At 72.7% G+C, this 56,269-nt stretch carries 50 protein-coding genes, 2 tRNA genes and 3 pseudogenes (1 of these 55 running past the window's edge); 25 read left to right on the top strand and 30 right to left on the bottom strand.

All coding sequences use genetic code 11. The annotated features are described in order from the left end of the window. Together CITRIK5_RS10370 and CITRIK5_RS10365 are read left to right on the top strand one after the other, a co-directional pair. Positions 1-835, top strand: the end of a protein-coding gene (locus tag CITRIK5_RS10370; RefSeq protein WP_123244071.1) for a protein kinase domain-containing protein. 1,232 nt of this gene lie to the left of the window's left edge; 835 of the gene's 2,067 nt are visible here — the last part of the coding sequence; its start codon lies beyond the left edge, outside the window; its stop codon occupies positions 833-835. A gap of 32 nt (positions 836-867) precedes the next feature. Beyond that, positions 868-3,144, top strand: coding sequence for a protein kinase domain-containing protein (locus CITRIK5_RS10365; protein WP_123244072.1), 2,277 nt, complete (start codon positions 868-870; stop codon positions 3,142-3,144). Positions 3,145-3,188: 44 nt separating this feature from the next. Here CITRIK5_RS10365 and CITRIK5_RS10360 read toward each other — a convergent pair whose 3' ends face one another. Then, on the bottom strand, positions 3,189-3,842 hold the full coding sequence (locus CITRIK5_RS10360; RefSeq protein WP_123244073.1) for an aminodeoxychorismate/anthranilate synthase component II: 654 nt from the start codon (positions 3,840-3,842) through the stop codon (positions 3,189-3,191). A 156-nt stretch (positions 3,843-3,998) separates the two neighbouring features. On the opposite strand from CITRIK5_RS10360, the gene CITRIK5_RS10355 reads away from it, so the two are divergent. Then, the gene (locus CITRIK5_RS10355) at positions 3,999-4,304 is read left to right on the top strand and encodes a cell division protein CrgA (RefSeq protein ID WP_101965668.1); all 306 of its coding nucleotides are present in this window, start codon (positions 3,999-4,001) and stop codon (positions 4,302-4,304) included. Positions 4,305-4,471: 167 nt separating this feature from the next. Here the strand turns inward: CITRIK5_RS10355 and CITRIK5_RS10350 are convergent, their stop codons facing one another. Both CITRIK5_RS10350 and CITRIK5_RS10345 read right to left on the bottom strand, forming a co-directional pair. Continuing rightward, a complete protein-coding gene (locus tag CITRIK5_RS10350) occupies positions 4,472-5,251 on the bottom strand; it encodes a rhomboid family intramembrane serine protease (RefSeq protein ID WP_101965669.1) in 780 nt (259 codons plus the stop codon). A gap of 176 nt (positions 5,252-5,427) precedes the next feature. Continuing rightward, a complete protein-coding gene (locus CITRIK5_RS10345) occupies positions 5,428-5,958 on the bottom strand; it encodes a peptidylprolyl isomerase (protein WP_123244086.1) in 531 nt (176 codons plus the stop codon). Positions 5,959-6,144: 186 nt separating this feature from the next. Here CITRIK5_RS10345 and CITRIK5_RS10340 point away from each other — a divergent pair, with 186 nt between their 5' ends. Next, positions 6,145-7,380, top strand: a complete 1,236-nt coding sequence (locus tag CITRIK5_RS10340) for a hypothetical protein (RefSeq protein WP_123244074.1) — start codon at positions 6,145-6,147, stop codon at positions 7,378-7,380. Between the two features lie 216 nt (positions 7,381-7,596). Beyond that, positions 7,597-8,244 carry an MBL fold metallo-hydrolase gene (locus CITRIK5_RS10335; protein ID WP_123244075.1) on the top strand — a complete coding sequence of 216 codons (648 nt, stop codon included), beginning with the start codon at positions 7,597-7,599 and terminating at the stop codon, positions 8,242-8,244. Between the two features lie 36 nt (positions 8,245-8,280). Here the strand turns inward: CITRIK5_RS10335 and CITRIK5_RS10330 are convergent, their stop codons facing one another. The 12 genes from CITRIK5_RS10330 to dnaA all read right to left on the bottom strand — a co-directional run bounded on the left by CITRIK5_RS10330 (position 8,281) and on the right by dnaA (position 21,095). Beyond that, entirely contained in the window at positions 8,281-8,508 is a 228-nt protein-coding gene (locus CITRIK5_RS10330; protein ID WP_123244076.1) for an amphi-Trp domain-containing protein, read from the bottom strand. Between the two features lie 77 nt (positions 8,509-8,585). Beyond that, positions 8,586-9,374 carry a queuosine precursor transporter gene (locus CITRIK5_RS10325; protein WP_123244077.1) on the bottom strand — a complete coding sequence of 263 codons (789 nt, stop codon included), beginning with the start codon at positions 9,372-9,374 and terminating at the stop codon, positions 8,586-8,588. Between the two features lie 252 nt (positions 9,375-9,626). Next, a tRNA-Ala gene (locus tag CITRIK5_RS10320) sits at positions 9,627-9,699 on the bottom strand. 11 nt (positions 9,700-9,710) lie between these two features. After that, positions 9,711-9,872: a hypothetical protein gene (locus CITRIK5_RS10315; RefSeq protein ID WP_010079767.1), complete on the bottom strand. Its 162-nt coding sequence runs from the start codon at positions 9,870-9,872 to the stop codon at positions 9,711-9,713. A 58-nt stretch (positions 9,873-9,930) separates the two neighbouring features. Further along, positions 9,931-10,004, bottom strand: a tRNA-Ile gene (locus tag CITRIK5_RS10310). A gap of 100 nt (positions 10,005-10,104) precedes the next feature. Continuing rightward, positions 10,105-10,605 (bottom strand): DUF3566 domain-containing protein, encoded by a 501-nt coding sequence (locus CITRIK5_RS10305; RefSeq protein WP_010079768.1) that lies wholly within the window; start codon positions 10,603-10,605, stop codon positions 10,105-10,107. Next, the gene (gene gyrA, locus CITRIK5_RS10300; RefSeq protein ID WP_123244078.1) at positions 10,602-13,298 is read right to left on the bottom strand and encodes a DNA gyrase subunit A; all 2,697 of its coding nucleotides are present in this window, start codon (positions 13,296-13,298) and stop codon (positions 10,602-10,604) included. Before gyrA ends, CITRIK5_RS10305 begins: the two co-directional genes overlap by 4 nt. Positions 13,299-13,366: 68 nt before the next feature. Then, entirely contained in the window at positions 13,367-15,517 is a 2,151-nt protein-coding gene (gene gyrB / locus CITRIK5_RS10295) for a DNA topoisomerase (ATP-hydrolyzing) subunit B (protein ID WP_201294454.1), read from the bottom strand. A gap of 371 nt (positions 15,518-15,888) precedes the next feature. Beyond that, on the bottom strand, positions 15,889-16,452 hold the full coding sequence (locus CITRIK5_RS10290) for a DUF721 domain-containing protein (protein WP_002856448.1): 564 nt from the start codon (positions 16,450-16,452) through the stop codon (positions 15,889-15,891). Next, positions 16,445-17,659 (bottom strand): DNA replication/repair protein RecF, encoded by a 1,215-nt coding sequence (gene recF / locus CITRIK5_RS10285; RefSeq protein ID WP_159833621.1) that lies wholly within the window; start codon positions 17,657-17,659, stop codon positions 16,445-16,447. The genes CITRIK5_RS10290 and recF overlap by 8 nt, the downstream gene beginning before the upstream one ends. Before the next feature lie 21 nt (positions 17,660-17,680). Then, positions 17,681-18,796, bottom strand: a complete 1,116-nt coding sequence (dnaN, locus tag CITRIK5_RS10280) for a DNA polymerase III subunit beta (protein WP_002856446.1) — start codon at positions 18,794-18,796, stop codon at positions 17,681-17,683. A 751-nt stretch (positions 18,797-19,547) separates the two neighbouring features. Further along, positions 19,548-21,095 (bottom strand): chromosomal replication initiator protein DnaA, encoded by a 1,548-nt coding sequence (dnaA, locus tag CITRIK5_RS10275; protein WP_044659943.1) that lies wholly within the window; start codon positions 21,093-21,095, stop codon positions 19,548-19,550. A 342-nt stretch (positions 21,096-21,437) separates the two neighbouring features. On the opposite strand from dnaA, the gene rpmH reads away from it, so the two are divergent. From rpmH to CITRIK5_RS10235, 8 genes are all read left to right on the top strand, one after another. Further along, the gene (gene rpmH, locus CITRIK5_RS10270; protein WP_002856443.1) at positions 21,438-21,575 is read left to right on the top strand and encodes a 50S ribosomal protein L34; all 138 of its coding nucleotides are present in this window, start codon (positions 21,438-21,440) and stop codon (positions 21,573-21,575) included. A gap of 28 nt (positions 21,576-21,603) precedes the next feature. Continuing rightward, positions 21,604-22,002: a ribonuclease P protein component gene (gene rnpA, locus CITRIK5_RS10265; protein WP_002856442.1), complete on the top strand. Its 399-nt coding sequence runs from the start codon at positions 21,604-21,606 to the stop codon at positions 22,000-22,002. Further along, the gene (gene yidD, locus CITRIK5_RS10260; protein WP_002856440.1) at positions 22,003-22,371 is read left to right on the top strand and encodes a membrane protein insertion efficiency factor YidD; all 369 of its coding nucleotides are present in this window, start codon (positions 22,003-22,005) and stop codon (positions 22,369-22,371) included. A 5-nt stretch (positions 22,372-22,376) separates the two neighbouring features. After that, entirely contained in the window at positions 22,377-23,375 is a 999-nt protein-coding gene (gene yidC, locus CITRIK5_RS10255) for a membrane protein insertase YidC (protein WP_049145020.1), read from the top strand. A 2-nt stretch (positions 23,376-23,377) separates the two neighbouring features. Next, complete coding sequence (locus CITRIK5_RS10250; protein WP_049145024.1) at positions 23,378-23,962, top strand: R3H domain-containing nucleic acid-binding protein; 585 nt, start codon at positions 23,378-23,380, stop codon at positions 23,960-23,962. Next, entirely contained in the window at positions 23,955-24,680 is a 726-nt protein-coding gene (gene rsmG / locus CITRIK5_RS10245) for a 16S rRNA (guanine(527)-N(7))-methyltransferase RsmG (RefSeq protein ID WP_095353493.1), read from the top strand. The genes CITRIK5_RS10250 and rsmG overlap by 8 nt, the downstream gene beginning before the upstream one ends. 74 nt (positions 24,681-24,754) lie before the next feature. Next, a complete protein-coding gene (locus CITRIK5_RS10240) occupies positions 24,755-25,699 on the top strand; it encodes a ParA family protein (protein WP_036384450.1) in 945 nt (314 codons plus the stop codon). Positions 25,700-28,210: 2,511 nt separating this feature from the next. Beyond that, complete coding sequence (locus CITRIK5_RS10235; RefSeq protein WP_081097781.1) at positions 28,211-29,584, top strand: ParB/RepB/Spo0J family partition protein; 1,374 nt, start codon at positions 28,211-28,213, stop codon at positions 29,582-29,584. Positions 29,585-29,701: 117 nt separating this feature from the next. Here CITRIK5_RS10235 and trxA read toward each other — a convergent pair whose 3' ends face one another. The 5 genes from trxA to CITRIK5_RS10210 form a co-directional block, all read right to left on the bottom strand. After that, positions 29,702-30,091, bottom strand: coding sequence for a thioredoxin (gene trxA, locus CITRIK5_RS10230; RefSeq protein WP_002857810.1), 390 nt, complete (start codon positions 30,089-30,091; stop codon positions 29,702-29,704). 31 nt (positions 30,092-30,122) lie between these two features. Next, positions 30,123-31,124: a thioredoxin-disulfide reductase gene (gene trxB / locus CITRIK5_RS10225; RefSeq protein ID WP_159833619.1), complete on the bottom strand. Its 1,002-nt coding sequence runs from the start codon at positions 31,122-31,124 to the stop codon at positions 30,123-30,125. Between the two features lie 148 nt (positions 31,125-31,272). Then, positions 31,273-33,333, bottom strand: coding sequence for a hypothetical protein (locus tag CITRIK5_RS10220; protein WP_159833617.1), 2,061 nt, complete (start codon positions 33,331-33,333; stop codon positions 31,273-31,275). 65 nt (positions 33,334-33,398) lie between these two features. Next, the gene (gene murJ, locus CITRIK5_RS10215; protein WP_036384459.1) at positions 33,399-35,243 is read right to left on the bottom strand and encodes a murein biosynthesis integral membrane protein MurJ; all 1,845 of its coding nucleotides are present in this window, start codon (positions 35,241-35,243) and stop codon (positions 33,399-33,401) included. Between the two features lie 46 nt (positions 35,244-35,289). After that, the gene (locus tag CITRIK5_RS10210) at positions 35,290-35,817 is read right to left on the bottom strand and encodes an NUDIX hydrolase (protein ID WP_236557205.1); all 528 of its coding nucleotides are present in this window, start codon (positions 35,815-35,817) and stop codon (positions 35,290-35,292) included. A 166-nt stretch (positions 35,818-35,983) separates the two neighbouring features. On the opposite strand from CITRIK5_RS10210, the gene CITRIK5_RS10205 reads away from it, so the two are divergent. The 3 genes from CITRIK5_RS10205 (at position 35,984) to CITRIK5_RS12265 (ending at position 40,071) form a co-directional block, all read left to right on the top strand. Beyond that, positions 35,984-37,435 carry a CCA tRNA nucleotidyltransferase gene (locus tag CITRIK5_RS10205; protein ID WP_061867468.1) on the top strand — a complete coding sequence of 484 codons (1,452 nt, stop codon included), beginning with the start codon at positions 35,984-35,986 and terminating at the stop codon, positions 37,433-37,435. A gap of 52 nt (positions 37,436-37,487) precedes the next feature. After that, on the top strand, positions 37,488-37,787 hold the full coding sequence (locus tag CITRIK5_RS10200) for a Rho termination factor N-terminal domain-containing protein (protein WP_061867469.1): 300 nt from the start codon (positions 37,488-37,490) through the stop codon (positions 37,785-37,787). Between the two features lie 145 nt (positions 37,788-37,932). Next, a complete protein-coding gene (locus tag CITRIK5_RS12265) occupies positions 37,933-40,071 on the top strand; it encodes an acyltransferase family protein (protein WP_231862095.1) in 2,139 nt (712 codons plus the stop codon). Between the two features lie 106 nt (positions 40,072-40,177). On the opposite strand, the gene CITRIK5_RS10185 is transcribed toward CITRIK5_RS12265, so the two are convergent. After that, positions 40,178-41,263 (bottom strand): inositol-3-phosphate synthase, encoded by a 1,086-nt coding sequence (locus CITRIK5_RS10185; RefSeq protein WP_002857798.1) that lies wholly within the window; start codon positions 41,261-41,263, stop codon positions 40,178-40,180. 168 nt (positions 41,264-41,431) lie between these two features. On the opposite strand from CITRIK5_RS10185, the gene CITRIK5_RS10180 reads away from it, so the two are divergent. Continuing rightward, positions 41,432-42,955: a glycosyltransferase family 87 protein gene (locus CITRIK5_RS10180; RefSeq protein ID WP_159833615.1), complete on the top strand. Its 1,524-nt coding sequence runs from the start codon at positions 41,432-41,434 to the stop codon at positions 42,953-42,955. Here the strand turns inward: CITRIK5_RS10180 and CITRIK5_RS10175 are convergent. Further along, entirely contained in the window at positions 42,946-43,278 is a 333-nt protein-coding gene (locus CITRIK5_RS10175; RefSeq protein ID WP_231862096.1) for a hypothetical protein, read from the bottom strand. The genes CITRIK5_RS10180 and CITRIK5_RS10175 overlap by 10 nt on opposite strands. Before the next feature lie 107 nt (positions 43,279-43,385). Here CITRIK5_RS10175 and CITRIK5_RS10170 point away from each other — a divergent pair, with 107 nt between their 5' ends. After that, a complete protein-coding gene (locus CITRIK5_RS10170) occupies positions 43,386-44,873 on the top strand; it encodes a M18 family aminopeptidase (RefSeq protein WP_061867472.1) in 1,488 nt (495 codons plus the stop codon). A gap of 64 nt (positions 44,874-44,937) precedes the next feature. On the opposite strand, the gene CITRIK5_RS10165 is transcribed toward CITRIK5_RS10170, so the two are convergent. Then, on the bottom strand, positions 44,938-45,504 hold the full coding sequence (locus CITRIK5_RS10165; protein ID WP_157554107.1) for a hypothetical protein: 567 nt from the start codon (positions 45,502-45,504) through the stop codon (positions 44,938-44,940). A 344-nt stretch (positions 45,505-45,848) separates the two neighbouring features. Between CITRIK5_RS10165 and rpsF the strand changes: the two genes are divergently transcribed. The 5 genes from rpsF to CITRIK5_RS10140 all read left to right on the top strand — a co-directional run bounded on the left by rpsF (position 45,849) and on the right by CITRIK5_RS10140 (position 49,170). Beyond that, a complete protein-coding gene (rpsF, locus tag CITRIK5_RS10160; RefSeq protein WP_061867474.1) occupies positions 45,849-46,154 on the top strand; it encodes a 30S ribosomal protein S6 in 306 nt (101 codons plus the stop codon). Positions 46,155-46,286: 132 nt separating this feature from the next. Continuing rightward, entirely contained in the window at positions 46,287-46,883 is a 597-nt protein-coding gene (locus tag CITRIK5_RS10155; RefSeq protein ID WP_044659956.1) for a single-stranded DNA-binding protein, read from the top strand. A gap of 230 nt (positions 46,884-47,113) precedes the next feature. After that, positions 47,114-47,353, top strand: a complete 240-nt coding sequence (gene rpsR, locus CITRIK5_RS10150; RefSeq protein WP_002857788.1) for a 30S ribosomal protein S18 — start codon at positions 47,114-47,116, stop codon at positions 47,351-47,353. Between the two features lie 28 nt (positions 47,354-47,381). Next, a complete protein-coding gene (gene rplI, locus CITRIK5_RS10145; RefSeq protein ID WP_002857787.1) occupies positions 47,382-47,843 on the top strand; it encodes a 50S ribosomal protein L9 in 462 nt (153 codons plus the stop codon). Positions 47,844-47,946: 103 nt separating this feature from the next. Further along, positions 47,947-49,170, top strand: coding sequence for an MFS transporter (locus tag CITRIK5_RS10140; RefSeq protein ID WP_236557177.1), 1,224 nt, complete (start codon positions 47,947-47,949; stop codon positions 49,168-49,170). A gap of 14 nt (positions 49,171-49,184) precedes the next feature. Here CITRIK5_RS10140 and CITRIK5_RS10135 read toward each other — a convergent pair whose 3' ends face one another. From CITRIK5_RS10135 to CITRIK5_RS10125, 3 genes are all read right to left on the bottom strand, one after another. Further along, complete coding sequence (locus CITRIK5_RS10135) at positions 49,185-49,928, bottom strand: MBL fold metallo-hydrolase (RefSeq protein ID WP_061867476.1); 744 nt, start codon at positions 49,926-49,928, stop codon at positions 49,185-49,187. A gap of 196 nt (positions 49,929-50,124) precedes the next feature. Further along, positions 50,125-51,240 carry a succinylglutamate desuccinylase/aspartoacylase family protein gene (locus tag CITRIK5_RS10130; protein ID WP_061867477.1) on the bottom strand — a complete coding sequence of 372 codons (1,116 nt, stop codon included), beginning with the start codon at positions 51,238-51,240 and terminating at the stop codon, positions 50,125-50,127. Beyond that, positions 51,237-51,767, bottom strand: coding sequence for an ATP-dependent zinc protease (locus tag CITRIK5_RS10125; protein ID WP_061867478.1), 531 nt, complete (start codon positions 51,765-51,767; stop codon positions 51,237-51,239). Before CITRIK5_RS10125 ends, CITRIK5_RS10130 begins: the two co-directional genes overlap by 4 nt. A gap of 27 nt (positions 51,768-51,794) precedes the next feature. On the opposite strand from CITRIK5_RS10125, the gene rimK reads away from it, so the two are divergent. Further along, positions 51,795-53,030, top strand: a complete 1,236-nt coding sequence (rimK, locus tag CITRIK5_RS10120) for a 30S ribosomal protein S6--L-glutamate ligase (protein WP_159833613.1) — start codon at positions 51,795-51,797, stop codon at positions 53,028-53,030. 15 nt (positions 53,031-53,045) lie between these two features. Here the strand turns inward: rimK and CITRIK5_RS10115 are convergent, their stop codons facing one another. Beyond that, positions 53,046-54,272, bottom strand: coding sequence for an acyl-CoA dehydrogenase family protein (locus tag CITRIK5_RS10115; protein ID WP_129867307.1), 1,227 nt, complete (start codon positions 54,270-54,272; stop codon positions 53,046-53,048). A 25-nt stretch (positions 54,273-54,297) separates the two neighbouring features. Continuing rightward, positions 54,298-55,491 carry a CaiB/BaiF CoA-transferase family protein gene (locus tag CITRIK5_RS10110; RefSeq protein WP_159833611.1) on the bottom strand — a complete coding sequence of 398 codons (1,194 nt, stop codon included), beginning with the start codon at positions 55,489-55,491 and terminating at the stop codon, positions 54,298-54,300. Between the two features lie 2 nt (positions 55,492-55,493). Here CITRIK5_RS10110 and CITRIK5_RS10105 point away from each other — a divergent pair. Next, positions 55,494-55,731: pseudogene (locus tag CITRIK5_RS10105) on the top strand (leucine zipper domain-containing protein); the annotation flags it as partial. A gap of 1 nt (position 55,732) precedes the next feature. Here the strand turns inward: CITRIK5_RS10105 and CITRIK5_RS12465 are convergent. Both CITRIK5_RS12465 and CITRIK5_RS12460 read right to left on the bottom strand, forming a co-directional pair. Next, a pseudogene (locus CITRIK5_RS12465) lies at positions 55,733-56,035 on the bottom strand (integrase core domain-containing protein); the annotation flags it as partial. A gap of 72 nt (positions 56,036-56,107) precedes the next feature. Continuing rightward, positions 56,108-56,257: pseudogene (locus CITRIK5_RS12460) on the bottom strand (helix-turn-helix domain-containing protein); the annotation flags it as partial. Positions 56,258-56,269 lie beyond the last annotated feature (12 nt).

Below are 56,269 nucleotides of genomic sequence, written 5' to 3'. Positions count from 1 at the left end.
GGCGCTGCTCGGTCTCGTGGTGTTCGCCCTGTTGGGGGCGCTGCTGTGGCCGCTGCTCACGGGTGGCCGCGGCGACGGCGGCTCGGCGCCGGCGACCTCGCAGGAGGAGTCGTCCGTGCACGTGGACCCGGAGGCGTACAAGGGTCGCCCCGTGAGCGAGGTGCGCGCCGAGCTCGAGGGCCTCGGCCTGGCGGTGCGCGAGGAGGACCGCGACGCGCAGAGCCCGGAGGGCACCGTCGAGGAGATCAACCCCGTGGGGGCGCTGCAGCGCGGTGAGACCGTCACGCTGGCCGTCTCCACCGGGGAGGGCGTCATCCCGGAGGGTCTCGTGGGCCAGCCCGTGGACAGCGCGATCCAGACGCTGCGCGACCGCGGCTTCACCGTGGACCGGGTGGACGACCCGTCCGCCGACGGCGCCGACGGCGAGGTGGTGCGCGTGGTGCCCGGCGAGGGCGAGCGTCACCGCTATGACACGCACGTGCAGCTGATCGTGGCCACCGGCGGGTCCGACGCCGCGCCGACCCGCGAGGCCTCCCAGCCCGCCTCGGAGCCGGAGCCCAGCGCGTCGGAGGAGCCGAGCACCGAGCCGAGCAGCGAGCCGAGCCCGTCGGCCTCGGACGAGCCCCGCCCGTCCCCCACCGCCGAATCCCCGACGGCCACCGCCGACCCGGAGCCCACGCGGGAGCCGTCCGAGGAGCCGACGACGCCCACGGGGGATCCGACGACGGAGTCCTCCGGGGAGTCCACGGCGCCGACGGGCGAGTCCACCACCGACCCGTCCGCTGACGCGCGTGGCGCGGAGGCCTCGTCCGCCGACGCCACGCCCTCCGCCTGAGCGGCGGGCGGGACGAGCACGCGGACGTGTCTGTGGACGAGCAGAGGACCCTGAACGGGCGGTACCGGATCGGTGAGCTGATCGGGCGCGGGGGCATGGCGGACGTCTTCCGCGGCGAGGACCTGCGGCTGCACCGCCCGGTGGCGGTCAAGCTGATGCGCCGGGACCTGGCGCGCGATCCGCACTTCCAGGCGCGCTTCCGCAAGGAGGCACGCTCGGCGGCCTCCCTGAACCACCCCTCGATCGTCTCCGTGTACGACACGGGCGAGGTCTCCCTCGAGGACGGCCTCCATCCGGTGGACTGCCCGTTCCTGGTGATGGAGCTCGTCTCCGGCCGGACGCTGCGGGAGATCCTGCACGCCGAGGGCGCCGTGGGCACGGACCGTGCCGTGGCCTGGACCCGGGGCGTGCTGGAAGCGCTCGAGCACGCGCACGAGGAGGGCATCGTCCACCGCGATGTGAAGCCCGCGAACGTCATGGTCACGGAGACGGGCGCCGTGAAGGTCATGGACTTCGGGATCGCCCATGCGCTGGCCGACACCTCCGCCACCACGTCGCAGACCCAGGCCGTGGTGGGCACGGCCCTCTACCTGGCCCCGGAGCAGGCGACGGGCCGCACCGTGGACGGCCGCGCCGACCTCTACGCGGCCGGCTGCCTGCTGTTCGAGCTGCTCACGGGCCGACCCCCCTTCACGGGTGACACGCCGCTGGCCGTGGCCTATCAACACGTGCGCGAGGAGCCGCCGGCGCCCTCCGACGTCGACCCCGACCTGCCGCCCGCGTTCGACCCCGTGGTGCTGCGCGCCCTGCGCAAGGATCCGGAGGACCGGTTCCCCACGGGCACCGCGTTCCTCGCGGCCCTCGAGGAGGCCGCGGCGGATCCGCACGCCGGCCCCGGCCGTCACACCCCGCCGCTCGATGCCTTCCCTCCCGCCCTCGTCGGCGCGGGCGGCGCGGTGCTGGGCGCCGCGGCCGCGGAGCACGGGGCCGACGTGCCGATGGCCGCGGTCCCGCTGACCCGGCCGACGCCCTCCGTCCCGGCCGAGCCGGACGCCGCACAGCCCCAGGCGGCGAACCATGCCGTGGCGGGTGCGGGACTGCCCGGCGCCGCCTCCGCCGCGCAGCTTGCCGCCGCCGCCGCCATGGACGGCCCCCGCCCGGTGACGGTCGGCCAGCCGGTGAAGCCCGGTGCGGCCGCGACGCCCCGGCCCGAACCGCAAGGGGACACGCCGGCGCCAGCGACGGCCACGCACCGTCGCGTCCGCCGGCGCCTCCGCCGGCGCACGCTCCTGGCGGCCGGCGCGGTCCTGATCGGCCTGGCCCTGGTCCTGGCGCCGTGGCTCGCGGCGGCCCTGCGCACCACCGTGGAGGTGCCCGCGGTGGTGGGGCTGCAGCAGGACGAGGCGGTCGCGGCGCTCGAGGACGCAGGTCTGGTGGCCGTCGTCTCGTCCGCGTACATGGCCGACGCCCCGGACGGGACCGTCACCCAGAGCGACCCGCCGACGGGCACGGAGGTGCCCCGCGGGGCCAAGGTGCGGATACGAGTGTCCCGCGGCGAGGAGGGCATCGCGCTGTCCGACTCCCTGCACGGGCTGTCCGAGGACGCGGCCCGCCGCGAGCTGGAACGGCTGGGCCTGCGTGTCTCCTCCGTGCAGTACCAGGACGACGGCCGACTCGAGCGCGGGCTGCTCGCCCGCACCGACCCCGCGATGGGCACGCACGTGCCGCCCGGCTCCTCCGTGGTGCTGCACCTGTCCAGCGGCATGGTCGCCGTGCCGGATGTGGTGGGGATGAGCGCTCCGGACGCGCGGCGTCAGCTGGCGCTGAGCGCCCCCGAGCTGCGCGTGCGGATCCAGGACGAGGACGGCGCGACCACGGACACCGGGACGGTCGTGGCCCAGGATCCGCCCGCCGGCGTCCGCGTGGACAACCGTTCCTCCCTGACCCTGACGGCGTCCTCGTGGATCGCGCCCACGGCCGAGCCCTCCGAGCCGGCCCCGCCATCCAGCGAGGCGCCCGAGCCCACGCCGTCGGCGTCCGCATCACCGAGCCCCCCGCCGACGGAGAGCCCCGAGCCCTCCGAGAGCGCGGAGCCGTCACCCTCGCCGTCCGCCTCGGCCACGCCCAGCCCCGAGCCGACGACGACCGAGACGCCGTCGCCGACGCAGAGCCCGTCACCGACGTCGGCGGCCCCGTCGGAGCCGACCGGGCAGCCGCCGAGCACGTCGCCCACCGCGACGCCGGTGGACCCGCTGCCGACGCTGACACCGGACCCCGAGCCCTCGATCGATCCGCCGCCGTCCACCTGAGCGGACGGGGCGCCGTCGGACCCGCGAACCGGGCCCCGGGCCGGTCAGTCCTGGCGGACGAGGGGAGAGAGCCGGCCACCGCGCTCGGCGGCCCCGGAGAGCCCCACGGACTCGAGCCAGTTGCCGAGCATCCGGTAGCCGCCCTCGGTGAGCACGGACTCGGGGTGGAACTGCACGCCCCACAGGGGCGCGGTGCGGTGGGCCAGTCCCATCACGACGCCGTCCTCGGTCTCGGCGGTGATCTCCAGGACCGCCTCGTCCACGGTGGCCCGCACGGCGGCCAGCGAGTGGTAGCGGGTGGCGGTGAACGGCGAGGGGACGCCCTCGAACATGGGGTGCTCGCCGTGGCGGACCAGGGACGTCTTGCCGTGCATGAGGGACTCCGCGTGCGTCACGGTGGCGCCGAACGCCTCCGCGATGGCCTGGTGCCCCAGGCACACCCCGAAGAGCGGGCGGCCGCCGTCGGCGGCGGAGCGGATGAGGTCGAGGGAGACACCGGCGTCGGCGGGCGCGCCCGGCCCGGGTGAGATGAGCACCGCCGTGTGCTCGGCCGCGAGCTCGAGGGCGCGGGCGGGGGTGACCTCGTCGTTGCGGATCACGGTGGTGCGGGCCCCGAGCTGCTCGAGGTAGCCCACCAGGGTGTAGACGAAGCTGTCGTAGTTGTCGACGACGAGGACGGAGACCTGGGGGCTCTGCACGGGGGCGCTCTTTCCTCCCCGCCGCGTGGGAGCGGGGTGCATAGACTGGCCGGGCATGTCGCTGACCCCGGTCCTGGGCAGGTCAGCAGGATACCGTCCCCGCCCCGGTCCCCGCCGGTGGGGGCGCCCACCACCCCCCACCCGAGGAGAAGACCCGTGGCAGCACCCGCCGGCAAGCGCAAGGACTCGGCCCGTCGGAAGCGCGAGGAGCTCGAGGCCGCGCGCCGCAGCCGCTCCGCCGTGCGGACGGACCTCGGGGACGTGGACCCGGGTCCCAAGCCCCTCTCCCCTGTGTACAAGGCCGTGATGTTCGGCCTGCTGATCCTCGGCCTGCTCTGGATCATCGTCTACTACCTGACCCAGGGTCTCCTCCCGATCGTGCAGATCGGCGGCTGGAACATCCTCGTGGGCTTCGGCCTCGCGCTCGTCGGGTTCCTCATGATGTCCCGCTGGAGCGAATGACACGCGTGTAGTTCTCCACAGCGGTGGACAACCCTGTGGATGGGGGATCCGCACGATCCGGCCCGGAGACGAGTTGTCCCCGGAGTTGTCCACAGGTGTGGACACCCCTGTGGGAAGAAGTGCACACCCGCCTGTGGAGAACTCCGGGGACGGTCGGGGAAGACGGCCTACCCGAGCAGGCCGGCCACCGTGACCCGTGCGGCGCCGAGCACCGTGAGCGCCGCCAGCGCCGCCGCCACGACCACGAGGCCGGCCACCTGGGCGCCCACGGACGGCACGCGCGCGCGGCCGGGCCGCAGCCCGCCGGCCAGGGAGAACACGACGGCGACGACGGCGCCCGTCAGCAGCCCGCCCACGTGCACCTGCCAGGCCACCCCGGGCAGCAGGAACGAGAACACGAGGTTCAGGCCGATCAGCACGGCGATCGAGCGCACCTGCCCGCCCCGCACCCGGGTGAGCAGGAACAGGGCCGCGAACATGCCGTACACGGCGCCGGACGCCCCGACGACGGGCTGCAGCGGGTCCGAGACCCACAGTGCGAACACCGCACCGCCCACGGCGGAGAGCACGTAGAGGGCGAGGAACCGCCACCAGCCCAGCGCGGGCTCGAGCACGCGCCCGATCACCCACAGCGCGAGCATGTTCAGCAGCAGGTGCGTGGGGCCGGAGACGTCGTGCACGAGCGCGTAGGAGGCCATCCGCCACGGCTCCATGCCGTACGGGGACGTGTAGAGCCCGGCGTACCAGAGCGCCTCGGTCACGCCGGACGCCTGATCCCGGGTCATCCACTGCGCCGCATAGACCACCGTCGTGACCGCCAGCAGGATCCAGGTGACGGGCGAGGCGGTGAAGCCCGTCCGCCGTCGGGCCGGGACCGTCGCGGCGGCGCCGGCGGCGGGGGACGGCGTCGGAGCGGGGCTGGCCACGACGCCGGACGCACAGTCCACGCAGACCGGTCCGGCCGCGGGACCGGGACGCTGGCAGTCGAGGCACGCGGGGCGCCGGCAGACGGCGCAGCGCACATACGCCGCACGGCCCGGATGCCGCGGGCACACCGGGGGTGTGCCGTCCGCGGAGTCCGGGCCGTGCGGGTCAGAGGGGGTGGTGCTCACCGAGGGGCTGCTCAGGCCTCGTCGATGTCGATGGACTCGATGACGACGTCCTTGAGCGGGCGGTCACGGGGATCGGTGGCGACGGCGTTGAGCTCGTCCACGACCTTCTGGGAGGCCTCGTCCTTCACCTCGCCGAAGATGGTGTGCTTGCCGTTGAGCCAGCCGGTGGGCACGGAGGTGATGAAGAACTGGGAGCCGTTGGTGCCGGGGCCGGCGTTGGCCATGGCCAGCAGGTAGGGACGGTCGAACTGCAGCTCGGGGTGGATCTCGTCGCCGAACTGGTAGCCGGGGCCGCCGATGCCCATGCCGAGCGGGTCGCCGCCCTGGATCATGAAGTCCTTGATGATGCGGTGGAACACGGTGCCGGAGTACAGCGGGGCGCCGTTGTTCTTCTCACCGGTCTGCGGGTGGGTCCACTCCTGCTCGCCGGTGGCGAGGCCCACGAAGTTCTTCACGGTCTTCGGGGCGTGGTTGCCGAACAGCTCGACGACGATGTCGCCGTGGTTCGTGTGGATGGTCGCGGTGTGCGTCTTGTTCGCCATGCGCCCCATTGTTCCATCCGCGGCGGCGGGCCGTCCGGATCCCGCCGTCCGGGGTCGGGATCTTCCGCGATCGGCGTACGCACTCCCGGCGTGCCGGGACCCGTGCCACGGCGGGGGTCGGCCACTAGGCTGGGCCCCGAGGACCACCGCGTTCAACGACCATCCAGAACCCACGGGAGGCATCACATGGCTCGCAAGACCCTGCACGACGAGATCCAGCACGACGGCGGCGCGAACGCGTTCGTCGCACGCCAGGCGGAGAACCTGCGCCACTGGGCCGCCCCGAAGGTGGAGTCCACCCGCGCCTGGAGCGAGGTGGCGGCGGCCTACGGGCTGATCGGCGGCTCCGCCGCGGCCGAGGAGGGCCGCCGCAAGGCCCAGGACGCCAAGGAGGAGTACGGCCCCGTGGTCGAGCGCGGGGCGCGGAAGGCCGGTGAGGCCGTCGCGCACCAGTACGGGCTGCTGGCCCCGGCCGTCGCCAAGGGCGTGGACACCGTCCAGGACTTCCTCGAGCACCTGCAGGCCCAGGCGCAGGACGCCGGCCACGAGGTGCAGCAGCAGTTCGCCGCGGCGCGCAAGGACGCCGAGAAGGCCGCGAAGAAGGGCCGCCGTCGTGGGGGCCGCAAGGCCAAGCAGGTGCGCCGGGACGGCCGCCAGACCGCCAAGGGCCTGCGCAAGGACGCGAAGAAGGCCGCCAAGGGCGCCCGCAAGGACGCGCAGCGGTCCGCCGCCCTGTTCAGCGACCGTGCCGGCCAGGCCAAGGACGCCGCCGCCGCGGGCGGCCTGACCCTCGCCGGCCTCCTCGCCACGGGTCTGTCCGCGCTGCAGGAGCAGGGCGGGAAGGTGGCCCCGCAGGTGCAGGCCCGCCTGGCCGACGCCGGCGACTACGCCCAGCGCCGCAAGGAGGAGGTCCTTCCCGTGGCCGCCGCCCGCCTGGCCGACGGCGCCGCGCACGCCCGCAAGACCGCCCACGACGTCGAGGTCCCGGACGCCCTGGAGCAGGCCCTGATCAAGCTCACCGGGGACAAGGCGATCGTGAAGCGCCTGCGCAAGGGTGCCGAGCAGTACGCCGGCGCCGCCGAGAAGGACCTGAACCGTGCCGCCGGTCGCCGGGCCTCCCGCTCGGGTGGCCGCGCCTGGATCGTCGCGGGCATGGCGGCCGCCGCCGCCGGCGCCGGCTACGCCCTGTGGCGCCTGACCAAGCCGGTGCAGGATCCGTGGACCGCCCCGGTGCCGGGCCCGATCACCGCGAACATCCCGGTGGTGGAGGCCAACAACCCCTACGCCCAGCAGCAGAAGGTCGTGGCCGAGGCCGGCTCGGCCGCGGCGGGCCAGGGCGTGCGGGTGGACACCGCCGCCCCGGACCCGGTGGCCGCCGCCAACGCGAAGGTGCTGGGCGTCCAGCCCGGGCAGCAGCGCTGACCTGCTCCCCCGCGCTCTGAGCGCGCAGCGGACGACGCCCGGCCCGCGCATCCTCGGCAGGACCGAGGGGGCGCGGGCCGGCGCGCGTCCGGGCGCAGGTCGGGGCGGGAGCCGGTGGGCCGCCGTCGAACGGGGCGCGGGCCTTGTCCGCCGCCGGGAGCGCGCGGGAGGCTGGGAGCGCCCGGGATCCCGACGCCGGGCGGAGGAGTGATCTGCATGAGCACGACCCTGACCCTCTTCGGCCACTCGGCCGTCCGCCTCGAGAAGGCCGGTCGACGCCTCGCGTTCGACCCCGGCGCGTTCAGCGACGCGGCGGTCCTGGACGGCGCGGACGCCGTCCTCGTGACGCACGGCCACCCGGACCACGTGGTCCCCGAGCAGCTGGCCCGGGCGTTGGCCGGCACGGAGGCGCACGTGTGGGCGCCACGGGACCTCACGGGGCTGCTGGCGGAGGCGGGGCTCGACGCCGGGCACGTGCACACGGCCGTGCCCGGGGAGACGTTCGAGGCCGCCGGCTTCCGGGTGGAGGTGCTCGGCGGGGAGCACGCGGTGATCCACGCCGAGGTGCCGCGCCCGGTCAACGTGTCCTACCTCGTGGACGGGGCCGTGCTGCACCCCGGCGACTCGTTCACGGTGCCGGACGCCGACGTCGAGGTGCTCCTGCTGCCCGCCGCGGCGCCGTGGCTGCGCATCGCGGACGTGGTGGACCAGATGCGGGCCATCGCGGCGACGCACACCCGCCCCATCCACGACGGCATCCTCAGCGAGGACGGCAAGGGCGTGGTGGATCGGGTGCTCTCGGGGCTCGCCGAGGGCGTGACCGACTACCGACGCCTGGCCCCCGGGGAGCCCTGGAGGTTCTGAGGCACGGGGAGGCGACGGCGGCCGGCCCGGGGCCGGTCACCAGCTGAGGGTGATCTCCAGCTCGGCGTCGCCGTCGTCCTCGACTTCGAGCTCCACCTCGAGGCCCACGCGGTCCGGGACGGTGACGACGACGTCGCGGCCGCCGTGCTCGATCCGCACGTCGTTCTGCCGGGAGAGCTGGTCGGCGAGGTCGCGCAGGCGTGCGGCGGCCTGCTCGCGGCTGAGGGTCTGCTGCTGCTCGTGCTCGAAGAGGTCCTTGCCCATGGCACCGACGGTAGCCGGTGGGCGGGGTGCGCGCGACGGACGGGCCCCGGCGCGGCCGACACCGGGGCCCGTGCGGGTCAGCGGGACGCGGCCGGGGCGAGGGCGGGGTCGTCGTCGCGGTGGATCTCGAAGCCGGGTGCCCGGTAGGTGGGCTCCCGGCGCTTGAGGGCGCGGATGACGAGCAGGGTCACCGGCACGATGAGGATCTCCACGAGCGTCTTGTACGCGAAGCCGGTCACCGTGTAGTTCGCCAGTTCCAGCAGCGAGATGGTGCCGGCGTAGGCGATGGTGCAGAAGATCAGGGTGTCGAAGAACTGGCCGACCACGGTCGAGAGGATGAGCCGGAACGCCACGTGCCGTTCCTTCATGCGCTCCTTGAGGCGGACCACGATGGACGCGTTGAGCAGGGAGCCCACGAGGAACGCGACGAAGCCGGCCACGGTGATCCGCAGCATGGGCGCGAGGGCCTGGTCCCACACCTCGAAGCCCTCGACGGGCGTGGTCCAAGAGACCACCGTGTAGGTGAGGGCGGCGAGCACGAGCATCGCGAAGCCGAGGACGATGGCGCGGCGGGCCCGGCGCCAGCCGTACACCTCGGCGAGGATGTCGCCGACGATGTACGCGAACGGGAACAGGAAGGCGCCGCCGTCGAAGATGAGGGGGCCGCCGTCGTAGAAGAGGTCGGAGACGATCGGGACGGTGGGGCCGTAGAAGAGCTTGGCCGCGGTGACGCCGGAGAGGATCAGGAGGGCGATGAAGACGCCCACGAAGATGTCGTAGTAGCTCGCGGGCACCCGGGCGTAGGCCGGGGTGCCCTGCCCAGGGGCGGGTCGGTCGGGGGACGGGGTGTCGATGATGGTGTTCACCGGACCATCCAACACCACACGCGACGGCCACGGGCGCGGTGGGCGGGTCCGGCGGCGGGGGTTCGGGGCAGGCCATCCCCGTCCCTCCGTGGGCAGAAACGCCCTCTCTTCTGCCCACGGGGCCCGAAGTCCTGCGGTTTGTGCCCCAGGAGCCCCCGGGTCGCCGGTTTCTGCCCACGGTGCCGGCGCCGGCGGCCACCCTGGGCAGACGAAAGGGCCCGGGATTCTCACGACTCCCGGGCCCTTCTTCGGTGGAGGCAAGGGGACTCGAACCCCTAACCCCCTGCTTGCAAAGCAGGTGCGCTACCAATTGCGCCATGCCCCCGTGAGGACCGGTCAGTCCTCCGGTGCCGGCTCGACGCCGTCGGCGTCCTCCGGCAGGTCGTCCGTGGCCGTGGCCCAGACGTCCTTCCCCGCACTGTTCTCCCGCCAGAGACGCGCCCCGTAGGCGGCTGCCGCGGCGCCGACCACGAGGGCCACGCGTGCCAGTCGACCCATGGGAAGACCTCCGGAGACGAACGGAGCCCCAGCGGACCGGGGCTCTGTGTGGTGGGAGTGGGCGTACCAAGACTTGAACTTGGGACCTCTTCGTTATCAGCGAAGCGCTCTAACCGCCTGAGCTATACGCCCTCACCGTCGCTCACGGCTGACGCCGTTCACAACAGGAGATGACTGTACAGGAACGCCGACGCCCCGCGCAAATCCGCGCGGGGCGTCGTCGAGGGTCTGCTCAGTCGTCCGTCAGCGTGACGCCGAGGCCGCCCACGAGGCTCGCGCAGAGGTTGTAGAGCAGCGCGGCCACGGTGGCCAGGGCGGTCAGCAGGATGACGTTGACCACGGCCAGCACGGTGGCCAGCGAGGTCACGGTGCTCAGCGGGGCCAGGGACGCCACGGTGTAGCGCCCGGCCTCGGAGCCGAGCACGGTGCCGATCACGTCGTTGACCCTGTCGAAGATCCCGAGGACGTCGGACAGCGAGTACAGCGCCACCGCCGCCACCACCGTGAGGATGCCCAGCGCCACCGAGAGCAGGAACGCCAGCTTCAGCACGGACCACGGGTCCACCCGGGTCAGCACCAGGCGGGCGCGGCGCACCTTGGCCTTCGGGACGGCGCGGACCAGGTCCTCCTGCGAGGACCCGCTGGCCTTGCGCACCGGACGGCCGGACCGCGGCTCGGCGGCCTTCCCGGTGCTCCGTCCCTGGCCGGGACGCGACGACGCGGACGTGCTCACTGCTCTCCTCCGTCTGCACCCTCACCGGCGTCCTGCGTCAGGGCGTCCTCCGGTGCGGCTACGGGGTCGGTCGGGTCGATGTCTGCGTCCAAGGGTACATCCGGCCCCGCCTCGGCCTCGGCGTCCGCCTTCGCCTCCATCTCCTGCTCGTTGTTCAGGGTGACGGCGACGATCCGGTCCCGCTTGTCCGGCTTGGCGAAGATCACGCCCATCGTGTCGCGGCCCTTGGCCGGCACACCGGCGACGGCGGAGCGCACCACCTTGCCCGAGGCCATCACCACGAGGACCTCCTGGTCCTCGCGCACCACGAGACCGCCGGCGAGCTCGCCGCGGTCGTCCACGAGCTTGGCGACCTTGATGCCGAGGCCGCCGCGGTTCTGCAGGCGGTACTCGTCCACGTGGGTGCGCTTGGCGAAGCCGCCGTCCGTGACGGTGAAGACGTAGCCGTCCTCCTCCACCACGTCCATCGTCAGCAGGGAGTCGTCGTCGCGGAACTTCATGCCCGTCACGCCCGAGGTCGCACGGCCCATGGGACGCAGCGCCTCGTCCGTGGCGGTGAACCGCAGGGACTGGCCCTTGTGCGAGATCAGGATGAGGTCGTCGTCGGGCGAGACCACGCGGGCCGAGACCAGCTCGTCCCCCTCGCGCAGCTTGATGGCGATCAGGCCGGCGGTGCGGTTCGTGTCGTAGTCCAGCAGCGGCGTCTTCTTCACGAGGCCGCCGCGCGTGGCGAGCACGAGGTACGGGGCCCGGCCGTAGTCCACGAGCGGCTGGATCTGAGCGATCCGCTCGTCCGGCTGGAACGCGAGCAGGTTGGCCACGTGCTGGCCCTTCGCGTCGCGGCCGGCCTCGAGCAGCTCGTACGTCTTGATGCGGTACACGCGGCCGAAGTTCGTGAAGAACAGCAGCCAGTGGTGCGTGGACACGGTCAGGAAGTGCTCGACGACGTCGTCGCCGCGCAGCGTCGCCCCGCGCACGCCCTTGCCGCCGCGCGCCTGGGACCGGTACTGGTCGATCCGGGTGCGCTTGACGTAGCCGCCGCGGGTGATGGAGACGACCATCTCCTCCTCGGGGATCAGGTCCTCGATGGACATGTCGCCGTCGAAGCCGGCCATGATCTCGGTGCGGCGGTCGTCGCCGTGCTTGGCCACGATCTCGGCGAGCTCCTCGGAGATGACCTCGCGCTGACGCTGCGGGGACTCCAGGATCCGGTTGTACTCGGCGATCTTCGCCATGAGGTCGTCGTACTCGTCCTGGATCTTCTGGGACTCCAGGGCGGCGAGCTGGCGCAGCTGCATCTGCAGGATGGCCTGGGCCTGGACGTCGTCGATGTCCAGGAGCTCCTTGAGGGCCTCGCGGGCCACGTCCGCCGAGGCCGAGCGGCGGATGGTCGCGATGACCTCGTCCAGCATGTCCAGGGCCTTGAGCAGGCCGCGCAGGATGTGCGCGCGCTCCTCGGCCTTGCGCTTGCGGAACGCGGTGCGGCGCACGATCACGTCGATCTGGTGCTTCACCCAGTGGTGCACGAAGCCGTCCAGGGACAGGGTGCGCGGCACGCCGTCCACGAGCGCGAGCATGTTGGCCGAGAAGTTCGACTGCAGCTCGGTGTGCTTGTAGAGGTTGTTCAGCACCACCTTGGCGACGGCGTCGCGCTTGAGCACGATCACCAGGCGCTGGCCGGTGCGGCCGGAGGTCTCGTCGCGCATGTCCGCGATGCCGCTGATCTTGCCGTCCCGCACCATCTCCGCGATCTTCGCGGCCAGGTTGTCCGGGTTGGTCATGTAGGGCAGCTCGGTGACCACGAGGCACGTGCGGCCCTGGATCTCCTCCACGTTGACCACGGCGCGCATGGTGATGGGGCCGCGGCCGGTCCGGTAGACCTCCTCGATGCCCTTGCGGCCCAGGATCTGGGCGCCCGTGGGGAAGTCGGGGCCGTGCACGCGGGCCAGGAGCGCCTCGAGCAGCTCCTCGCGGGTGGCCTCGGGGTGCTCGAGATACCACTGCACGCCCGCGGCCACCTCGCGCATGTTGTGCGGCGGGATGTTCGTGGCCATGCCGACGGCGATGCCCGAGGAGCCGTTGACCAGCAGGTTCGGATACCGGGCGGGCAGGACGACGGGCTCCTGCTGCTTGCCGTCGTAGTTGTCCTGCATGTCGACGGTGTCCTCGTCGATGTCCCGGACCATCTCCATGGCCAGCGGGGCCATCTTGGTCTCGGTGTAGCGCTGGGCGGCCGCGCCGTCGTTGCCCGGGGAGCCGAAGTTGCCCTGGCCGAGCGCCAGCGGGTAGCGCTGGACCCAGTCCTGGATGAGGCGCACGAGGGCGTCGTAGATCGCGGTGTCGCCGTGCGGGTGGTAGTTGCCCATCACGTCGCCCACCACGCGGGCGGACTTGTTGAACGCACGGTCCGGGCGGTAGCCGCCGTCGTACATCGCGTAGAGCACGCGACGGTGCACGGGCTTGAGGCCGTCGCGCACGTCCGGCAGCGCGCGGCCGACGATCACGGCCATCGCGTAGTCCAGGTACGAGCGCTTCATCTCCGACTCGAGGTCGACGGGCTCGACCTTGTCGGCGGCGCCCTCGGGGAGCACGTAGTGCTCGACCTCGATGTCCAGGCCGGTCTGGCCGGTCTGCGGGGTCGGGGCGCCCTCGACGGGCTCGTCCGGGGTCTGGGGGGTGGTCTCGTCGCTCACGCGGGTCCTCTCGTGCTCCCCGCGACGGCGGGGAGGATGGTCGGCTCAGGCAGGTCTGCGGGTCCGGCTCAGACGTCCAGGAAGCGGATGTCCTTGGCGTTCTGCTGGATGAAGGTGCGGCGGGACTCCACGTCCTCGCCCATGAGCATGGAGAAGACGGCGTCCGCGGCGGCGGCGTCCTCCATGGTCACCTGCAGCAGGGTGCGGTGCTCCGGGTCCATGGTGGTGTCCCACAGCTCCTGGTAGTTCATCTCGCCCAGGCCCTTGTAGCGCTGCACCCCGTTGTCCTTGGGGTAGCGCCAGCCCTTGGCCAGGCCGGCCTCGACGGCGGCGTCGCGCTCCTCGTCCGAGAACACGTAGTCGTGCGGGGCGTTGGACCACTTGATGCGGTACAGCGGCGGCTGCGCGAGGAACACGTGGCCGGCCTCGATGAGCGGGCGCATGTACCGGAACAGGACGGTCAGCAGCAGCGTGGTGATGTGCTGGCCGTCCACGTCCGCATCCGCCATGAGCACGATCTTGTGGTACCGCAGCTTGGAGATGTCGAACTCCTCGCCGATGTTGGTGCCGAACGCCGTGATCATCGACTGGATCTCGGCGTTGCCGAGGGCCTTGTCCAGGCGGGCGCGCTCCACGTTCAGGATCTTGCCGCGCAGCGGCAGGATGGCCTGCGTCTCCGGGTTGCGGCCCTGCTTGGCCGAGCCGCCGGCGGAGTCGCCCTCCACGATGTACACCTCGCAGCGCTCGGGGTCCTTCGAGGAGCAGTCGGCCAGCTTGCCGGGCATGCCGAAGGACTCCAGCGGGGACTTGCGGCGCGCGTTGTCCCGGGCCTTGCGGGCGGCCAGGCGGGCGTGCGAGGCCATGATGGCCTTGCGGATGATCTCCTTGGCCGGGCCCGGATTGCGCTCGAACCAGTCGCCGAGGTGGTCCGTGACCGCCTTGGACACGAACCCGCGGGCCTCGGAGTTGCCGAGCTTGGTCTTGGTCTGGCCCTCGAACTGCGGCTCGGAGAGCTTCACGGAGATCACGGCGGTCAGGCCCTCGCGGATGTCCTCGCCCGTGAGGTTGTCCTCCTTGGGCTTGAGGATCTCCTTCTCCCGCGCGTAGCGGTTGACCAGGGAGGTCAGCGCGGCGCGGAAGCCCTCCTCGTGGGTGCCGCCCTCGTGGGTGTTGATCGTGTTCGCGTAGGTGTGCACGGACTCCGAGTAGGCGGAGGTCCACTGCATGGCCACCTCGACGGCCATGGAGCGGCCGTCCGAGAGGTCCTCGGCCTCGAAGGCGATGACGTCGTCGTGGACGTACTCGACCTTCTTGGCGGAGTTGAGGTGCTGGACGTAGTCGAGCAGGCCGTTCTCGTACAGGTAGGTGACGGAGCGGCGCTGGGGCTCCTGCTCCGCGTCCTCCGCCAGGCCGTTCTCCGCGACGTCCTCGCCGGCGGCGCCCTCGCCCGCGATCTCGTCGTCGACGACCTCGTTGGACTCCTGGACGCGCTCGTCCGTGAGGGTGATGCGCAGGCCCTTGTTGAGGAAGGCCATCTGCTGGAAGCGGGCGCGCAGGGTCTCGTAGTCGAACTCGATCGAGTCGAAGATCTCCGGGTCCGGGTAGAACGTCTGCACGGTGCCCGTGGCGTCCGTGGCCTCACCCTTGACCAGCTCGCCCTGGGGCACGCCGCCGTCCGCGAAGGACATGCGCCACGCGTGCCCCTGACGGCGGACCTCGGTGTCCACGCGGCGGGAGAGCGCGTTGACCACGGAGATGCCCACGCCGTGCAGGCCGCCCGAGACGGCGTAGCCGCCGCCGCCGAACTTGCCGCCGGCGTGCAGGATCGTCATGACGACCTCGACGGTCGGCCTCCCCTCGGTGGGGTGCAGGTCCACGGGGATGCCGCGGCCGTCGTCCGCCACGCGCACGCCGCCGTCGGCCTGCAGCGTGACGTCGATGCCGGTGGCGTAGCCGGCCAGCGCCTCGTCCACGGAGTTGTCCACGACCTCGTACACGAGGTGGTGCAGGCCCCGCGGGCCGGTGGAGCCGATGTACATGCCGGGGCGCTTGCGGACGGCCTCGAGGCCCTCGAGCACGGTGATGGCGCTGGCGCCGTACTCACCGGGCACCTTCCGGTCCTTCACCGGGGCCTCGGGCTGCCCGACGGCGTCCGGCACGGCCTCCGGGTTCGGCGCGGCCGACGCGGCGGTCGGCTCCTCCGCGGGGTTCTCGGGCATGGCGTCAACCACGGGTGGCTCACTTCCTCGGACGTCGGCGGCAGGGTCGACCCGCGCGCAGGCGCGCGACGCCGCCCGGACAGGACCGGCACGCGACACGCTCCCGCAGATCCACGGGGGCGGGGGCCGGACGACAACCGGCCCCCTCTCACTGGTCCCAGTGTACCGCCTGACACCCCGAGGGCCCGCATCGACGGGGGTCCGCCACGGGAGAACACCCGCTCAGCGGCCAGGGACACGGCTCAGGACGTGCGCAGGAGACCGCCCATGCCTCCCGGGCCGTCACCGACCCTGTGAGCGCGCCAGAGCGGCGCCCATGGCCTCGCCGCGTCCGGGACGCCGTCGTGCGCCGCGGGGGGGCAGCCCCGGACTCAGCCGTAGGTGTCGCGCGGCCCGCGGCCGCCGCGCACGGTGCGCGGCCCCTTGCGCCAGCTCGGGGCCTGCGGGCCCGCCACGTCGATGCGGGTCACGACGCCGGGCCCGAGCGCCTCGTCGAAGCGCTGCAGGAGCACGGGGCTCATCAGGCGCAGCTGCGTGGCCCACGCGGTGGAGCTCGTCCGGACCCGCACCACGGAGTCCTCGAAGCTCTCCGGGCGGCAGTGCAGCGCGATCTCCGGCCCCACCAGCTCGGCCCAGCGGGTGAGCACGGAGCCGACCGCCACGGGGGTGGACCAGCCACGGTCGCGGATGAGCCGGCCGAACACGGTGGACACCGTGGCCGGGTCCCGGTCCGCACCCCCGAACGGGCGCCGACGGTCCTGCCGCTCCCGGCCGGCCGACGTCGTGCCCGCCATGGCCCCGGCCAGGCCCGCGCCCGTCCCCCGCGCCCGCAGCGGCGCCTCGCCCCGCTCCCGGGCGGCCTCGCGGACCCGGCGCAGCTGCACGAGCGCCAGGTCCGGCCGGTCCGGCTCGAACGGGGCGGGGGTCTCAGCCATCGGCGCCGCCCTCGCGCCGGGGCTCGCGGATGTCCCCCTCCACGGGGGCCGCGGCGGTCACGGCCTCGGAGCCCTCCGCGTCCTGGCGGATGAGCACGCGGTGGGCCGTGAGCTCCTCGGGGACGTCCTCGAGCGCGGCGGCCGTGACGATCACCTGCTCGGCCCGGTGCACGAGCGCGGCGAGGCGGCGGCGACGGGCGGCGTCGAGCTCCGCGAACACGTCGTCCAGGATCAGGACGGGGCGGGCGTCGGGGTCCGGGTCGTTGGCCACGAGCACGTCGTAGGCCGCCATGCGCAGGGCGAGCGCCAGCGACCACGTCTCCCCGTGGGAGGCGTAGCCGCGCGCGGGCGCCGGGCCCAGGAAGAGGGCGAGCTCGTCCCGGTGCGGGCCCACCAGGGTGAGCGCCCGCGCCCGCTCCTCCTCCCGTTGGGCCTCGAGCGTCCGGTGCATGTCCGCGGCCAGGTCCGCCACGGCCGGGACCTCCGCGTGGGTGCCACGGGCCAGCGGGACGGTGGACTCGTAGGCGTAGGCCGCGGCCTTGGAGCCGTTGGTCAGCGCCGCGTACATCTCCTGGAGGGGGCGGGCCAGCAGGCGCAGCACGTGCAGGCGGCCGTGGAGCAGGCGGGCGCCGGCGGCGCAGAGGTGCTCGTCCCAGACGGCGAGGGTCGCGTCCTCCTCGGGGCCCCAGCGGCGAGAGCCGCGGCTCGACTTGAGCAGGGCGTTGCGCTGGCGCAGCACGCGTTCGTAGTCGGCGGCGGCCTCACCGAGGGCCGGACGCAGCTGCACCATGAGCTGGTCGAGGAGACGACGACGGCCACCGGGCTCCCCCGTCACGAGGCTCAGGTCCTCCGGGGCGAAGACCACGGTGCGCAGGATCCCGAGGCCCTCCTTCGCCCGCACGGGGGCGCCGCGGTTGATGGCCACCCGGTTGGACCGGCCCGGCAGGATCTCCAGCTCGAGGGCGACGGTGCGGGACCCGCGGTGCACGCGCCCGGCGATCCGGGCCCGGTCCCGGCCGAAGCGCACGAGCTGCGCGTCCGAGCTGACCCGGTGGGACTGCTGGGCGCCGAGGTAGCCGATCGCCTCCACGAGGTTGGTCTTGCCCACCCCGTTGGCCCCGAGCAGCACCGTGGACCCCGGCGTCAGCTCCAGGTCGGCCCAGCGGTAGGACCGGAAGTCCGCGACGGTGAGGTGGGACAGGTACACGGGAGCGTCCAGCCCCCTGCGTCAGGCGATGCGCACCGGCATCACGAGGTAGCGGTAGTCGGAGACGACGCCGTCCTCCTGGTTCACGCCGGTGAGCAGGGCGGGCTTGGGCGCGGACGTGAACGCGAAGCGCACCTGCGGCTGGTCCACCACGGCCAGGCCCTCGGAGAGGTAGGACGGGTTGAACGCCACGGTGATGTCCTCGCCCTCGAGCGTGCACGGCACGGACTCGTTGGCGCTCGCGTCGTCGCCGGTGCCGGCGTCCAGGGTGACCTGGCCGTCCGTGAACACCATGCGCAGGGCGGTGTTGCGCTCGGCGACGAGGGCCACGCGGCGGGACGCCTCGACCAGGGCGGCGGTGTCCACCACGGCCTGGATGGGGCTGGACTCGGGGAAGAGCGAGCGGATCTTGGGGTACTCGCCGTCCACGAGCACGGAGGTGGTGCGACGGCCGCCGGAGGCGAAGCCCACGAGGTCGGCGGTCTGACCGAGCAGGATCTCCAGGTCGCCGCCGGAGCCGAGGGACTTGGCGACCTCGGTGAGCGTGCGCGCCTTGATGAGCAGCGACGTCGAGAGGGACGGGTCCGCCGGGGTCCAGCGGATCTCCTTCATGGCCAGCCGGTAGCGGTCCGTGGCCAGGAAGGTCATGGTGTCGCCCTCGATCTCCACCTTCACGGCGGTGAGGATCGGCAGGGTGTCGTCCTTGGAGGCGGCGACGGTGACCTGGGCGACGGCGTGGGCGAACGCGGCGCCGTCCACGGTGCCCGCGGGGGCCGGCAGCTCGGGCAGGGCCGGGTAGTCGCCCACGGGCATCGTGGCCAGGGCGAAGCGGGAGGAGCGGCAGGTGACGAGCACCTTGCCGCCGTCGAGCTCCACCGTGACCTGGGCCTGCGGCAGGGAGCGGACGATGTCGTTCAGCAGGCGGCCGGAGACGAGCACCTGGCCCGCGGTCTCGACGTCGGCCTCGATCTCCAGGCGCGCGGAGGTCTCGTAGTCGAAGCTCGCGATGGACACGACGCCGGCCTCGGCCGTGATCAGCAGGCCCGAGAGCACCGGCACCGGCGGGCGCGGGGACAGGGAGCGTGCGGCCCAGGAGACGGCGTCGGTGAGGATGTCGCGTTCGACGGTGAACTTCACGAGCTGCACTGCCTCTCTGGGGGTGATGACGGGGGTTGCGGGCCCGGGGGGAACGGCGACACGCGGGCCTCAGCATAGGCGGTCCGCGCGGTGGGTGTCAGGTCGCCCACGAATGACAGTGGTGTGATTCCACGGATTCCGAGCGCACGGGCGCAGCCCGGGCCCTCGAGGCGCTCAGCTCGGTGCGGGGCGGCGGAGATGATGTTGCTTGGCGGGATCTCTCCAGAGGGATCAGAAGGAGTGGTAGCGGGTGTGGATCCTGTGGAGAACGCGGTTCTGCCGCGCCGACATGCGGATCCGGTTGGGGGAACCGTGTGGACGCCCGCTCGTTCGGGGTGTGCATCCGATGTGGACGAGACTCGGAGGCCCTCCCCCCGCTCTGCACAGGCCCGACCGGAGTTGTCCAGACTCATCCCCGGATCCACCCCCCAGTTGTCCACATTCCTGTCCACAGGGTGCGTCCACACCCGTCGAAATCCGCGAGATCATGCGGTTTTCGGCTGTGGAGATCTGTGGATACGTGTGGACCATCGAATGACACCCGTGTGATTCACCAGCCTGTGCACCGTCGTCGTCCCCAGGGGTGTGGACGCGGCGTGAGCGGCCTGATTCCGCCATCCACAGGGGCGGAGGTTGTCCACAGCACCGGGGGTTCTCCACAGAGTTGTCCACACCGGTGGACAATGTGGAAGAAGGCTCGAGTCCCGGTCGAAGGTTCGAACCGGGACTCGAGGGTGGGACAGCGGGTGGCTCAGGCGCCGCGCTGCTTCCGCTTGATCTCGTTGGTGAGCTCGGTGACCTGGTTGTAGATCGTCCGCCGCTCGGCCATCAGCTCGCGGATCTTGCGGTCCGCGTGGATGACGGTGGTGTGGTCGCGGCCGCCCAGGACCTGGCCGATCTTGGGCAGGGACATCTCGGTCAGCTCGCGCAGCAGGTACATGGCGATCTGCCGCGCCGTCACCAGCGTGCGGGTGCGGGACTTGCTGGTCAGCTCCTCGAGGGTGAGATTGAAGTACTCCCCCGTGGCGTGCAGGATCAGCTCCGGGGTGATCTCGTGCGCCGTCTCGTCCGTGATCAGGTCCTTGAGCACATGCTCGGCCAGCTCGATGTCCACGGTCTGCCGGTTGAGCGAGGCGAACGCGGTCACGCGGATCAGCGCGCCCTCGAGCTCGCGGATGTTCGTGGAGATGCGCGAGGCGATGTACTCCAGCGCCTCCGGCGGGGCCACGAGCCCCTCGGCCTCCGCCTTCTTCCGGAGGATCGCGATGCGCGTCTCGAGGTCCGGCGGCTGGATGTCCGTGATCAGCCCCCACTCGAAGCGGGAGCGCAGCCGGTCCTCGAACCCGGAGAGCTGCTTGGGCGGCAGGTCCGAGGTGATGACCACCTGCTTGTTGTTGTTGTAGAGCGTGTTGAAGGTGTGGAAGAACTCCTCGACCGTCGCCTCCTTGTCCGCCAGGAACTGGATGTCGTCGATCAGCAGGATGTCCACGTTGCGGTAGACCTGCTTGAACGAGGCGCCCTCGTCGTGGCGGATGGAGTTGATGAAGTCGTTGGTGAACTCCTCCGAGTTCACGTACCGCACCCGCAGGCCCGGGTAGAGGCGACGGGCGTAGTGCCCGATCGCGTGCAGCAGGTGCGTCTTGCCCAGGCCGGACTCGCCGTAGATGAACAGCGGGTTGTACGCCTTCGCCGGCGCCTCGGCCACCGCGTTCGCGGCGGCGTGCGCGAACCGGTTGGACGAGCCGATCACGAACGTCTCGAAGTGGTAGCGGTCGTTGAGGCGGCTGGTCTCCGCGGACGTCGACGGCGGCGCGGGGGTCGGCTTGCCGTTCCCGCTCGGGGCCGCGGTCGCAGCGGGCGCGACGTCGGCCGGCGGCTCGATGCGGAAGCCCGGCAGCTCCTCGGCGACGGCGCGGCGGGAGGTGGCGGCGGTCGCAGCCGGGGGCAGCTCGACGTCCGGCACCGCGGCGGCGGCCGGTCCGCCCGCGAGGGAGGAGCGGCGGGCCTCGGACGAGGGGGTCCGCGGCGGCTGCAGGTTCGCGTCGATCGAGATGGCCAGCAGGATCTCCTCGCGGAACTCCTTGGTCAGGGCGTCCGTGAGGGCGTCGGCCACCTGGGTGCCCTGGAGCGTCTCGCGGGTGGTCTCGTTCGGCACGGCCAGCAGGAGCGTGTTGCCGATGAGGCCCTGCGGCTGGGCCAGGTAGACGAAGCCCATGAGGCGGGCGCTGACCCGCGCGTCGTCCTCGAGGGAGCCCACGACGGAGCGCCACGAGCTGAGCACGGCCTGGTCTGCCACCACGGAGGCTTCCTTTCCTGGGGCAGACGTCCCCGAGGACGGGGGCGGCTGCGCGAGACGGACGACGGTGCTCGGAGTCTAACGGTTGTCCACAGGGTTGTGCACAGACGGTGGACAACCCCTATCATCCTGTGGACGACCGCCCCGGGCGCCCACGGGCGTCCGGGATCCGCGCGCACCCGTTTGACCCCTGCGTACCCCGGCCACTAGAGTTGTCTGGTCCCCCGGGTGTCGGTTGATCGTGCCCGCCGGGGATTTCATGTCAGAGCCTCACCGGTCCTTCCCCCTGGTCCACCTGCTCAGGTCGACGGTCGAAGGCACACAACACGTCGTGGAGAGATCACAGTGACCAAGCGCACGTTCCAGCCCAACAACCGCCGTCGTGCCCGCAAGCACGGCTTCCGTGCCCGCATGCGCACCCGCGCCGGCCGCGCCATCCTGTCCGCTCGCCGCGGCAAGAACCGCGCCGAGCTGTCCGCCTGAGGACCTCGGTCCAGGGACGGCGCGCCCCGTGCTGCCCCGTGACCGTCGCGTCCGCACGCCCGCGGAGTTCCGTCACCTCGGTCGCACCGGCACCCGCGCGGGTCGGCGCACCGTCGTGGTGAGCGTCGCCACGGACCCCGATCAGACCCGGTCCACGTCGCCGAGCGCCCCTCGGCCGCGGGCCGGGTTCGTCGTGTCCAAGGCCGTGGGGAACGCGGTGACCCGCAACCGGGTGAAGCGGCGGCTGCGCGCCGTCGTCGCGGATCAGATGCGCCTGCCCCCGCTGCGCGACCTGCCGGTTCTGGTGCAGGTCCGCGCGCTGCCGGCCGCCGCCGAGGCGGACTACGCGCTGCTGCGCCGCGAGACCGTCGGCGCGCTCGGCAAGGCCCTGAAGCCGCACCTGCCCGCCGCCTCGGAGCACGCGTAGATGACCGTCACGCCCTCGCCCTTCGTCGTGCTCGAGCCCTCCCGTGAGTGGGGGCCGCTGCGCGCGCTGCCGTCCGCCCTGCTGGCGGGCCTGCTCACGGTCTATCGGGCCGTGGTCTCCCCGCTGTACGGACCCGTGTGCCGGTTCTTCCCCAGCTGCTCCGCCTACGGGCTGGAGGCCGTGCACGTGCACGGCGCGGTGAAGGGGTCGTGGCTCGCCGCGCGGCGCATCGGCCGGTGCCATCCCTGGAACGACGGCGGCGTGGACCCGGTCCCGCCCGGGCACCGACGCTGGCCGCCGGGCCGGCAGCCGCGCATCCTCGCCCTGAACCACCCTCCCATCCCACCTGATCTCCCGCAGGAGGATTGACCCCCATGTTCGAAGCCATCCTCTCCCCGTTCCGCTGGCTGATGTCCTGGCTGCTCGGGGCGTTCCACAGCATCCTGGAGTTTGCGGGCCTGCCCGCGGACTCCGGCTGGACGTGGGCCCTGTCCATCCTCCTGCTGGTGGTGCTCATCCGCACCCTGCTGATCCCGCTGTTCGTCAAGCAGATCAAGGCGCAGCGCGCCATGCAGGCCATCCAGCCCGAGCTGCAGAAGCTGCAGGCCAAGTACAAGGGCAAGAAGGACCAGCTCTCCCGCCAGGCCATGGCCATGGAGCAGCAGGCGCTCATGAAGGAGCACAAGGCGAACCCGTTCGCCGCCTGCCTGCCGCTGCTGATCCAGATGCCGTTCTTCTTCGCGCTGTACCAGGTGCTGATCGGCGCCCGCGGCGCGGCCGAGCGCGGCGAAGCCATGGACGCCCTGTCCGCGGACCAGATCCGCTCCTTCGAGGGCTCCACGATCTTCGGCGCCCGCATGTCGGACACCTTCATGAACTCGCTCGGCGCGCCGGGCAGCACGCCCGTGATCGTCACGGCGATCGTGCTGATCCTGCTGATGTCGGGCTCGATGTTCTTCATGCAGAAGATGCTCATGACGAAGAACATGACGCAGCAGGCCCTCTCCGGCCCGATGATGCAGACGCAGCAGATCATGCTCTACGCCATGCCCCTGATCTTCGGCATCGGCGGCATCAACTTCCCCATCGGCGTGCTCCTGTACTGGACCTACTCCAACTTCTGGGCCGTCGGCCAGCAGTGGTGGATCATCCGCAACAACCCGACCCCGGGCTCCCTCGCCGAGAAGGAGCTCAACGAGCGCCGCGCCGCCAAGGGCCTGCCCCCCGTGGGCCAGAAGGTGTCGAACGCCGAGGCCACGCCCTCGTCCGCGCACACCCAGGCGGGCCGCGGCGGTGCCGTGCTGAACGGTGAGGTCGTCCGCCAGTCGGGTCAGCGCGTCCAGCCCCAGCGCAAGAACCGCAGGAGGAAGTGAGCATGTCCGCCGAGAACGTGACCCCGGCCCCCGAGGCCGAGGACGCCGTCGTCGAGACCCCCGCGGGCCAGGGCTCCCGCGTCGCGGAGCAGGACGATGCCGCCGTCTCGGAGGCGGTGCGCCGCCTCGAGGAGGAGGGCGACGTCGCCGCGGACTACGTCGAGGAGCTGCTCGACATCGCGGACCTGGACGGGGACATCGACATCGAGGTCCGCGACGGGCGCACGTACGTGTCCGTCGTCTCCGAGGACCACGACGAGCGCCTGGACGGCCTCGTCGGTCCCGACGGCCGCACCCTGGAGGCCCTGCAGGAGCTCGTCCGGCTGGCCGTGCTCGCCGCCACGGGGCACCGCTCCCGGCTGATCCTGGACGTCTGCGGGCACCGGGAGCGCCGCAACGTCGCCCTGCGCACCGCCGCCCAGGCGGCCGTCGAGCGCGTCCGCGCCGGCGAGGGTCCCGTGCACCTCGAGCCCATGGGCGCGTACGAGCGCAAGATCGTCCACGACGTCGTCGCGGACGCCGGCCTGACCTCCGAGTCGGAGGGCGAGGGCGCCCGCCGGCACGTGGTCATCTCCGCCGATGACTGAGCGGGGCTCGGCCTACGAGCGGCGCCCCGGGCTGGATCCGCGGGACCGGGGCGACCGTCCCGCACCCGTGGGACAGCCGGCACCGCCGCTGACCGATGCGCTGCGGCCGGCCGCCGTCGAGCTGTTCGGCGAGGCCCTCCCCCGGGCCGAGGCGTACGTGGCCCACCTGGCGGACACCGGCATCGAGTGGGGCCTGATCGGTCCGCGCGAGGCGCCCCGTCTCTGGGAGCGCCACGTCCTGAACTGCGCCGTGGTCGAGGAGCTCCTCCCGCAGGGTGCGCTCGTGGCCGACGTCGGCTCCGGTGCGGGCCTGCCCGGCCTGTGCCTCGCGCTCGCGCGCCCCGACTGCCAGTTCCTGCTCATCGAGCCGCTCGAGCGGCGCGTGGAGTGGCTGGACATGGTGGTCGCCGACCTCGGCCTGGAGAACGTGGACGTGATCCGCGGCCGCGCCGAGCAGGTCTCCGGGAACCTCGACGTCGACGTCGTGACCGCCCGCGCCGTGTCCGCGCTGAAGACCCTCGTGCCGCTGACCATGCCGATGCTGCAGGGCGCCGGGGAGCTGCTGGCCATCAAGGGCCGCTCCGCGGCCGACGAGATCGCCGCCGCCCGCAAGGTCCTGCGCAAGTATGGTGGTGCCGAGCCCGAGATCCTCACGGTGGGCGAGGGCCTGCTGCCCGAGACCACCACCGTCGTGCGCGTCAGCGCGCGTCCCCGCTGACCCCTCCCCCACCGGGACGGGACGGGCCGGGCGGCAGCAGATCCGCACACCCGCGACCCAGGAGGTAGAGCCGCATGGCGCAGGAGCAGGAGAGCCGGGGTGGGGCCTGGAGGGCCCTGCGCCAGAAGTGGACCGGCCGGACCGCCGAGAAGGGCGGCGCCGACGCCGAGGAGCCCGCGCGGCTCCAGCGGCGCCGTCTGACGCGCCCCGACCGCACCCGCGTGTTCACGACGTCCAACCAGAAGGGCGGCGTCGGCAAGACGACGACGACGGTCAACCTCGCCGCGGCCCTCGCCCGCGCGGGCATGCGGGTGATGGTGGTCGACATCGACCCGCAGGGCAATGCGTCCACCGCGCTGAACATCCCCCACACCGGAGACGTGGCCTCCGTGTACGACGTGCTCCTGGGCGAGATGGAGATCCAGGACGTCGTGCAGGACGCCCCGGACGTGGACGGCCTGCAGGTGGTGCCCGCGACGATCGACCTGGCCGGTGCCGAGATCGAGCTGGTCTCGCTGGTGGCCCGCGAACAGCGACTGTCTCGAGCGCTCGAGGCGTACACCGCCTGGCGCGAGGAGGACGGCCAGGAGCGGCTGGACTACGTGTTCATCGACTGCCCGCCGTCCCTGGGCCTGCTGACGGTCAACGCGTTCGTGGCGGCCGAGGAGGTGCTCATCCCGATCCAGGCCGAGTACTACGCCCTCGAGGGCCTCTCCCAGCTGCTCAAGAACGTGCAGATGATCCAGAAGCACCTGAATCCGCGCCTCCAGGTGAGCACCATCCTGCTGACGATGTTCGACGCGCGGACCAACCTCGCCGTGCAGGTGGCGGAGGAGGTCCGGACGCACTTCCCGGAGCAGCTGCTGAACACCGCGATCCCCCGCAACGTCCGCATCTCCGAGGCCCCCAGCTATCAGCAGACGGTGCTGACCTACGACCCGGCCTCGGCCGGCGCCGTGGCGTACCGGGAGGCGGCTGCAGAGATCGCCAGCCGCGGTGCCCCGGCCGTGAAGGGCTGACGCGCAGGCGACCCGCTGCTGCGGTCGCCGGATGGCGCTGCCGACGACGACGGAGCCCGCCGGAGGGAGCGATCCCCCGGCGGGCTTCGTCGTGAGTGAGTGCGGCCCGGGGGATGAGGGGTGAAAAGACAAGCGGAATCGCTGGGCATGGCGGACGGCCGTGTTTCACGTGAAACGGCCCTCTCTGAGGGTGCGCGCGTGGTGCCGCCGCGGCGGGACGATGGGGAGGGGTGCCCGTGGTCGACCGCTTCCGACAGACATGCCGCCCTCTCCTCCCCTGGGCCGAGCCCTCTGCCGCTCCGTCGTGGGCGGGGCGCATCTGTCGCCGGGCGTGGGGGTAGCAGGGGCGGCGACGCACGAAGTCACGGGGAGGACGGTTTTGCCCTGGAGCGGGACCGCGGCTGTGATGGCCGGCCGGCGGTGCACCGTGCGTTGAGGTGCGCCTCGGGAGCTGCGCGGTTCGTAGGGAACGTCCTGGCCGGCTGGTGCGGACGTGCAGGGCATGGCCCGTCCCTGCCCCTCAGGCGGGCTCGTGGCAGCCCCGAGAATGCAGCCGTCGAGCAGGCCGGGTGCCGTGGCTGGGTGCCCCCTCCCCCCACGTCAGACCTCCTCGCCGTCGGTGACGTGCAGGGAATCGGGGGCCAGAGCGGAGCTCGAGTCAGAGTGCCGTCGCGGGGGTGCGCGGCCGGTCTGTCAGTCAGCGTGTCCGAGAGGGCACGTGAGCGGCGAGGTGGTCTCCTGTGATTCGTCTGAGTTGGAGGGGCCGATTGGGGGCGCCTGAAGCTCAGTTCGGCTGTGCATTCCTGTGTGCGGAGAAAGAGAGCCTCCAGTGAGGAAGCGCGGTCGTGTGCCCCCAGTGTATACAGAGACAAGTGGTTGAGCTGGCCAACAAGCGTCTTGACGTGGTCACCAGCGAACGTCGATGTTGATATGTGGACAACATCTGTGGACAGTGTACGTCTAGGGTGTGCGGCCGTAGATGCCTCTGCGGTGCTGATGAGCCCTGCTCAGTCTCCTGTCGCGTCTGACGACTGGGCACGGGGACGGCGTGTGAATGGTGACTGCGGTGGAGGCCCCCCGGGAAGCCCGCGGCGGCTCCGTGCGGGATGGGGCGGGCCGTGTGGTTCTGTCTTGCAGCGACGTGGGAACCAGGGCGTCGAGTAATCGGCCGGTCGCCGGGGGTTTCACGTGAAACACGGTGGTTCCGCGCTCACCTAGCGTCGATCCCTGACCGCAGCTGTACGCGGATGGAGGCATTGAAGACCCAGTTTCCCCACGAGGCGGTCCTGAAACTTTGATGGGCGGCCTCAGCTGACAGGACGGATGGAGTCAGTGGGTGGGGTGGAGCGCCGGCCGCGTCACTGTACTGCCGCCCGTGACATCGGCGACCACATCGAGCAGTACTGTCAACGGCGGAAGTGGATGCTCGCTGCCCCGACATGCGACCCGCGACCCGGCGTTCCCTCCCAGCCGTTTCACGTGAAACTGAACGACCGGTGATCGGGGCTCACTAGATCGAGCCAGTACCATCAGCGACGCGGCAAGTCTGAACCTCTCAAGATATAGAGGACCCTGCGCACGCCGGCCTCGGGGTGCGACCCGCTGGTGGGCGAGCTTCCATGGATGAGCGCACGGTCGATTCTTCGAACGATACGTTTCACGTGAAACGAGCTTCGGGTGAAAGCGCCGTGCCGCGAGGTCACAATCCCAGGCGATCCAGGGAGCACACGATCCGTGCCGGGAGCGAGCTGACTGAGAATGGCGCAGGAATGTGGCACTGACTTGCGGGTGAGCGAGCACGTGGCCCACCCGAACTCATGTCGTACTTGGATGACAGACTCGTCCGTGTTTCACGTGAAACGCGGATGGTGAAGCAGCGTTCAATTCGTGAGCTGCGCGGGTGTGAGGAAGCACTGACGGCGAAGCGACGAGCAGGCCGAGCTCATCCGTTCGGCGATTCGAGTGTTCACATCACACCGAGGGGAAGTCGGACGAGTGCTTCGCTGCTGGTCCGCCATTGCGCGTCCGATGAAGCACATCATCATGCGGGTAGCCAGCGATCTGAGTACCGTCCGCACGGAGGGCTGATCGGCCCGGGAATACATGAAAAACAAACTGAACAACCGTGATTCTGATACCGCCCGCTCGTCGTCGCGGGCTCGCGTTTCATGTGAAACGAGTGAACCTCGAGAGGGAACATGAGGAGGTCTTGAGGATTGCAGCGGCACCCTTCCGAAGCGCCCCCACTCGGAGTGTTCCACGTGAAACACTCACGCTCGCGGCAGGTGCTGTCCGCGCGCCCGCATCCTGCCATCCGAGCCCAATGCGGACGTCTCACCCCAGAACCGAGGCCCGAACCTCGCCGCGCCCCTTGCACGTGTCAGGCCCTCGCGCGCCCCCCGGCGGTCAGGGCCAGAGCTCCTTGAGAAGTGTCTTCCCGCCGACCGGGGCCATCGAGACCAGGCCGCTCACCTACACTGATCGCAGACCCACTCACTGCAGGAGGACCCGTTGAAGACGAGCCGTCGAGGAGGCCTGGGGCGAGGCCTCGGCGCCCTGATCCAGAGCACTGTAGAAGCCCCGGAAGAGAACGCCGAGGCCTCCTCCCCGAGGGACTCTGCGGTGCCGGTGAAGAGCGGCCCGAAGGCTGCCGCGGCAGCGGAGGCAACCACGACATCGACGCGGAGCACCGCGACGACCGAGACGCCAGGGGAGTCCAACGAGCCCGCCCCGTCGGCCTCGCAGCGGAAGACCGCGGGCCGAACGACACAGGCCGGGAAATCAACGGCTGCGACTGGCCGGAACGCCACGTCCGCCACGAAGGCAGGGCCCACCTCGTCGAAGCGTGCCTCGCGACCCGCGCAGCGTCCCGTCGACGTGTTCTTCTCCGCAGACTCCGAGGATGCACCCGCGGCGCGGCCGACCAAGGGGCGTCCGGCCATGCCGACGGTGAAGGCGCCCAGCAAGCGTGCCACCTCCGCGACGTCGTCGAGGAAGGAACCGGCGGACTCGACCGCGGACCCCGTCGCGACCGAGGGGACCGTGTCCGCGGACATCGCGGTCCTGCGGGAGATCCCGGTGGGGGACATCCACCCCAACCCGCGGCAGCCGCGTGAGGTGTTCGACGAGGACCACATGGCGGAACTGGTCACCTCGATCCGCGAGGTCGGCATCCTGCAGCCGATCGTCGTGCGCGAGGTGGACGGCCCCACCCCCTACGAGCTGATCATGGGCGAGCGCCGGTGGCGCGCCACCCAGAAGGCGGGTCTGGACACCATCCCGGCGATCGTCCGCCAGACCCCGGACCAGGACCTCCTGCGGGACGCCCTGCTGGAGAACCTGCACCGCTCCCAGCTGAACCCGCTCGAAGAGGCCGCCGCCTACCAGCAGCTCATGGAGGACTTCGCCTGCACGCAGGAGGAGCTCTCCCAGCGCATCGGCCGCTCCCGTCCGCAGATCTCCAACACGCTGCGGCTGCTCAAGCTGCCGCCCCTCGTGCAGCGTCGCGTGGCCGCCGGCACGCTCTCGGCCGGCCATGCGCGTGCGCTGCTCGGTCTCACGGACCCGTCGGACATGGAGCGTCTGGCGCAGCGGATCCAGTCGGAGGGCTTGTCCGTCCGGGCCACGGAGGAGGCTGTCGCGCAACTGCAGGGCGGGCTCCGGCCGGGCCGCACGCCGCGGCGCAGCACGGACGACGCCCGCCACGAGCGCCTGGACCACTACGCCACCGCGCTCACCAGCCGCCTGGACACCGCCGTAAAGATCACCCTCGGCGCGCGCAAGGGCCGCATCGCCATCGACTTCACCACCGTGGAGGACCTGAACCGCATCATGGACCTCATTCAGGACGGCGAGGACGGCAAGGGGAAGGGCAAGAAGTCCTGATCCGGACCTCCCGCGGACGGCGTCCACGGGCACCCGCCGCTTGTCCTGAAGATCGACGCGCGACGGCCCCGCCACCCTCTCGGGTGGCGGGGCCGTCGTGGTGAGTGGGGGAGGGGCTCAGCCGAGCAGGGCCGAGAACTCCTTCTCCAGCGCGGCCTTGGGCTTGGCGCCCACGGACTCGACGACCTTCTCGCCGTTCTGGAAGCCCACGACGAGCGGGATGGAGGTGACGCCGTAGCGCGCGGCGATGGCCGGGTTCTCGTCCACGTTGAGCTTGGCGATCACGGCCTTGCCCTCGTGCTCCACGGCCATGTCCTCCAGGACGGGCCCGAGCATGCGGCACGGGCCGCACCACTCGGCCCAGAAGTCCACGAGGACGGGCAGCTCGGACTGGAGGACCTTCTGGTCGAAGTCGGCGTCGGTGACGGTGATGGTGCTCATGGCAGCCTCCTGGGGGTTGTTCTGTGTCTGACGGGGGTGGACAGGGGTGTTATCGACATGACTCATGACGCTCGGTCAGGGGTGATGAGTCAGTGGCTCATGCCGGAACCGCGTCCGACTCCGGGCCGGCCGGCGCGGCCTCCTCCACGTCGGCCACGGTCGCGAGGTAGTGCTCCACGTCCTGGGCGGCCACGCAGCCCGAGCCGGCGGCGGTGATGGCCTGGCGGTAGGTGTGGTCCGTGACGTCGCCGGCGGCGAAGACGCCCGGCTGGGAGGTCCGCGAGGACGGATGGTCGATGCGGATCGTGCCGTGCTCCGTGAGCTCCACCTGGCCCTGCACCAGGTCCGTGCGCGGGTCCTGGCCGATGGCCACGAACAGGCCGGTCACGTCCAGCGTGGACGCCTCGCCGGTGCGGGTGTCCCGCAGGCGGAGGGTGTTGACCTTGTCGTCACCCGTCACCTCCGTGACCTCGGTGTTCCAGCGGAACTCGATCTTCTCGTTCTCCATGGCCCGGTGGGCCATCACCTTGGAGGCGCGCAGCTCGTCCTTGCGGACCAGCACGGTCACCTTGGACGCGAACTTCGTGAGGAACAGGGCCTCCTCCATGGCGGAGTCGCCGCCGCCCACGACCGCGATCTCCTGCTCGCGGAAGAAGAAGCCGTCGCACGTGGCGCACCAGCTGACGCCGTGGCCGGAGAGGCGCTCCTCGCCGGGAACGCCGAGCTTCCGGTAGGCGGAGCCGGTCGTGAGGATGACCGCGCGGGTGCGCAGCTGGGTGCCGTCGCCGAGCGTGAGCACCTTGGGGTTCGACGTCAGGTCGGCCTGCACGACGTCGTCGTAGACCACCTCCGTGTTGAACCGGCGGGCCTGGGCCTCGAGGTTCGCCATCAGCTCGGGCCCCTGCACACCCTCCGGGAAGCCCGGGAAGTTCTCCACCTCGGTGGTGTTCATCAGCTCGCCGCCCGCGGTCACCGCCCCGGCCACGAGGACGGGGGAGAGGTCGGCGCGGGCGGTGTAGATCGCCGCGGTGTATCCGGCGGGGCCGGATCCGACGATCACGACGTTGTGGACGCTCTGGTCCTGGGCGGTGGGGGCCACGGGTTCCTCCAGTGGATCGGGGTGGTGGACGCTCCTCCAGGACAACGGCGGAGCCACGGGCGGGTATTCCGCGGTGCCGGGGCCGCGGTGCGACGACGTCCGGCGACGGCGGCCGGAAGGTCCGGCGCGCCGTCGCCCGGGCGCGGGGTCAGCGGACGGCGATCTCGCCGAGGCGCAGGCCGAACGGGAGGTCCGACGTCGTGCCCTCCAGCTGGGGCAGCGAGGTGAGGCTGACGATCACGTACTCGGCCTCGGCCTCGGTGCCCTCGAACGGCACGGGGATGGAGACGGTGTCCTGGTCGAAGGTGCCGTTGCCGATCTCCTTGGCGTTCGCGCCCTCGGGGGAGTCGGCGATGTAGGCGAACCAGGCGCCACCGGTGGCCCCCGTGCTCTGCAGGGTCACCTCGTTCACCTCGGTGCGCTCCTCGAGCTGGACCACGAGGTTCATGCTCTCCACATAGCCGCCGAAGTTCGGCCGTGCGTAGGCGAAGGTGCGCCACACGGTGGTGGGGTCGCCGTCGATGAGGTTGCTCAGGTCCGCGTCGTGCTCGGCCTCGTGCTCCGGCAGGTCCGGCACCGAGCGCAGGGCCTGGACGGGCTGCGGGGCGGCCGCGGCGCTCTCGCTGGACGGGGTGGGGGAGGGGCTGGTGCTCTCCGACGGCGACGGGGTGTCCGATGCGGACTCGGACGACGCAGACTCAGACTCGGACGACGCGGCCTGCGGGGCCGGCCCGCCGCGCAGGTTCTGGGCCAGCAGCACCCCGCCCACGACGAGTGCGGCCAGCAGGCCGAGCACGAGGAGCAGGGCCAGCGGACCGCCGCCGCGCGTGCGGCCGTTGCCGTCGCCCGGGTCGGCCACCGTGGCGCCGTCGTCGCCCCCGGTGGTGGCCGGGGCAGCTTCAGCATTCGGAGCCGCGGCGGCGGCCGTCGAACCGGCAGCCGCGGCACCCGCCGCCGTTGCGGCCCCGGCCGCGGCAGCCACCGGAGCGGCCGTGCCGCGCGACTCCTCACGGACGGTGGGCGCGGACTCGGCCACGATCGCTCGGCGGGGGACGGGGCGCTGGCGCCGCACCGGGATCGCCTCGGTGTCCGGGGCGACCGGCTCCGGCGCGTCGGTCTTCTCGGCCGCCACGGGCTCGACGGGCTCGGTGGGTGGCGTAGCCCCGTCGGCATCGGCGTCGGTCGTCTGCGCGGCGGCGGCCCCCGCCGCGACAGCCGGGAGTGCGGCGGTGCCCGCCTGGGCCTCGCGCTTCTCAGCTTCGCGCTCCGCGGCCTCGCGTTCCTGGGCCGCGCGCTTCTCAGCCTCGCGCCGCTCGGCCTCCCGGGCGCGCTCCTCCTCGGCACGACGGCGGGCCTCGGCCCGGCGCTCGAGCTCGCGGCGCTCGGCCTCCTCCCGCTCCGCGGCCAGCCGGGCCTGCTCGGCCTCCCGCTCGCGCGCGGCCCGCTCCTCAGCCTCCTGCTCCGCCTGGCGAGGGGCGCGCTCGGCCTCGGCGCGGCGCTCCTCCTCGGCACGCTCCTCCGCCTCCCGACGTTCGCGTTCTGCGCGCTCGGCGGCCTCCTTGCGTTCCCGCTCGGCGCGCTCGGCAGCCTCCCGCTCCGCCCGCTCGCGCTCCTCCTGCTGCTTCCGGGTGGCGGCGTCCGCCGCGGCCAGGGCCGACGCCCCGGCGGCCGCCTTCGCCGCGGTGCCGTCGGAGGGTCGGACCCGCTCGGCGAGGCGCTCGGAGAGGCGGTTCAGGAACCCGGGACGACGCTGGGCCTCGTCCTCGTCCGCGCGGAGCCGCCGGTCGAGGTCGGTGTAGTACGCCTCGTCGTCGTCGTAGGCGTGGGGGTCCTGGGTCCGCGACTCGCCGAACAGCTCGGAGCCGAGGCTGTCCGTCTGGAACGGCTCCACGTGCAGCTCCTGCGGGTACGCCAGACCCAGCAGGACGTCCGGGTCGGGGTCCCCGCCGGCGATCAGGTACGTGCGGCCCTCGGACAGGCCCAGGTCGAGCACCTGCACGTCGTCGGTGCGCTCGCCCGTGGCCAGCTCCCGCGCGGACGAGGCCACCTGTGTGGCGTTCTCACGGGAGGCCACGAGCACGGTGACGCGGCGGTTGAGCACCTGGTCCGTGCCCAGGAACACCATGTCCTGGTCCGCGGACGTCACCACGTGCTGGGTGATGCGATAGCGGCCGCCCAGGACGGCGCCGACGGCGATGGGCTGGGGCACGGGCTCTTCTCCTGACGACGGGGTCGGAATCCGATGATACGTGGCGTGGCCGTCGCGGCCAGAGATCAGCCGACGCGCAGCAGACGACCCAGCGCCGGCACGCGGGCGACGAGCGGCCGGAGGGCGTCGTCCAGCTCGGGGAACCGCATGGCCCGCAGCACCATCAGGTACACCGGACCCATCGCCACGGCCGCCACCGCGCACGTGAGCAGCGCCGTCCCGATGGAGTTCCACGCGAACCCGCCGGTGTACCCGCCCAGCAGCCACACGACGACGACGCCCGCGGCCGCCGCGGCCAGCGCGGCCAGGCCGGTCTGGACGTGGGCACGCAGCACGGATGCGAGGCCGTAGTCCCCGAACCGGCGCACGGTGAGCACATGGGTCAGGACGAACTGGTACACGTACGAGACGGACGAGGCGACCGCGACCCACAGGGCCATGGACCACAGCGGCAGCAGCATCGCGCCCGCCCACGAGAGCAGCAGCATCAGGAGCGAGCCGCTGACCTGGACCACCATCGGCACCTTGGCGTCCTCGGCGGCGTAGAACACGCGCAGCAGGTAGAAGGAGCCCGAGCGGAACGGGATGGACAGCGCCAGCGCGAGCAGGACCGAGCCCACCGCGATGCCGGCCACCATCGCCGTCTCGGCCGTCGAGCCGAAGACGCGGCCCAGGGGGCCCGCCAGGACCACCACGCCGGCGAGGCAGAACATCAGCGGCACGGTGAACGCGCGCAGACCCTGCGCCGTCGTGCGCCGCACCGCGGACATGTCCTGGCGGCCCATGGCGCGGGCCAACCGGTTGAAGAGCACGGTGGCCAGGGAGAGCACGAACACCGAATGGGGCAGCACGGCCATCAGCATCGCCATGTTGTACGCGGCCACACCGGGGATGGCCGCCTGCGCCATCTCGGCGCTCCAGGTCTCCGTGCCGGGGATGCGCAGCTCGCCGCGGTCGCGGGCCTCCGTGGCGGAGGTGACGTACCGCTGGCACAGCAGGAGCACCACGTTCGTGGCGACCATCGTGATCAGGGTGTACCCGGCGATCCGGCCGGTGTCCCGCAGGCCGATGCCCTTCCAGCCGAACCGCGGGCGCAGACCCAGGCCGAGCCCGCGCAGCGGCAGGAAGAGGATCACGGCCTGCAGCACGACGCCCAGGGTGTGGCCGCCGGCCAGCACGACCGTCTGTGCGCTCGTCCACCCGGCGAGGTCGTCCCCGGCCCGGTACGCCCCGAACATGCCCAGGTACAGCACGATCGCGCCGATCGCGACGACGTTGTTCAGCACCGGCGCCCACATGTAGGCGCCGAAGCGCCCGTTGGCGTTGAGCACCTGCCCCACCAACGCGTACATGCCGTAGAAGAACACCTGGGGCAGACACCACAGGGCGAACACGGTGGCCATCTCGAGCTTCTCCGGCGACCAGCCGCGGGTCAGGGCCGTCATGAGCGGGGCCGCCGCCAGCATGACCACCACCGTGCCGGCGAGCATCACGAGCGTGCCGAGCGTCATCAGGCGGGAGGTGTAGTCCGCGCCCCGGTCGGCGTCGCGGGCGTGCTTGATCAGCTGCGGCACGAGCACGACGTTGAACACGCCGCCCACCAGGAGCAGGTAGATCACGTTCGGCAGGGAGTTGGCGATCTCGAAGATGTCGGCCATGTCCGCGGACAGGCCGATCGCCACCGTCACCAGCGTCGCACGGACGAGGCCCAGCACGCGGGAGAGGAGCGTGCCGGAGGCCATGATCGCGGTGGACCGGCCGGCGCGGCGCTCGCCCTCGGGGGTCTCGTCCGCGGGGTCCACGGCGGCCGGATCCGTGGCGGGGGCGGGGTCCGTCGTCGTCGGCTCCTCGTCGGCGACGCCGGCGTGGGCGGGGTCCTGCGCTCGGCGCGGGGCGGGTCTGCTGCTCAAGGGTCACCCAATCGTGGTCGGAAGGCCCCGTGCCGGGGGCGGTGGATCAGGGGCGGGGGCCCCGGGCACCGCCCGGGGGGAAGTGCTGGTCGACCACCTGGCGGGCCAGGTCGACGATCCGGCGCTCGTTGGCGAAGGAGAGGCGGCGCGCGACGTCCTCGAGGCGCACCCACGCGACGTCCACGGCCTCGTGGTCCGGGTCGTTCTCCGTGGTCAGCTCGCCGCCCGTGGCGCGCAGCAGGAAGTGGTGCACGGTCTTGTGGACGCGGTGCCGGGCGACCGTGAACCAGTAGTCGATCGCGCCGAGCGGCTCGAGGATGTGGCCGGCGATCCCGGTCTCCTCCTCCACCTCGCGCACGGCCGCCTGCCGGTGGTCCTCCTCGCCCTCGGGATGGCCCTTGGGCAGGCACCACTCGAGCCGGCCACCGCGGTTGTAGCGGGCGATCACGGCCACCTCGAGGCCGCCGTCGTGCTCGCGGACGATGACGCCGCCGGCGGAGACCTCCTCCACCGTGGGCAGGGAGGCGGCACCGGCGGAACGGGGTCCCGCGGGGGCCGAGGTGACGGGGCGCAGAGGCGGCTGCGGCCGGCGACGCCACGCCCCCAGCGCGGAGGGCAGGGGGGCGCCCAGGGCAGGGGGGCGCCCCGGTGCGCGGAGGGATCGGGGCGGGTCATGCCGTCAACTCTAGCCCGGCCCGCGCGGGCCCGTGCCGGGACCGTCTGGCACCCTTGTAGGCATCATGGATCTGACCACCGCCACCCACGCGCTGCCCCCCGGCTTCCCCGCGGACGCCACCCTGCCCGCCGTCGTCGTGGAGCTGGGGCGGAGGTTCGAGGCCGCCGGTCACGAGCTCTCCCTGGTGGGCGGCCCGGTCCGCGACCTCTTCCTGGGACGGCCGTCGCCGGACCTGGACTTCACCACGGACGCCGACCCGGACGCGTCCGAGGCCGTCGGCGCCGGCTGGGCGGACGCCACGTGGGACGTGGGGCGGCGGTTCGGGACCATCGGCTTCCGCAAGGCCGGCTGGCAGCTCGAGGTCACCACCTACCGGGCCGAGCAGTACGACCCGGCCAGCCGCAAGCCGCAGGTGGCCTTCGGCGACAGCCTCGAGGACGACCTGCTGCGCCGCGACTTCACCGTCAACGCCATGGCCCTGCGCCTGCCCGCCCTCGAGCTCGTGGACCCCTTCGGCGGCATGCGGGACCTGCACGCCGGCGTGCTGCGCACCCCCGGCACCCCCGAGGACTCCTTCTCCGACGATCCGCTGCGCATGATGCGCGCCGCCCGGTTCGCCTCCCAGCTCGGCTTCGCCGTGGCCCCCGAGGTGGAGCAGGCCATGACCGCGATGGCCGAGCGGATCACGATCATCTCCGCCGAACGCGTCCGCGAGGAGCTCGTCAAGCTCGTCTGCGGGGCGCACCCGCGCGCCGGCCTCGACCTGCTCGTGCGCACCGGCCTGGCCGACCACGTCCTGCCCGAGCTGCCCGCCCTGCAGCTCGAGTCGGACGAGCACCACCGCCACAAGGACGTCTACGCCCACTCCCTGACCGTGCTGGAGCAGGCCATGGAGCTGGAGGGTGAGTACGCGCCGTCGACCCCCGACCCCGTGCTGCGCCTGGCGGCGCTGCTGCACGACGTCGGCAAGCCGGCCACGCGCCGCTTCGAGAAGGGCGGGGCCGTCACCTTCCGGCACCACGAGACCGTGGGGGCCAAGCTCGTCCGCAAGCGGCTGCGTGCCCTGAAGTTCGACAACGACACCATCAAGGCGGTGGCCCGTCTGGTGGAGCTGCACATGCGGTTCTACGGCTACGGCGACGCCGGCTGGACCGACTCCGCCGTCCGCCGGTACGCGCACGACGCCGGCGACCTGCTGCCCCGCCTGCACGCGCTGACCCGCTCGGACGTGACCACCCGCAACCGGCGCAAGGCCGAGCGGCTGGCCCACGCGTACGACGACCTCGAGCGGCGCATCGCCGAGATCGCCGAGGCCGAGGAGCTCGCCGCCGTGCGGCCGGATCTGGACGGGCAGCAGATCATGGCGCTGCTGGGGATCCGCCCGGGCCCGGTGGTGGGGCGGGCGTACAGCCACCTGCTCGAGTGGCGTCTCGACGAGGGCCCGCACGAGCAGGCCGAGGCCGAGGCGGAGCTGCGGCGCTGGTGGGCCGAGCAGCCGGAGGCCCAGCAGGGCTGAGGCGGCGCGGCGGGCCTTCCACCCGTCGTCGGGCCGGGACCACACTGGCCGCATGGCTGAGAAGAAGACCGAGAAGAACGGCGCCCCCATGGGCCCCGGCACCTCCAGCATCAAGGACCCCGAGGTCTACGAGGCGCTGCGCCGCGAGGGCGCGAGCGAGGAGAAGGCCGCACGGATCGCCAACGCCTCCGCCCGGGACGGCCGGGACGAGGTCGCCGAGCGTGGCGGCGAGGCCGGCTCCTACGCGGACTGGACCAAGGACGAGCTCGCGAAGCGGGCCCGCGAACTCGACATCGAGGGCCGCTCCACCATGACCAAGGACGAGCTCATCGAGGCGCTGCGCAACCACTGACCGGCGCCCGCACCCCCGCTTCCGGGGGCGGAATCCGGTGCTTTGGGAGCGGAATACCGCCGGAAACCGCCCCCAACGCGGTGGGTGGGTGGGGGATAGCCGGAGGCTTTGGCCCATCCAGGTCGGGATGGAATGATCGACCGCTGTGAGTTCCGACCAGCGCACCGCGCCCGTGCCCCGCCATGCCCTGTCGCCCCAGGACGGCGTGCCCGCCGTCAAGGTCGGCACGCGGGTCAGCCGCGGCCCCGGCCGGGTGACCGCCCTCGACGGGCTGCGGGGGATCGCGGTGCTCGCCGTGCTCGTCTTCCACGCCTGGCCCACCTTCCTGCGCGGCGGGTTCGTGGGCGTGGACATGTTCTTCGTGCTCTCCGGCTTCCTCATCACCACCGGCCTGGTCCGCGGTGTGGACGCGGGCCGGGGCGTGGCGCTGGGCACCTTCTGGATGAAGCGCGTCCGACGACTCATCCCGGCCATGCTGATGGCGCTCGTGGGCACCACCGCGCTCGCGTGGCTGGCGGTGGACGAGTTCCCCGCGGGCCTGGGTCGCCAATGGTTCGGCGCCCTGACCTACACCAGCAACTGGGTGATGATCCTCGAGGGCGGGGACTACTTCAACCGCGCCTCGCCGCCTCTGTTCGAGCACCTGTGGTCCCTGGCGATCGAGGAGCAGTTCTACATCCTCTGGCCCCTGCTCCTCTGGGGGCTGCTCCTGCTCACCTGGCCGCCGCGCAGCACGGTGAACTCGGGGCGGGTGGCGGACCGACGTCGTATCCTCGCGGTCGCGGTCGCGGCCGTGGCCTCCGCGGCGTGGATGGCCTGGGGCTCGTGGCACGGGTTCGAGCAGGCCCGCCTCTACTTCGGCACGGACACCCACGCCTTCGGCCTGCTGTTCGGCGCGTGCGTGGCGATCGGCCTGGCCCATGTGCCCCGGCCCGAGCACGGCGGCCCCGAGCCGCGGACCTCGGCCACGCGGGTGGCTGTCGCGTGGGGCGCCGTCGCGGTGCTCGCGGCGGGCTTCGCCCTGGTCGACGGCGGCCACGCGAGCACGTACCGCGGAGTGCTGGCGGGCCTGTCCGCCGTCGTCGCGTTCATCGTCTGGCACGTGGTGCAGGGCGACCGGCGCGACTCGCTCTCGCGCGCGCTGGGCAACGGGTTCCTGCGCTGGTGGGGGCGCCGCTCCTACGCCGCGTACCTGTGGCACTGGCCGCTGCTCGTGATCATGCGCGTGATGGTGCCCGTGGACGCCCCCGGGTGGGTCGAGCCCGTGGCCGCCGGCGCGATCCTGCTGCTGACCGCCCTGATCGCCGACCTGAGCACCCGGCTGATCGAGGAGCCCATCCTCCACGAGGGGTTCAGGGGCGCCTTCGGCCGCTGGGGCGCGGCCGCGCGGCGGGCGTTCACGGGCGGGGCCGGGCCGATCGGCCGGCTCGCGGCCGCCGCCACTGCGCTGGGGCTCGTGGCCGTCCCCACGGCGGCCGTGGCCGCCGTGGTGCACTCGCCCGCGCAGACCCAGCTCGAGCAGGACATCGCCCAGGCGGAGGAGTCCCTCAAGGCCGCCCAGGCGGCGCAGCAGGCGGCCCGCGAGTCCCGCGCGGCGGAGCAGTCGAAGCGGGCCGAGGCGTCGGCCTCGGCCTCGCCCGGCTCGGCCGCCCCCGGGGACGCGGAGAGCTCCGCCGGCGCGACGTCCTCGCCCGGATCGTCCGCCGAGCCGTCCGGGCTCGGGCTCGGCGACCCGGCCGTCACGCGCCCCACGTACTCCAAGGAGCAGCTCACCGCGGCCCTGCCGCCGTCCGAGCTCGGCCCGGACGTCACCCTGATCGGCGACTCCGTCTCGCTCTCGGCCGCGCCCACGCTCATGGAGCAGCTGCCGGGGATGCTGCTCGAGGCAGAGGTGGGCTACCAGATCTGGGACGCCGCGGACGAGCTCGAGAAGCTCAAGGCGGACGGCCAGCTGAGCGACGTCGTCGTGGTGGCCCTGGGCGCCAACGGCACCACCCATCGGGGCGACTGGGAGAAGATCCTGGCGGCCGTCGGCGAGGACCGGCTGCTCGTGCTCGTCGTCCCGCACGGCCCGATGGACTGGATCGCGGACGTGCAGGTGCAGATGGAGGCGCAGGCCAAGGCCCACCCGGACCGGATCGTCCTGGCGGACTGGGACGCCGCGGCGAAGCAGCACGTCACGGACTTCTCCGCCGACGGCGTGCACCCCCGCGCCGACGGCCAGGCCATGTACGCCCAGCTCGTCCGGCTCACCATCGAGGACCGGCTCGGCGCGCGGCGCTGAGCGCGGTGGCCGGGGCGGCGCGCGCCCCCACGACGACGCCGGCCCGTCACCTCCACGGGGAGGGTGACGGGCCGGCGTCGTGCGCGGTCCGCGGGGACCGGGCGGGTCAGCGCTCGATGTCGCCGCGGATGAAGGCCTCCACGAGCTCGTGCGCCGCGTCGTCGTTGTGCTGCACGGGCGGGGACTTCATGAAGTAGGACGAGGCCGAGAGGATCGGGCCGCCGATGCCGCGGTCCAGGGCGATCTTCGCGGCGCGCACGGCGTCGATGATCACGCCGGCCGAGTTGGGGGAGTCCCACACCTCGAGCTTGTACTCGAGCGAGACCGGGGCGTCGCCGAAGTTGCGGCCCTCGAGGCGCACGAACGCCCACTTGCGGTCGTCGAGCCAGGCCACGTAGTCGGACGGGCCGATGTGCACGTCCTTCTCGCCCAGCTGCGCGGAGGTGTTGGAGGTGACGGCCTGCGTCTTGGAGATCTTCTTGGACTCCAGGCGCTCACGCTCGAGCATGTTCTTGAAGTCCATGTTGCCGCCCACGTTGAGCTGGTAGGTGCGGTCCAGGGTGACGCCGCGGTCCTCGAACAGCTTGGCCATCACGCGGTGGGTGATGGTGGCGCCGATCTGGGACTTGATGTCGTCGCCCACGATCGGCACACCCGCGGCGGTGAACTTCTCGGCCCACTCCGGGGTGCCGGCGATGAACACGGGCAGGGCGTTCACGAACGCGACGCCGGCGTCGATCGCGGCCTGGGCGTAGTGCTCGGTGGCCAGCTGCGAGCCGACGGGCAGGTAGCAGACCAGCACGTCCACCTCCGCGTCGCGGAGGGCCTGGGCCACGTCCACGGGCTCGGCCTCCGACTCCTCGATGGTCTCGGCGTAGTACTTGCCGAGGCCGTCCAGGGTGGGGCCGCGCTGGACGGTGACGTCCGCGTGGGGCACGTCCGCGATCTTGATGGTGTTGTTCTCGGAGGCGGTGATGGCCTCGGACAGGTCCAGGCCGACCTTCTTCGCGTCCACGTCGAACGCGGCCACGAACTCGAGGTCGGACACGTGGTAGTCGCCGAACTGCACGTGCATCAGGCCTGGGACCGTGTCCGTGGCCTTCGCCTCGCGGTAGTACTCCACACCCTGGATGAGGGATGTTGCGCAGTTGCCCACGCCGGCGATGGCGACGCGGATGGGATTGGTGGCCACGGTCTGGTTCTCTCCTCGACTGTCCGGAACGGGTGCGGGCACGCGGCGCGCGCAGGGGGGCCCACACCGTTCGGCGGGGCGCTCACCCGGGGATCAACCCCGCCAGTCTACGACCGACGACGGCGGCCCCGCCCGTCCGGTGTCCGGGCGGCTTCCTAGGATGGGGGCATGAGACCGGCCCCCGCGCATGCCGCGACCCCCAGCGAGCCGCCTACTCACGCCGCGGACGGCGCCCCGTGCGACGCCGTGGCCGACCCGGGTGCCCCCGCCGGGCGTTCCGCTGACAGCGCACCGTCCGGGACCCTGCCCGCCCCCGGCGAGCGCGGCGGCCGCTTCCAGCTCGCCGGCGGCCTCGCGGCGAACGGCCCCGGACGGGGGACCGGCTCCTGGGCCGGGCCCGCGGCGCTGACGGGGCTGCTGGTGGCTCTGGCCGCCGTCGTGACCGTGCTGCAGAAGTCGCCGTGCCTGCTGCACGGCTGGGGCGCCCCGGACGTCTACTACGCGGGCTGCTACTCGGACTGGGCCGCGCTCTACGGCGGGCGCGGGTTCGCGGCGGACCCCTGGGCGCCGTTCCGGGCGGGCTCCACGTTCGAGTACCCCGTGCTGATGTCCGTCGTGGGCTCGGTGGCGGCCTGGATCACGCAGGCGCTGCCGTTCTCGCCGGAGCAGGGCACGGTGGTGTTCTGGCTCGTGAACCTCGGGTTCGTGGTGGTGCTGTGGGCCGTCGTCGCGGTGCTGACCGTCCGGATGGCGGGGCGCCGGTGGACGGACGGGCTCATGGTGGCCGTGGCCCCGGGGATCGTGCTGGCCGGCACCATCAACTGGGACCTGTGGGCCGTGGCCCTGCTGGCGTGCGGCATGTACGCGTGGTCGCGCGGCCGGTCCCTGACGGCGGGGGTGCTGTTCGGCCTCGGCGCGGCCATGAAGCTGTATCCGCTGCTGATCCTGGGGCCGCTGCTGATCCTGGCGGTGCGCTCGCGGCGGTGGCGGCCGTTCCTGCTCGCGGCCGGGGGCACGGTGGCGGCGTGGGCGGCGGTCAACGTGCCGCTCATGGCGGTGAACTTCCAGGCGTGGTCCGTGTTCTTCACCTTCTCCGGCGAGCGCGGGCCGGGCCTGTCCAGCGTGTGGCACGCGTGGGACGTGACCGCCGCGCAGGCCGGGTGGGCGTTCGTGCCGGAGGACTCCCTCACCCTGCTGGCCTACGGCACCTTCGCGGTGTGCTGCCTCGGGATCTTCGTGCTCGGCGTGCGGGTGCGGCACACCCCGCGGCTGGCGCAGCTGACGTTCCTGGTGGTGGCGGCGTTCGTGCTCACCAACAAGGTGTACTCACCGCAGTTCGTGGTCTGGCTGATCCCGCTCCTGGCGCTCGCCCTGCCGCGCTGGCGGGACTTCTGGGTGTGGCAGACGGTGGAGGCGCTGCACTTCTTCGCCGTGTGGATGTACCTGGCCAAGGGGGTGGCCGAGACCCCGCCGCAGCACTCCATGGACGACTCCGTCTACGTGGCCGCGATCCTTGCCCACATGCTCGCGGTGCTGTGGCTGTGCGGGCGCGTCGTGTGGGAGATGCTGCACCCGGCGGAGGACCTCGTGAAGCGCGACCACGGCGGCCACCCGGACGCCGACCCGCTCGCCGGCGCGTACGCCGGCCCGGCCCGGGGGCGCTCAGACCGGCCGGCCGCGGTTCAGGCGTAGTCCCAGCGGTGGATCGGGCAGTCCGGGGACGACGGCGCCGCGGTCGTCCCCGCCTCGGCGGCGCCGTCCTCGCGGGGCGGCGGCGGACAGACGCACTGCGCCCCGGAGGCGGCCGTGGCCGCCTTCATCTGCTCGCGCCAGATCACGTGGGGGTCGGTGGCCGGGTCCGCGGCCGCGCCGGGGTGCGCCGGACGCGCGGCGCCGTCGTCGTGGGCGGGGGTGCGGGCCGCGTCCCCGTCCCGGGTGAAGCCCATCCGCACGATGGCCCAGCCGCCCACGGTCCACGCCACCAGGAGGAAGACCCCCACGGCGACGGCGATCATGATGTCCACGGCGGGCTCCTCCTGCGCTGACGGGGCGGGCGATGCGGCCGGGGCCGCTTTCGGGCCAGGGTAGTCGGACGGATGGTGGGGCGCGGTACGGTCGGGTCATGACCCCCGTGACCCGTGACACCGTCGCCGAGCTGCCCGCCCACCTGCGGGACCTGGCCGAGTTCGTGACCGCCTCGCCCTCCAGCTACCACGCCGCGGAGGAGGTCGCACGCCGCCTGGAGGCCGTCGGCTTCACCCGCCTGGACGAGACGGTCGACTTCCCGTCGGCCCCGGGCGGCTACGTGGTGGTGCGCGACGGCGCGGCGGTGGCCTGGATCGTGCCGACGGGTGCCGGGGCGCTGGGCCGCCACGAGGGTGCTGAGGCGCGCGCGGCCGGGCCGGACGAGGCGGGGCAGAGCGCCGGCGTCGTGCCGGTGTTCCGCGTGCTCGGCGCACACACGGACTCGCCGGGGTTCAAGCTCAAGCCGAACCCGGCCACCGTGACGGCCGACGGCTGGGTGCAGGCCGGCGTCGAGGTGTACGGCGGCCCGCTGCTGAACTCGTGGCTGGACCGTGAGCTGCGGTTCGCCGGGCGTCTCGCCCTCGACGACGGCACGCAGGTGCTCGCCGCGACCGGGCCCGTGGGGCGCATCCCGCAGCTGGCCATCCACCTGGACCGCGAGGTCAACGAGGGGCTGACGCTGAAGCGGCAGCGGCACACGAACCCCGTCGTGGGGGCGCTCGCCCCGCGCGGCGAGGGCGCCGGCGAGGCGGAGGCCGACGGTCTGGCCGCCCGCGTGCCCGGTGACGTGCTGACCGCGCTCGCGGCCGCCGCCGGCGTGGACCCGGCCGCGGTGCGCGGGCACGACGTCGTGGTGGCCGACGCCCAGGCGCCCGGACTCTTCGGGCTGGCGGGCGAGTTCTTCGCGTCGGGCCGGCTGGACAACCTGAGCTCGGTGCACGCGGGCCTCGTGGCGCTCGAGGAGCTGGCGCGCGAGCACGGTGGCGCCGAGGGGGCGATCGCGTACGAGGGGACCGTCGCGGGCGGGGTGGCCGGTGAGGCGGCCGGCGCCCCGGTGATCCCGCTGCTCGCCGCGTTCGACCACGAGGAGCTGGGGTCGGCGTCGCGGTCCGGGGCGGCCGGGCCGCTGCTCGAGGAGGTCATGGGGCGCGTGCTCGAGGCGCTCGGCGTGGCCGGGCAGGGCCGGGCGCGGGCGATCGCGGGGTCCTGGCTGCTGTCCGCGGACGCCGGCCACCTGGTGCACCCGAACTACGCCGAGCGGCACGACCCCGTGAACCACCCGCGCGTGAACCACGGCCCGCTGCTGAAGATCAACGCCAACCAGCGCTACGCCACCGACGCGGGGGGTGAGGCCGCGTTCGCCCGCTGGTGCGGCGTGGCGGGGGTGCCGTTCCAGGAGTTCGTCTCCCACAACGACGTCCCCTGCGGCTCCACCATCGGCCCGATCTCGGCGACCCGCCTGGGCATCCGGACCGTGGACGTGGGCCTGGGCCTGCTGTCCATGCACTCGGCGCGCGAGATGTGCGGCGTGCGGGACGTGGAGCACCTGACGGCGGCCGTGCGGGAGTTCTTCCGCGGGGTGTGAGGCTGCGCGTGGGGGGCGCCGCGAGCGGCGTGCGCGGGGCTGCGTCAGCCGGCGGAGCCTGGGGTCACACCGTCCGAAAGCCGCCGACATTGACCAAGGTCGTGCCGTTCACGACGGCGGAGCCGCGCCCGTTGACCGACACGCCGGCGAGGGCCGTGCTGCAGTTGCTGTACCACCCGATGCGCGGCAGGGTGATGGTGCCTGAGACGGGGGCGGGTACCGCGGTCTTGAGCGTGCTGTAGTAGCGGTAGTACTCGATGCCGTCGTTGGTGTACACGGCCGGCGTGGTGCCGGAGACCTCAAGGACGGGGTTGCTCCAGTCTGTTGTCGTGTGGTTCGTCCAGGTGAGGGGGTTGCTGTTCCGCGCCATCGCATCCACCACGCTCCTCTGCACCAGGATGGAGGCGGTCACGTTCGTCACCGTGGAGCCGGTGCGCACATTGACGATCCGGTAGTAGTTGTTGACGTCGTCCGTGGTGACGCTCAAGCGGGAACCCGAGCGGCATTCCGACACCGACGCGCCGGGCACGGCTGCCTGGGTGCCGCGGGTGACCCGGAACACGCGGTCGATCCGCGGGAGAGGGCTGGCCGCCTCGGCGGGGGCAGCGGCGGCGGCGACGACGGTCGGCACCGCCCACGCGAGGCTGCTGGCGACTCGGCGGCGGGAGGGGACGGACTGGGACGGCTGGGGCGCTGCCGACGTGGACTCTGACATGGGATGCTCCGAAACGTGAGAGGGGTGTGACACAGGATGTGTGTCCTCCTTCCAAGGTACGTCGTCGTCGACCGAGGGCAAGCCCCGGCCACCCCACGGCCCCCTAGGGGTGGCACCTCATCTGCGGAGGCGCAGTGCTGGTATTCTTGACGGGATCCCCTGCGTGCCGCCGAAGAGTGCGGATGCATGCGTAAGGGGAGAACGCAGAACCTCCTGCCGCGGAGAGACCGCGGCCGCAAGCCCAGAGGAGGTGGGTTCGCATGCGTGCTTATGAGCTGATGGTGCTGATCGACCCTGAGGTCGACGAGCGCACCGTGGAGCCGACCCTGAAGAAGTACCTCGAGGTCGTCACGAACGCCGGCGGCACCGTCGACAACGTCGACGTGTGGGGTCGCCGCAAGACCGCCTACGAGATCCAGAAGAAGTCCGAGGCCATCTACGTGGTCGTCAACTTCCAGTCGGAGCCGGCCGCCACCCAGGAGCTGGACCGTCTGCTGAACCTCAACGAGACGATCCTGCGCACCAAGATCATCCGTCCGGAGGAGCAGAAGATCACCGCTGAGTGATCCTCGTACCGTGTCCGGAGGGTCTGAGAGCATCGGATCAGTCCCCGACGCCCCCACCGGAACCCCGCTGAGCAGTCCCGGATCCTCGGATCCGGTCACTGACCGGCAGAACCCCCGAAGACAGGAGTGACCATGGCAGGCGAGACCGTCATCACCGTGGTCGGCAACCTCACCGCCGACCCGGAGCTGCGCTTCACCCCGAACGGCGCGGCCGTCGCGAACTTCACCGTCGCGTCCACGCCCCGCACGTTCGACCGTCAGACCAACGAGTGGAAGGACGGCGAAGCGCTGTTCCTGCGCTGCTCGGTCTGGCGCGAGGCTGCGGAGAACGTGGCGGAGTCGCTGACCAAGGGCATGCGCGTGATCGTGCAGGGCCGCCTCAGGGCGCGCTCCTACGACGACCGGGACGGCAATCGTCGCACCAGCTGGGAGCTGGACGTGGACGAGGTCGGCCCGGCGCTGCGGTTCGCCACGGCCAAGGTCACCCGCGCCCAGCGCGGCGGCGGCGGCGGTGGCTTCGGCGGCGGCCAGCAGGGGGGCGGCTTCGGCGGCGCCCCGGCCGGCGGCGGCTTCGGGGGGAACAACGACGGCGGCTTCGGCGGCGCCCAGCAGGGCGGCGGCTGGGGCGGCCAGCAGCAGGGCGGCGGCCAGGCCGCGCCGCAGGACCCCTGGTCCGGCGGCGGTGGCGGCGGATGGGACACCCCGTCCTCCAACGAGCCCCCGTTCTGATCCTGCGCTGACCGGGCGCGGCCCCCACGGCCGCGACGGACACGGAACACCACGGACCTCTCCGTCCGGGCGCACCTCGCCCGGAGGGCCGCCCCGGCGGCCCATCCCACCCGCGACCCGGCACCGCCGGGCCGCACTGCACACGGCCCCGTGCCCGGCACGGGACGTCGCGTGATCCCATCCCGCAGAACCGTTCTGCGGGCTCCAGAGAACTCTGAAGGAGCACCACGATGGCGAAGGCTGAACTCCGCAAGCCCAAACCGAAGTCCAACCCGCTCAAGGCCGCCAAGATCACCGAGATCGACTACAAGGACGTGGCCCTGCTGCGCAAGTTCATCTCCGACCGCGGGAAGATCCGTGCCCGTCGCGTGACCGGCGTGACCGTCCAGGAGCAGCGCAAGATCGCCCAGGCCGTCAAGAACGCCCGCGAGGTGGCCCTGCTGCCCTACGCCGGCGCCGGCCGCGGCTGATCGAGCGAGCGAAGGAAGGAACACCCAGATGGCAAAGCTCATCCTGACCCAGGAAGTGGCCGGTCTCGGCACCTCCGGTGACGTGGTCGAGGTCAAGAACGGGTACGCCCGCAACTACCTGCTCCCGCGCGGTTTCGCCACCGTGTGGACCAAGGGCGGGGAGAAGCAGGTCGAGTCCCTGCAGAAGGCCCGCGCGGCCCGCGCCGTGGCGAACCTGGAGGACGCGCAGGCCCAGGCCGCGCAGCTCCAGTCCGCCACCGTGAAGCTCGAGCGCACCGCCGGTGCGGAGGGTCGCCTGTTCGGCGCCGTCCAGACCGCCGACGTCGCCGAGGCGATCGAGGCCGCCGGCCTCGGCTCCGTGGACAAGCGCTCGATCACCCTGCCGGCGCACATCAAGTCCGTGGGCAACCACGAGGCCCAGGTCCGCCTGCACGAGGACGTCATCGCGACCGTCCAGCTGCAGGTCGTGGCCGCCAAGGCCAAGAAGTGATCAACCGCTTCTGAGCCCGTCGCGCCCGCGACGCGCACCCGAGGCCCCGGTCCGCTCTTCACGAGCGGGCCGGGGCCTCGTGCCGTGGGGGAACATGGAGATCATGCCCTCCGCCCCACCGCCCTCCGACCCCGCCGGCTCGACGGCGGCCCCGCGCCCGCCACTGTGGACGCGCCCGTTCATCCTCGTCAGCGCCACCTACCTGTTCGTGGCGATGATCTTCTACACGCTCATGACCGCGATGGCGCTCTACGCCGTCACGTCCTTCGGCGCGTCGGACGCGGAGGCCGGCGTCGTGGTGGGGGCGTTCGTGCTGGGCGCGGTCCTCACCCGCATGACGACGACGCCCACCACCTTCGCGTGGGGGCGGCGGCGGGTCCTGCTCGTCGCCTTGGCCTGCTACGTCCTCACGACGGCGGCGTACCTCTGGGCGGACTCCCTGGCCACGCTGACCGCGGTGCGGCTGCTCAACGGCATGTGCTTCGGCGCGGCCGGCACCGTGCTGGCCACGGCCGTGCAGCGGATCGTCCCGCCCGTGCGCCGCTCCGAGGGCACCGGCTGGTTCTCCACGTCCATGACGCTCGCGGGCGCCGTCGGACCGATGGTGGCCCTGCAGCTGAGCACCACCGTCGGCTACGACGCCCTGTTCTGGGCGTGCATCGGCTTCACGGGCATGGCCCTGCTGATCGCCCTGTTCCTGCGCGTGCCCGAGCCGCCGCTGACGGGCCGGTTCCGGCTGCACCGGGCGGACGTGTTCTCCGCGGAGGTGGCGCCGGCGGCGGGCGTGGCCCTGGCCTCCGGGTTCATGTACGGCGGCATCCTCGCGTTCATGGCCACGTTCGCGCAGCAGCAGGGCTACCCGGCGATGGTGCCGAGCCTGTTCTTCCTGCTCTTCGCCGCGGGCACCATCGTGGGCCGCGCCGTCCTGGGCGTGCTGCACGACCGGCACGGGGACAACGCCGTCGTCTACCCGATCCTCGCGGGCATGGCCGTCTCCTACGCGGTGCTGGCGCTGTGGCGGGAGCCGGCGGGCATGCTCGTGGCCGGCGCCCTGCTGGGGCTGACCTACGGGCCCGTGGTGAGCGTGTTCCAGACCATCGCGATCAAGGTGGTCCGGCCCACCGAGATCGGCGTCGCCACGGGCACGTTCTTCCTGCTCCTGGACCTCGGCACCGGCCTCGGCCCCATGGTGCTCGGCGCGGTGGTGGCCGCCGTCGGGATCCCGGTGATGTACCTGTTCTCCGGCGGGGTCGGGGTGGCGCTGCTGCTCTACTACCGGCTCGTGCACGGCGGCCGGGCCATCGCCCGGCGCCCGTCCCCGGCCTGAGCGGGCCGGCGCGCTCAGGCGGGCCCGTGCCGGCGCGCCTCCTCGACGGCGCTCGCGACGCCGCTGTGCCACGGCTCGCCGTGACCGGGCAGGACCGTGCCGGCCCCCGTCGCGGCGAGGGCGTCCAGCGAGCGCAGGGCGAGGCCGCTGTCGGCGGTCGCGGCCCCGGCGATGATGCGCGGGCCGCGGCGGCCGGTGTAGGGGTCCAGGGTGACGAGGGCGTCGCCGGAGATGAGGACGTCCCGGTCGGGCAGGTGCAGGGCGCAGTGGCCGTGCGTGTGGCCCGGGCTCGGCACCACCACGGGGCGCCCGGGGACGGGCACCGTCTCCCCCGGGGTGAGCTCGGCCGTCGCCCTGACGCCCTTCACCGCGAACACCCCGGCGGCCACCATCGAGCCCAGGATCGGCAGCGCGGCCGGGTGGCGGAGGGGGTAGAGCGCGCGCGGGTTCTCGTGCGCGTAGGAGTAGGGATGGGCGGCGAGGTAGTGCTCGGCGCGGTGGGCGTACACCGGGACCCCCAGCCGTTCCACGAGGCGACGCGCGGCACCGACGTGGTCGAAGTGCGCGTGCGTGAGCACGAGGGCCTTGATGTCCTCCGGGCGATGCCCGAGCGCGCGCACGGCGTGCCCCAGCGGACGCCACACGGCGGGCAGGCCGGCGTCCACGAGGGTCAGCCCGTCCGTGTCCTCGATGAGGTAGCAGTTCACGTTCGCGTGCTGGACGAGGTGGATGCCGGGGGCGACGGGACGGGCGGTCATGACGGAACCTCCAGGACGGTGGGCGGGTCGCACCGCCGGCCCGGCGAGGGCCTCGGCGGGCGGTTCGAACCCCCAGTGGAGCATCGGCGCACGTGGCCGCGATAGGGCTCAGCGTCCCGCGCCGCCCGACGACGGCGCCCCGCGGCCCCGGGTCAGCGCGCGGGCGGGGCCGGGGCCGCCGTCGTCGTGGGGCTGCTCACGCGTCCCATCCCCCGATGTGCACGAGGGCGTCGCCGCGGTGCACCAGGGGTGCCTCGGTGCGGCCGATGACCACGCCGGTCAGCTCGGCCTTCACGTGCGCGAGGCGGCGGCCGAACGAGTTGTAGAGCGCGCCGATCCGGTCCCCGGCGCTCACGCGTTCGCCGAGCGCGACGTCCAGGTGCACGAGGCCGTCCGCGCGGGCGCGCACCCACGTGGACTGCCACACCAGGTACGGGGCGTCCTGCTCGCCGTCGACGACGTCGGGGTGCACGGCGGCGGTGTCCTCGCCGGTGGCGTCGGTCGCCTCGGGCACGTCCGTGGTCCGCTCCTCGGGGACCTCGCCGGGCAGCGGACCGGGGGCGTCGACGACGGCGTCCGGCCCGGGCTCGGTGAGCCCGACGTCCGCGGGGTCCACCATGTCCAGGGCGGCGAGCACGCGCAGGACCCCGTCCACGCCGGGGGCGATCGCGTACTCGTCGAACCGCCAGGCCTCACCGGCCTCGTAGAGCAGCACGCGCGCGCCGGTCTCGCGGGCCGCGGCGCGCAGGGAGCCGTCCCGCAGGCGGGCGTGGAAGAGCACGGGCGCGCCGAACGCCTCCGCGAGCGCGCGGGTCTGGGGGTCCTCCAGGTCGCACCGGATCTGCGGCAGGTTGGAGCGGCGGTCCGCGCCGGTGTGCAGGTCGATGCCCACGGTGCAGCGGCCGATCACCTCGGTCATCATCAGGTGCGCGATGCGCGAGGCCAGCGAGCCTCGGGCGGAGCCGGGGAAGGAGCGGTTCAGGTCGCGGCGGTCCGGCAGGTAGCGGTCTCCGGCCATCACGCCGAGCACGTTGACGATGGGCACGGCCAGCAGGGTGCCGCGCAGGTTTTTGGGCTGCAGCCGCTCCAGGACGCGGCGGACGATCTCGACGCCGGCCACCTCGTCCCCGTGGATCGCGGCGGAGACCCACACGGTGGGCCCGTCCTCGCGGCCGTGCAGCACGTGCACGGGCAGGGTGACGTCCGCGCCGGTGACGAGCTGGGAGATCGGCAGGGACAGCTCGTGGCGGCGGCCTGCCGCCACCTCGACCCCGCCGAACGCGAAGGGGGCGCGGGCGGGGCGAGGGCTCATGCGCGTCCCCGGTTCCGGCGGCGCACGCCGCGCGGCGGCTGCCCGCCCACGTACGAGGCGGCGGGGTCCACGAGGAGGCCGCCGGCGGCCAGCGCGGTGCGCCCCACGAGCATGCGGAAGCCCATCTCGTCCCGGTGGGTCAGGGTCACCTCCGCCTCGATCGTGCGGCCGGCCAGGGTCAGCGGCATCACGACGACGACGCGCTCCTGCGCCTCGCCGTTCGAGGAGCGGACCGTGCGCAGGTCGGCCACCGGCAGCTCGGCCGTCCGCGCGTCCGCCGCCGAGGTCTGCCACGGGTGCACCTCGAACCGGACCCACGCGGCGCCGTCGCGGGCGAACCGCTCGATGCCGAAGGCGTGGAGCGCCGAGGTGCGGGCGCCGGTGTCGATCTTGGCCTTGATCCAGGGGGTGTGGGCGGCGGGCAGGCCGACCCATTCGCGCCAGCCCACCAGACCCGGGCGAGCGGCGCCGTCGTCGGTGGCGGGCGCGCCGTGGGGGGCCGGGGCCGTGTGCTTAGATTCAGACACGCCCCTCATCCTCCCAGGAAAGCGGTCATGAAGCTCGCCATCCTCTCCCGTTCCCTGCGCGCCTACTCGACGCAGCGGCTCAAGACCGCGGCGCTCGAGCGCGGCCACGAGGTGAAGGTCCTGGACACCCTACGCTTCGGGATCGACCTCAGCTCGGACGAGCCCGATCTGATGTTCCGTGGCCGCCCCCTCTCCGGCTATGACGCCGTGCTGCCGCGCATCGGCAACTCGGTGACCTACTTCGGCACCGCCGTGGTGCGCCAGTTCGAGCAGATGGACGTCTACACGCCGAACACGGCCGCCGGGATCATGAACTCGCGGGACAAGCTGCGGGCCACCCAGATCCTCTCCCGCCATGAGATCGACATGCCCGCCACCGTGTTCGTGCGCAACCGCGGCGAGGTGTCCACGGCGATCGACATGGTGGGCGGGGCGCCCGTGGTGATCAAGCTGCTCGAGGGCACCCAGGGCATCGGCGTGATCCTGGCGCCGACCAAGAAGGTGGCCGAGGCGATCATCGAGACGCTGCACGGCACCAACCAGCAGGTGCTCATCCAGCGGTTCGTGGAGGAGTCCAAGGGCAAGGACATCCGCGCGCTCGTGGTGGGGGACCGCGTGGTGGCCGCGATGCGCCGCCGGGCCCAGGGGGACGAGTTCCGCTCCAACGTGCACCGCGGCGGCACCGTGGAGCGCGTCGAGCTCTCGCCCGAGTACGCGGAGACCGCCGTGCGCGCCGCCCACATCATGGGCCTGCGGGTGGCCGGCGTGGACATGCTCGAGGGCGAGCACGGCCCGCTGGTCATGGAGGTGAACTCCTCCCCGGGGCTGCAGGGCATCGAGGCCGCCACCGACCTGGACGTGGCCGGCGCGATCATCGACTACGTGGCGGACCAGGCCGGCTTCCCGGACATCGACGTGCGCCAGCGCCTGGCCGTGTCCACCGGGTACGGGGTCGGTGAGATCACCGTGCACGCCGGCTCCGGCTGGGTGGGCCAGTCCATCGAGGACTCCGAGCTGCTCGCGAAGGACCTGCAGGTGCTCACCCTGCACCGCGGCACCTCCGTGTTCCCCAACCCCGCGGACACCAAGGTCCTCGAGGAGGGCGACCGGCTGCTCTGCTTCGGCAAGACCGAGAACATGCGCGCCCTCATCCCCGCCCGCGCCCGCCGCCCCAAGCGGGTGCGGAAGCTGCCGGCCACCCCGATCCTCGCGTCCGTGGCCGAGGAGGCCCCGGCGCCCGAGGCGCCCGCCGACGATGCCTGAGCCCGGGCGCGGGGTTCAGCGGGCCGGGGCGAACGCGCCGATGCCCGTGAGGTGCCGGCCGAGCGTGAGCTGGTGGACCTCGTCGGTGCCCTCGTAGGTGCGCACTGACTCGAGGTTGTTCGCGTGCCGCAGCGGCGAGTGCTCCAGGGTGATGCCGTTGCCGCCGAGCATCTCGCGGGCCTCCCGCGCGATGCCGATGGCCACGCGGCAGTTGTCCAGCTTGCCGGCGGAGATCATGGCGGGGGTGAGCGGGCCGGCGTCCTTGGCGCGGCCGATCTGGTGCGCCAGCAGGTAGCCCTTGCCGATGGCCACGGCCATGTCCGCGAGCTTGGCCTGCGTCAGCTGGTGGGAGGCCAGCGGCACCCCGAACTGCTGCCGCTGCATCGCGTAGTCGAGGACGGCGTCGAAGGAGTCGCGGGCGGCGCCCATCGCGCCCCAGATGATCCCGTAGCGGGCCTCGTTGAGGCACTGGAAGGGGCCCTTGAGCCCGACGGCGGAGTCGGCCGGCAGCATCGCGGACGCGGGCAGGCGCACGCCGTCGAGGTGGATCTCGCACTGCACCGAGGCCCGCATGGACAGCTTCTGGGTGATCGCCTCGGCACGGAATCCGGGGGTGTCCGTGGGGACCACGAAGCCGCGCACCCCGCGCCCGTCGCCGGGCTCGCCGGTCTGCGCCCAGATGATCGCGACGTCGGCCAGGGTGGCCAGCCCGATCCACCGCTTGACCCCGTCGAGCACCCAGTCGCCGCCGGGCTCCTGGCGGGCCGTCGTCGTCATGGAGGCCGGGTCCGAGCCGGCGCCCGGCTCGGTGAGGCCGAAGCAGCCGACCGCCTCGCCGGTGGTCATGCGCGGCAGCCACTGCGCCTTCTGCTCCTCGGAGCCGTGCTTGTGGATCGCGCCCATCGCGAGCGAGCCCTGCACGGAGACGAAGGTGCGCAGGCCGGAGTCGCCGGCCTCGAGCTCCTGCGCGGCGAGGCCGTACTCCACCGCCGAGCGGCCGGGCATGCCGTGGCCCGCGTAGGGCATGCCGAGCACGCCGAGACGGCCCAGCTCGGGGACGATCTCGCGGGGGAACACCGCGTCGTCGTACCAGCGGGCGATGTGCGGGCGGATGTGCTCGTCCACGAAACCGCGCACCTTGAGCGCGACGGCCTTCTCCTCGGCGGAGAACAGGGAGTCCAGGCCGACGACGTCGGCGCGGCCGAGGAACGAGTCGGCTTCGGCGTGGAACGGGGTGGTCATGGCGGGGGTCCTCTCTGCGGGGTGGTCAGCGGGCGTCGAGCCAGGTGTTGACGGCCGCCGTGTCCGCGCCGAGCGCGGGCGGCGCGTGGCGCGGGTGCGCGACGGGCGGGTCCCACTGCACCGGGTGGCGGAACTGCCGGCCGGCGGGGGCGCCGGAGCGGTCCTGGACCTCGACGGTCGGCTCGAGGCCGAGGGACTCGGCCAGCTCGACGCCCTCGGCGACGGTGGACACGAGGCCGACCGGGAGCCGCTCGGCCTGCAGCACGTCCCGCCAGTGGGCCGCCGTCTGCGCCGAGAGCGCGTCCTCCAGGGCGGTGCGCAGCTCCTCGCGGTGCCCGACGCGGTCCGTGTTCGTGGTGAAGCGCGGGTCCTCGGCGAGCTCGGGGACGCCGAGGGCCGCGGCTAAGGCGCGGAACTGCGCGTCGTTGCCGATGGCGACGGCGAGCGGCGCGTCCCGGCACGCCAGCAGCTGATAGGGGGCGATCGAGGGGTGGTCGTTGCCCATCCGCCGCGGGACGACACCGGCGCCGAGCCATGCCTGGCCCTGGTTGGCGAGCGCCCCCTGCAGCGAGGAGAGCAGGTTCAGCCGCAGGTGGGCACCCTCCCCGGTGCGCTCGCGGCGCAGCAGGGCGGCGAGCACGCCGGCGGTGAGGTCCTTGGCCGTGAGCACGTCCACCAGGGCGACGCCCGCCTTCATCGGGGCGTCCGGTTCGCCGGTGATGCTCATCAGTCCGCCCGCGGCCTGGACGATGAAGTCGTAGCCGGGCAGGTCCCGGCCCTCGCGGTCGCCGAAGCCGGAGACCGCGGCGTAGACCACGGACGGGTTCTCCCGCGCGACGTCGTCGTAGCCCAGGCCGAGGCGCTCCATGGTGCCGGGCTTGAGGTTGTGGACCACGACGTCGGCCCGGGCGGCCAGGGCGGCGGCCCGCCGCTGGTCCTCGGGGTCCTTCAGGTCCCAGCCGACCGACTCCTTGTTGCGGTTCACGGACTCGAAGTAGGTGGCGCCCGTCGCCGAGCGGGGCGGGGCCCAGCCGCGGGTGTCGTCGCCGCGCTCGGGGTGCTCCACCTTGATGACGCGCGCCCCGAGGTCTGCCAGCGTCATGGTGGCGAGCGGGCCGGCGAGGACGCGGGAGAAGTCGGCGACGAGGACGCCGTCGAGGGGGAGCGAGGCCGGGGAGATGGAAGTTCCTACACCACCGACCTGCCCGAGAAGACCCACTCATGACTCACGCTAACGCACCCCTGACCCCGACCGGCCGTCTCAGGATGGTCCACCGCCACCTGCACGACGGGATCCCGCAGGCGCACGTGGCCGCCGAGTTCCGGGTGAGCCGGCCCACGGTGGCCACTTGGGTCGCCCGCTACCGCGCCCAGGGAGAAGCCGGCCTTCAGGACCTGCCCAGCCGGCCGCACCGTTCACCTGCCCAGCTCGATCCGGTCTTGGTCGCCCAGATCCACGNCATGACGTTGTTGACTCGGGCCGGTGCCAACGAGGCCGGAGGAGCGTCTCCGCAGGAGGTATGAGGCCGATGGTAGTTGTAGTGGTTCACCCACACCGCCAGGGCCTCACGCCGAGCTTGCTCTGAGGAGTACGGGCGGGCGTAGAGGACCTCATCGACCATCAGCCGGTTGTACCGCTCGACCTTTCCGTTATGGCGCGGGGTGTAGGGGCGGATCCGGTGATGCCGGCCCCCGAGCGAGACCACCTTCGCGGTGAAGTCCGCAGCCCGATAGTTGTTCCCGTTGTCCGTGATCACCCGGTCCACGGTGATGCTGCGCTCCCGCCGCAGGGCGTGGATCTGGGCGACCAAGACCGGATCGAGCTGGGCAGGTGAACGGTGCGGCCGGCTGGGCAGGTCCTGAAGGCCGGCTTCTCCCTGGGCGCGGTAGCGGGCGACCCAAGTGGCCACCGTGGGCCGGCTCACCCGGAACTCGGCGGCCACGTGCGCCTGCGGGATCCCGTCGTGCAGGTGGCGGTGGACCATCCTGAGACGGCC

This window comes from Micrococcus sp. 116 (assembly GCF_902506395.1).
GTDB classification, from domain to species: domain Bacteria; phylum Actinomycetota; class Actinomycetes; order Actinomycetales; family Micrococcaceae; genus Micrococcus; species Micrococcus luteus.
This window is presented reverse-complemented; position numbering and strand designations above follow the sequence as displayed.

What these genes read in the sequence shown, in the direction of transcription:
- CITRIK5_RS10345 (WP_123244086.1), bottom strand. Translation starts at nt 5,958, where the DNA reads ATGGCGAACAAGACGCACACCGCGACCATCCACACGAACCACGGCGAC.
- CITRIK5_RS10340 (WP_123244074.1), top strand. Translation starts at nt 6,145, where the DNA reads ATGGCTCGCAAGACCCTGCACGACGAGATCCAGCACGACGGCGGCGCG.
- CITRIK5_RS10335 (WP_123244075.1), top strand. Translation starts at nt 7,597, where the DNA reads ATGAGCACGACCCTGACCCTCTTCGGCCACTCGGCCGTCCGCCTCGAG.
- CITRIK5_RS10330 (WP_123244076.1), bottom strand. Translation starts at nt 8,508, where the DNA reads ATGGGCAAGGACCTCTTCGAGCACGAGCAGCAGCAGACCCTCAGCCGC.
- CITRIK5_RS10315 (WP_010079767.1), bottom strand. Translation starts at nt 9,872, where the DNA reads ATGGGTCGACTGGCACGCGTGGCCCTCGTGGTCGGCGCCGCGGCAGCC.
- gyrB (WP_201294454.1), bottom strand. Translation starts at nt 15,517, where the DNA reads ATGCCCGAGAACCCCGCGGAGGAGCCGACCGCCGCGTCGGCCGCGCCG.
- CITRIK5_RS10290 (WP_002856448.1), bottom strand. Translation starts at nt 16,452, where the DNA reads ATGGCTGAGACCCCCGCCCCGTTCGAGCCGGACCGGCCGGACCTGGCG.
- yidD (WP_002856440.1), top strand. Translation starts at nt 22,003, where the DNA reads ATGACCGTCACGCCCTCGCCCTTCGTCGTGCTCGAGCCCTCCCGTGAG.
- yidC (WP_049145020.1), top strand. Translation starts at nt 22,377, where the DNA reads ATGTTCGAAGCCATCCTCTCCCCGTTCCGCTGGCTGATGTCCTGGCTG.
- CITRIK5_RS10250 (WP_049145024.1), top strand. Translation starts at nt 23,378, where the DNA reads ATGTCCGCCGAGAACGTGACCCCGGCCCCCGAGGCCGAGGACGCCGTC.
- rsmG (WP_095353493.1), top strand. Translation starts at nt 23,955, where the DNA reads ATGACTGAGCGGGGCTCGGCCTACGAGCGGCGCCCCGGGCTGGATCCG.
- CITRIK5_RS10240 (WP_036384450.1), top strand. Translation starts at nt 24,755, where the DNA reads ATGGCGCAGGAGCAGGAGAGCCGGGGTGGGGCCTGGAGGGCCCTGCGC.
- trxA (WP_002857810.1), bottom strand. Translation starts at nt 30,091, where the DNA reads ATGAGTCATGTCGATAACACCCCTGTCCACCCCCGTCAGACACAGAAC.
- CITRIK5_RS10205 (WP_061867468.1), top strand. Translation starts at nt 35,984, where the DNA reads ATGGATCTGACCACCGCCACCCACGCGCTGCCCCCCGGCTTCCCCGCG.
- CITRIK5_RS10200 (WP_061867469.1), top strand. Translation starts at nt 37,488, where the DNA reads ATGGCTGAGAAGAAGACCGAGAAGAACGGCGCCCCCATGGGCCCCGGC.
- CITRIK5_RS10180 (WP_159833615.1), top strand. Translation starts at nt 41,432, where the DNA reads ATGAGACCGGCCCCCGCGCATGCCGCGACCCCCAGCGAGCCGCCTACT.
- CITRIK5_RS10175 (WP_231862096.1), bottom strand. Translation starts at nt 43,278, where the DNA reads ATGATCGCCGTCGCCGTGGGGGTCTTCCTCCTGGTGGCGTGGACCGTG.
- CITRIK5_RS10170 (WP_061867472.1), top strand. Translation starts at nt 43,386, where the DNA reads ATGACCCCCGTGACCCGTGACACCGTCGCCGAGCTGCCCGCCCACCTG.
- rpsF (WP_061867474.1), top strand. Translation starts at nt 45,849, where the DNA reads ATGCGTGCTTATGAGCTGATGGTGCTGATCGACCCTGAGGTCGACGAG.
- CITRIK5_RS10155 (WP_044659956.1), top strand. Translation starts at nt 46,287, where the DNA reads ATGGCAGGCGAGACCGTCATCACCGTGGTCGGCAACCTCACCGCCGAC.
- rpsR (WP_002857788.1), top strand. Translation starts at nt 47,114, where the DNA reads ATGGCGAAGGCTGAACTCCGCAAGCCCAAACCGAAGTCCAACCCGCTC.
- rplI (WP_002857787.1), top strand. Translation starts at nt 47,382, where the DNA reads ATGGCAAAGCTCATCCTGACCCAGGAAGTGGCCGGTCTCGGCACCTCC.
- CITRIK5_RS10140 (WP_236557177.1), top strand. Translation starts at nt 47,947, where the DNA reads ATGCCCTCCGCCCCACCGCCCTCCGACCCCGCCGGCTCGACGGCGGCC.
- CITRIK5_RS10135 (WP_061867476.1), bottom strand. Translation starts at nt 49,928, where the DNA reads ATGACCGCCCGTCCCGTCGCCCCCGGCATCCACCTCGTCCAGCACGCG.
- CITRIK5_RS10130 (WP_061867477.1), bottom strand. Translation starts at nt 51,240, where the DNA reads ATGAGCCCTCGCCCCGCCCGCGCCCCCTTCGCGTTCGGCGGGGTCGAG.
- rimK (WP_159833613.1), top strand. Translation starts at nt 51,795, where the DNA reads ATGAAGCTCGCCATCCTCTCCCGTTCCCTGCGCGCCTACTCGACGCAG.
- CITRIK5_RS10115 (WP_129867307.1), bottom strand. Translation starts at nt 54,272, where the DNA reads ATGACCACCCCGTTCCACGCCGAAGCCGACTCGTTCCTCGGCCGCGCC.